Annotated in this window: 57 protein-coding genes (2 of these 57 cut by a window edge); 31 read left to right on the top strand and 26 right to left on the bottom strand. The window is 69.1% G+C overall.

Going from position 1 to position 54421, the window contains the following annotated elements; all coding sequences use genetic code 11:
* The 3 genes from J2X20_RS27970 to J2X20_RS27960 form a co-directional block, all read left to right on the top strand.
* Positions 1 to 455, top strand: partial view of a TIGR02285 family protein gene (locus J2X20_RS27970; protein WP_310272776.1) — the 3' portion only. Its footprint begins 448 nt before the window's first position; only the last 455 of its 903 coding nucleotides appear in the window; its start codon lies off the left edge, out of view; its stop codon occupies positions 453 to 455.
* Entirely contained in the window at positions 455 to 1363 is a 909-nt protein-coding gene (locus tag J2X20_RS27965) for a pseudouridine synthase (protein WP_310272774.1), read from the top strand. Before J2X20_RS27970 ends, J2X20_RS27965 begins: the two co-directional genes overlap by 1 nt.
* A gap of 187 nt (positions 1364 to 1550) precedes the next feature.
* Positions 1551 to 2657 (top strand): GGDEF domain-containing protein, encoded by a 1107-nt coding sequence (locus tag J2X20_RS27960; RefSeq protein WP_310272773.1) that lies wholly within the window; start codon positions 1551 to 1553, stop codon positions 2655 to 2657.
* On the opposite strand, the gene J2X20_RS27955 is transcribed toward J2X20_RS27960, so the two are convergent.
* Positions 2629 to 2829 (bottom strand): hypothetical protein, encoded by a 201-nt coding sequence (locus tag J2X20_RS27955; protein ID WP_310272771.1) that lies wholly within the window; start codon positions 2827 to 2829, stop codon positions 2629 to 2631. The genes J2X20_RS27960 and J2X20_RS27955 overlap by 29 nt on opposite strands.
* A gap of 68 nt (positions 2830 to 2897) precedes the next feature.
* Here J2X20_RS27955 and J2X20_RS27950 point away from each other — a divergent pair, with 68 nt between their 5' ends.
* Both J2X20_RS27950 and J2X20_RS27945 read left to right on the top strand, forming a co-directional pair.
* Positions 2898 to 3776 carry an amino acid ABC transporter substrate-binding protein gene (locus J2X20_RS27950; RefSeq protein WP_310272770.1) on the top strand — a complete coding sequence of 293 codons (879 nt, stop codon included), beginning with the start codon at positions 2898 to 2900 and terminating at the stop codon, positions 3774 to 3776.
* Positions 3777 to 3861: 85 nt separating this feature from the next.
* The gene (locus J2X20_RS27945) at positions 3862 to 4845 is read left to right on the top strand and encodes a GGDEF domain-containing protein (RefSeq protein ID WP_310272768.1); all 984 of its coding nucleotides are present in this window, start codon (positions 3862 to 3864) and stop codon (positions 4843 to 4845) included.
* A 9-nt stretch (positions 4846 to 4854) separates the two neighbouring features.
* Here J2X20_RS27945 and J2X20_RS27940 read toward each other — a convergent pair whose 3' ends face one another.
* The 3 genes from J2X20_RS27940 to J2X20_RS27930 form a co-directional block, all read right to left on the bottom strand.
* Positions 4855 to 5652 carry a substrate-binding periplasmic protein gene (locus J2X20_RS27940; RefSeq protein ID WP_310272766.1) on the bottom strand — a complete coding sequence of 266 codons (798 nt, stop codon included), beginning with the start codon at positions 5650 to 5652 and terminating at the stop codon, positions 4855 to 4857.
* Between the two features lie 67 nt (positions 5653 to 5719).
* Entirely contained in the window at positions 5720 to 6538 is an 819-nt protein-coding gene (locus J2X20_RS27935) for an HDOD domain-containing protein (RefSeq protein ID WP_310272764.1), read from the bottom strand.
* Between the two features lie 38 nt (positions 6539 to 6576).
* Entirely contained in the window at positions 6577 to 7338 is a 762-nt protein-coding gene (locus J2X20_RS27930; RefSeq protein WP_310272762.1) for a sulfite exporter TauE/SafE family protein, read from the bottom strand.
* Positions 7339 to 7779: 441 nt separating this feature from the next.
* Here J2X20_RS27930 and J2X20_RS27925 point away from each other — a divergent pair, with 441 nt between their 5' ends.
* The 13 genes from J2X20_RS27925 to J2X20_RS27865 all read left to right on the top strand — a co-directional run bounded on the left by J2X20_RS27925 (position 7780) and on the right by J2X20_RS27865 (position 22320).
* A complete protein-coding gene (locus J2X20_RS27925) occupies positions 7780 to 9168 on the top strand; it encodes a TIGR03790 family protein (RefSeq protein ID WP_310272760.1) in 1389 nt (462 codons plus the stop codon).
* A 103-nt stretch (positions 9169 to 9271) separates the two neighbouring features.
* The gene (gene gspG / locus J2X20_RS27920; RefSeq protein ID WP_310272758.1) at positions 9272 to 9697 is read left to right on the top strand and encodes a type II secretion system major pseudopilin GspG; all 426 of its coding nucleotides are present in this window, start codon (positions 9272 to 9274) and stop codon (positions 9695 to 9697) included.
* Between the two features lie 8 nt (positions 9698 to 9705).
* Positions 9706 to 10899: a type II secretion system F family protein gene (locus J2X20_RS27915; protein WP_310272756.1), complete on the top strand. Its 1194-nt coding sequence runs from the start codon at positions 9706 to 9708 to the stop codon at positions 10897 to 10899.
* A complete protein-coding gene (locus J2X20_RS27910; RefSeq protein WP_310272754.1) occupies positions 10896 to 12407 on the top strand; it encodes a GspE/PulE family protein in 1512 nt (503 codons plus the stop codon). Before J2X20_RS27915 ends, J2X20_RS27910 begins: the two co-directional genes overlap by 4 nt.
* Positions 12400 to 13527, top strand: coding sequence for a hypothetical protein (locus J2X20_RS27905; protein WP_310272753.1), 1128 nt, complete (start codon positions 12400 to 12402; stop codon positions 13525 to 13527). The genes J2X20_RS27910 and J2X20_RS27905 overlap by 8 nt, the downstream gene beginning before the upstream one ends.
* A complete protein-coding gene (locus tag J2X20_RS27900) occupies positions 13524 to 14036 on the top strand; it encodes a hypothetical protein (RefSeq protein ID WP_310272751.1) in 513 nt (170 codons plus the stop codon). The genes J2X20_RS27905 and J2X20_RS27900 overlap by 4 nt, the downstream gene beginning before the upstream one ends.
* Entirely contained in the window at positions 14033 to 14554 is a 522-nt protein-coding gene (locus J2X20_RS27895; protein ID WP_310272749.1) for a hypothetical protein, read from the top strand. Before J2X20_RS27900 ends, J2X20_RS27895 begins: the two co-directional genes overlap by 4 nt.
* Complete coding sequence (locus J2X20_RS27890; RefSeq protein WP_310272747.1) at positions 14551 to 16731, top strand: secretin N-terminal domain-containing protein; 2181 nt, start codon at positions 14551 to 14553, stop codon at positions 16729 to 16731. Before J2X20_RS27895 ends, J2X20_RS27890 begins: the two co-directional genes overlap by 4 nt.
* A 9-nt stretch (positions 16732 to 16740) precedes the next feature.
* Complete coding sequence (locus J2X20_RS27885; protein WP_310272850.1) at positions 16741 to 17208, top strand: type II secretion system protein; 468 nt, start codon at positions 16741 to 16743, stop codon at positions 17206 to 17208.
* Positions 17208 to 17588, top strand: coding sequence for a type II secretion system protein (locus J2X20_RS27880; protein ID WP_310272745.1), 381 nt, complete (start codon positions 17208 to 17210; stop codon positions 17586 to 17588). Before J2X20_RS27885 ends, J2X20_RS27880 begins: the two co-directional genes overlap by 1 nt.
* A 7-nt stretch (positions 17589 to 17595) precedes the next feature.
* Entirely contained in the window at positions 17596 to 18111 is a 516-nt protein-coding gene (locus tag J2X20_RS27875) for a type II secretion system protein (protein ID WP_310272743.1), read from the top strand.
* A 259-nt stretch (positions 18112 to 18370) separates the two neighbouring features.
* A complete protein-coding gene (locus tag J2X20_RS27870; protein WP_310272741.1) occupies positions 18371 to 19129 on the top strand; it encodes an NF038120 family PEP-CTERM protein in 759 nt (252 codons plus the stop codon).
* A gap of 29 nt (positions 19130 to 19158) precedes the next feature.
* Positions 19159 to 22320 (top strand): S8 family serine peptidase, encoded by a 3162-nt coding sequence (locus J2X20_RS27865; RefSeq protein ID WP_310272739.1) that lies wholly within the window; start codon positions 19159 to 19161, stop codon positions 22318 to 22320.
* Positions 22321 to 22391: 71 nt separating this feature from the next.
* Here J2X20_RS27865 and J2X20_RS27860 read toward each other — a convergent pair whose 3' ends face one another.
* Entirely contained in the window at positions 22392 to 22820 is a 429-nt protein-coding gene (locus J2X20_RS27860; RefSeq protein WP_310272737.1) for a hypothetical protein, read from the bottom strand.
* A 51-nt stretch (positions 22821 to 22871) separates the two neighbouring features.
* Between J2X20_RS27860 and J2X20_RS27855 the strand changes: the two genes are divergently transcribed.
* Positions 22872 to 23402, top strand: coding sequence for a CAP domain-containing protein (locus J2X20_RS27855; RefSeq protein ID WP_310272735.1), 531 nt, complete (start codon positions 22872 to 22874; stop codon positions 23400 to 23402).
* Here the strand turns inward: J2X20_RS27855 and J2X20_RS27850 are convergent.
* The 6 genes from J2X20_RS27850 to J2X20_RS27825 are packed head-to-tail and all read right to left on the bottom strand — an operon-like array spanning position 23374 to position 28379.
* Positions 23374 to 24036, bottom strand: a complete 663-nt coding sequence (locus J2X20_RS27850) for a response regulator (RefSeq protein WP_310272733.1) — start codon at positions 24034 to 24036, stop codon at positions 23374 to 23376. The two genes, J2X20_RS27855 and J2X20_RS27850, sit on opposite strands and share 29 nt — an antisense overlap.
* Positions 24018 to 25238, bottom strand: coding sequence for a sensor histidine kinase (locus J2X20_RS27845; protein WP_310272731.1), 1221 nt, complete (start codon positions 25236 to 25238; stop codon positions 24018 to 24020). Before J2X20_RS27845 ends, J2X20_RS27850 begins: the two co-directional genes overlap by 19 nt.
* Complete coding sequence (gene mnmA, locus J2X20_RS27840) at positions 25235 to 26356, bottom strand: tRNA 2-thiouridine(34) synthase MnmA (RefSeq protein WP_310272729.1); 1122 nt, start codon at positions 26354 to 26356, stop codon at positions 25235 to 25237. The genes J2X20_RS27845 and mnmA overlap by 4 nt, the downstream gene beginning before the upstream one ends.
* A 25-nt stretch (positions 26357 to 26381) precedes the next feature.
* Positions 26382 to 27083 carry a 2OG-Fe(II) oxygenase gene (locus J2X20_RS27835; protein WP_310272727.1) on the bottom strand — a complete coding sequence of 234 codons (702 nt, stop codon included), beginning with the start codon at positions 27081 to 27083 and terminating at the stop codon, positions 26382 to 26384.
* A 10-nt stretch (positions 27084 to 27093) separates the two neighbouring features.
* A complete protein-coding gene (locus J2X20_RS27830) occupies positions 27094 to 27858 on the bottom strand; it encodes a substrate-binding periplasmic protein (RefSeq protein ID WP_310272725.1) in 765 nt (254 codons plus the stop codon).
* A gap of 23 nt (positions 27859 to 27881) precedes the next feature.
* Positions 27882 to 28379: an NUDIX hydrolase gene (locus J2X20_RS27825; protein WP_310272723.1), complete on the bottom strand. Its 498-nt coding sequence runs from the start codon at positions 28377 to 28379 to the stop codon at positions 27882 to 27884.
* A gap of 85 nt (positions 28380 to 28464) precedes the next feature.
* On the opposite strand from J2X20_RS27825, the gene J2X20_RS27820 reads away from it, so the two are divergent.
* From J2X20_RS27820 to J2X20_RS27790, 7 genes are all read left to right on the top strand, one after another.
* Positions 28465 to 29580 carry a Re/Si-specific NAD(P)(+) transhydrogenase subunit alpha gene (locus tag J2X20_RS27820; protein WP_310272721.1) on the top strand — a complete coding sequence of 372 codons (1116 nt, stop codon included), beginning with the start codon at positions 28465 to 28467 and terminating at the stop codon, positions 29578 to 29580.
* Positions 29581 to 29582: 2 nt separating this feature from the next.
* A complete protein-coding gene (locus J2X20_RS27815; protein WP_310272719.1) occupies positions 29583 to 29900 on the top strand; it encodes an NAD(P) transhydrogenase subunit alpha part 2 in 318 nt (105 codons plus the stop codon).
* The gene (locus J2X20_RS27810) at positions 29897 to 31372 is read left to right on the top strand and encodes an NAD(P)(+) transhydrogenase (Re/Si-specific) subunit beta (protein ID WP_310272717.1); all 1476 of its coding nucleotides are present in this window, start codon (positions 29897 to 29899) and stop codon (positions 31370 to 31372) included. Before J2X20_RS27815 ends, J2X20_RS27810 begins: the two co-directional genes overlap by 4 nt.
* A 101-nt stretch (positions 31373 to 31473) precedes the next feature.
* Positions 31474 to 33144 carry a long-chain-fatty-acid--CoA ligase gene (locus J2X20_RS27805; protein WP_310272715.1) on the top strand — a complete coding sequence of 557 codons (1671 nt, stop codon included), beginning with the start codon at positions 31474 to 31476 and terminating at the stop codon, positions 33142 to 33144.
* A gap of 54 nt (positions 33145 to 33198) precedes the next feature.
* Positions 33199 to 33726: a hypothetical protein gene (locus J2X20_RS27800; protein ID WP_310272714.1), complete on the top strand. Its 528-nt coding sequence runs from the start codon at positions 33199 to 33201 to the stop codon at positions 33724 to 33726.
* Positions 33727 to 33777: 51 nt separating this feature from the next.
* The gene (locus tag J2X20_RS27795) at positions 33778 to 34491 is read left to right on the top strand and encodes a 16S rRNA (uracil(1498)-N(3))-methyltransferase (protein ID WP_310272712.1); all 714 of its coding nucleotides are present in this window, start codon (positions 33778 to 33780) and stop codon (positions 34489 to 34491) included.
* On the top strand, positions 34488 to 35651 hold the full coding sequence (locus J2X20_RS27790; protein ID WP_310272710.1) for an MFS transporter: 1164 nt from the start codon (positions 34488 to 34490) through the stop codon (positions 35649 to 35651). The genes J2X20_RS27795 and J2X20_RS27790 overlap by 4 nt, the downstream gene beginning before the upstream one ends.
* On the opposite strand, the gene J2X20_RS27785 is transcribed toward J2X20_RS27790, so the two are convergent.
* Positions 35633 to 36148, bottom strand: coding sequence for a hypothetical protein (locus J2X20_RS27785; protein ID WP_310272708.1), 516 nt, complete (start codon positions 36146 to 36148; stop codon positions 35633 to 35635). The genes J2X20_RS27790 and J2X20_RS27785 overlap by 19 nt on opposite strands.
* Positions 36132 to 37400, bottom strand: a complete 1269-nt coding sequence (locus tag J2X20_RS27780; protein WP_310272706.1) for a THUMP domain-containing class I SAM-dependent RNA methyltransferase — start codon at positions 37398 to 37400, stop codon at positions 36132 to 36134. Before J2X20_RS27780 ends, J2X20_RS27785 begins: the two co-directional genes overlap by 17 nt.
* 58 nt (positions 37401 to 37458) lie before the next feature.
* Here J2X20_RS27780 and J2X20_RS27775 point away from each other — a divergent pair, with 58 nt between their 5' ends.
* Positions 37459 to 38322: an alpha/beta hydrolase gene (locus tag J2X20_RS27775; RefSeq protein WP_310272704.1), complete on the top strand. Its 864-nt coding sequence runs from the start codon at positions 37459 to 37461 to the stop codon at positions 38320 to 38322.
* Positions 38323 to 38358: 36 nt separating this feature from the next.
* Here J2X20_RS27775 and J2X20_RS27770 read toward each other — a convergent pair whose 3' ends face one another.
* Both J2X20_RS27770 and J2X20_RS27765 read right to left on the bottom strand, forming a co-directional pair.
* Positions 38359 to 39294, bottom strand: a complete 936-nt coding sequence (locus J2X20_RS27770; RefSeq protein WP_310272703.1) for an alpha/beta fold hydrolase — start codon at positions 39292 to 39294, stop codon at positions 38359 to 38361.
* 36 nt (positions 39295 to 39330) lie between these two features.
* Positions 39331 to 39678: a hypothetical protein gene (locus tag J2X20_RS27765; RefSeq protein WP_310272701.1), complete on the bottom strand. Its 348-nt coding sequence runs from the start codon at positions 39676 to 39678 to the stop codon at positions 39331 to 39333.
* A gap of 115 nt (positions 39679 to 39793) precedes the next feature.
* Here J2X20_RS27765 and J2X20_RS27760 point away from each other — a divergent pair, with 115 nt between their 5' ends.
* Entirely contained in the window at positions 39794 to 40630 is an 837-nt protein-coding gene (locus J2X20_RS27760; RefSeq protein WP_310272699.1) for an AraC family transcriptional regulator, read from the top strand.
* Positions 40631 to 40636: 6 nt separating this feature from the next.
* Here the strand turns inward: J2X20_RS27760 and J2X20_RS27755 are convergent, their stop codons facing one another.
* The 8 genes from J2X20_RS27755 to J2X20_RS27720 all read right to left on the bottom strand — a co-directional run bounded on the left by J2X20_RS27755 (position 40637) and on the right by J2X20_RS27720 (position 47852).
* Positions 40637 to 42139 carry an RNA polymerase factor sigma-54 gene (locus J2X20_RS27755; RefSeq protein WP_310272697.1) on the bottom strand — a complete coding sequence of 501 codons (1503 nt, stop codon included), beginning with the start codon at positions 42137 to 42139 and terminating at the stop codon, positions 40637 to 40639.
* Between the two features lie 8 nt (positions 42140 to 42147).
* Positions 42148 to 42933, bottom strand: coding sequence for an LPS export ABC transporter ATP-binding protein (gene lptB / locus J2X20_RS27750; RefSeq protein WP_310272695.1), 786 nt, complete (start codon positions 42931 to 42933; stop codon positions 42148 to 42150).
* The gene (gene lptA, locus J2X20_RS27745) at positions 42930 to 43547 is read right to left on the bottom strand and encodes a lipopolysaccharide transport periplasmic protein LptA (protein ID WP_310272693.1); all 618 of its coding nucleotides are present in this window, start codon (positions 43545 to 43547) and stop codon (positions 42930 to 42932) included. The genes lptB and lptA overlap by 4 nt, the downstream gene beginning before the upstream one ends.
* 71 nt (positions 43548 to 43618) lie before the next feature.
* Positions 43619 to 44278, bottom strand: a complete 660-nt coding sequence (locus J2X20_RS27740; RefSeq protein ID WP_310272691.1) for a thiol:disulfide interchange protein DsbA/DsbL — start codon at positions 44276 to 44278, stop codon at positions 43619 to 43621.
* On the bottom strand, positions 44275 to 44940 hold the full coding sequence (locus tag J2X20_RS27735; RefSeq protein ID WP_310272689.1) for a thiol:disulfide interchange protein DsbA/DsbL: 666 nt from the start codon (positions 44938 to 44940) through the stop codon (positions 44275 to 44277). The genes J2X20_RS27740 and J2X20_RS27735 overlap by 4 nt, the downstream gene beginning before the upstream one ends.
* Positions 44941 to 44971: 31 nt before the next feature.
* On the bottom strand, positions 44972 to 45640 hold the full coding sequence (locus tag J2X20_RS27730; protein ID WP_310272687.1) for an SPOR domain-containing protein: 669 nt from the start codon (positions 45638 to 45640) through the stop codon (positions 44972 to 44974).
* The gene (gene argS, locus J2X20_RS27725) at positions 45637 to 47379 is read right to left on the bottom strand and encodes an arginine--tRNA ligase (RefSeq protein WP_310272685.1); all 1743 of its coding nucleotides are present in this window, start codon (positions 47377 to 47379) and stop codon (positions 45637 to 45639) included. Before argS ends, J2X20_RS27730 begins: the two co-directional genes overlap by 4 nt.
* Before the next feature lie 77 nt (positions 47380 to 47456).
* Entirely contained in the window at positions 47457 to 47852 is a 396-nt protein-coding gene (locus J2X20_RS27720; protein ID WP_310272683.1) for a VOC family protein, read from the bottom strand.
* A gap of 40 nt (positions 47853 to 47892) precedes the next feature.
* Between J2X20_RS27720 and J2X20_RS27715 the strand changes: the two genes are divergently transcribed.
* From J2X20_RS27715 to J2X20_RS27705, 3 genes are all read left to right on the top strand, one after another.
* Positions 47893 to 49230 (top strand): serine/threonine-protein kinase, encoded by a 1338-nt coding sequence (locus J2X20_RS27715; protein WP_310272681.1) that lies wholly within the window; start codon positions 47893 to 47895, stop codon positions 49228 to 49230.
* Between the two features lie 81 nt (positions 49231 to 49311).
* On the top strand, positions 49312 to 49596 hold the full coding sequence (locus J2X20_RS27710) for a PsiF family protein (RefSeq protein WP_310272679.1): 285 nt from the start codon (positions 49312 to 49314) through the stop codon (positions 49594 to 49596).
* A 172-nt stretch (positions 49597 to 49768) separates the two neighbouring features.
* A complete protein-coding gene (locus tag J2X20_RS27705) occupies positions 49769 to 50005 on the top strand; it encodes a glycine zipper domain-containing protein (RefSeq protein ID WP_310272676.1) in 237 nt (78 codons plus the stop codon).
* 58 nt (positions 50006 to 50063) lie between these two features.
* Here J2X20_RS27705 and J2X20_RS27700 read toward each other — a convergent pair whose 3' ends face one another.
* The 3 genes from J2X20_RS27700 to J2X20_RS27690 all read right to left on the bottom strand — a co-directional run.
* Positions 50064 to 53045 (bottom strand): TonB-dependent receptor, encoded by a 2982-nt coding sequence (locus tag J2X20_RS27700; protein WP_310272674.1) that lies wholly within the window; start codon positions 53043 to 53045, stop codon positions 50064 to 50066.
* A 155-nt stretch (positions 53046 to 53200) separates the two neighbouring features.
* The gene (locus tag J2X20_RS27695; RefSeq protein WP_310272672.1) at positions 53201 to 54160 is read right to left on the bottom strand and encodes a peptide ABC transporter ATP-binding protein; all 960 of its coding nucleotides are present in this window, start codon (positions 54158 to 54160) and stop codon (positions 53201 to 53203) included.
* On the bottom strand, positions 54153 to 54421 hold the 3' portion of the coding sequence (locus tag J2X20_RS27690; RefSeq protein ID WP_310272670.1) for an ABC transporter ATP-binding protein. It continues 682 nt past the right edge of the window; 269 of the gene's 951 nt are visible here — the last part of the coding sequence; its start codon lies beyond the right edge, outside the window — the gene reads right to left on this strand; the stop codon is at positions 54153 to 54155. The genes J2X20_RS27695 and J2X20_RS27690 overlap by 8 nt, the downstream gene beginning before the upstream one ends.

Here is a 54421-nt window from a genome sequence, read left to right as displayed (position 1 = left end):
GCCAGGAGTTGCGCCTGCTGCTCGCGCGCGACCGCGCCTTCGGCCCGCAGATCGACAAGCAGCTGACCCAGCATGTCGTGCCGCGCCTGGCCGTCGGGGCCCAGCTCAGCGGCCAGTTGCTGGACATGCTGCGCGCCGGCCGCATGGACTACACGCTGGAGTACCCGACCGTCGTCAAGGACTACCTGGACCGCGTCGGCGACCCCGGGGCCCTCATCGCCTTGCCCGTGGCCGAGGGCCTGAGCACGCCGCTGGCGACCGTCTCCTGCAGCCGTACGCCCGAGGGCCGGCGCCACATCGAGGCCATCGATGCCGCCGTGCGCAAACTGGCGGCCGAGCCCAACCGAGAGGCCTGGGTGCGTGAATGGCGCGGCAACCGCGCCGAGCCCCAGGACATGAAGCGGCTCAACGCGTATATGGACGAGCGCGCCCGCGGCGGGCCGCGCATCGAGTAGTGGCCCGGCCGCCCAAGCCGGAGCTGCCGCTGCGCGAGGGTGTGGCCGCCAGCGCCGTGTTCTGCCCGCCCGGTCCCTGGGCCACGACGACGGCCTTCCTTGCCGAGCGCCTGCCGCGCGTGGACGACTGGCCCGAGCGCGTCGCGTGTGGCGACGTTGTCGACGACGAGGGCCGGCCTGTGGCCGATGTGCCCTATCGCGGCAATCGCCGCGTCTACTACTGGCGCCACCTGGACGTCGAGCCCGACATCCCTTTTCGCGAGCGCATCGTCTTCCAGGACGAGCACCTGCTGGTGGCCGACAAGCCCCACTTCCTGCCCGTCACGCCCAGCGGCCTCTATGCCCGCCAGACGCTGATGGCGCGGCTGCGCCATGCCACCGGTCTGGTGGATCTCAACCCCGTGCACCGGCTGGACCGCGAGACCGCCGGCCTGGTCGTCTTCAACCTGCGCCGCGACGAGCGCAACGCCTATCACCAGCTGTTCCGCGAGCGTGTCGTCGACAAGGTCTATGAGGCCATCGCGCCGCTGGGTGCCGGCCCCTGGCCGCGCGTGGTGAGGCATCGCCTCGAGGAGCCCCGCGGCGAGGGCTTCATGCAGATGCAGGTGGTCGCTGGCGAGCCCAATGCCGAGACCTGGATCGATCTCGTCGAGGCTTTGCCGGGTGGCCTGGCCCGCTACGAGCTGCGGCCGAAGACGGGGCTGCGCCACCAGTTGCGCGCCCAGATGAATGCCCTCGGCCTGCCCCTGGTGGGCGACCGCATCTACCCGGTGCTGCAGCCCCACGAGAACCCGCCGCGCCTGGACGCGCCGCTGCAATTGGTTGCACGCGCCATATCGTTCACGGACCCCGTCACGGGCCTGCAACGAAGCTTTGAGCGCGCCGCCCTGACAATCGCGCCGAGATGAAACAACCCCTCGCCCAGTCTCGCCCCGCTGAACGCGGGCAAGCCCAGTCGGTCCCCCGAGGGGACGGCGATGCTTGCCGGATCGACCGGCAAGCACATCGCCCGACGGGCCGGCTAGGGAGCGGCCCGGCGCTCGGCCCGGACTTTCGTGGGACGTGGGTCGCGCCTTGCACCCTGGATATGCCTACATGAACGCGCCCAACCCTCAAGCCCAGATCCAGGAACTGCGCCGCCAGCTGCAGTCCCTGCTCGACGCCGCCAAGGCCAACGAGCGCAAGCTGGACCGTTTCGACGCGCTGGAGCGCCGCCTCGTTGCGGTGAGCTCGATGGAGGAGCTGGTCAACCTGCTGCTCGTCGACTGCCGCGAGGACTTCGGCCTGGACGCCGCCGAGCTCTGGCTGCTCGACCCCGACGAGGAGCTGCGCCGCGCCCTGCCGGCCCTACCCATGGTCAAGGCGCCGCAGCTGCTGGACAGCCACGGCCCGCTGAAGGACCTGTTCGGTGCCGCCCGCACCAGCCGCCTGGTCGGCCCCGGCCCGGACGAGGCCTTGCTGGCCAAGGCCTTTTCGCCCGAGGCTGGCGTGCGTTCAGCGGCCCTGCTGCCGCTGATCCGCCAGGGCCTCTTGATCGGCAGCTTGCATTTCGGTTCGCGCGACCCGGAGCGCTACGACACCGCCTCGGGCACCAAATTCCTCGACCGGCTGTCGGCCATCGCCGCCATCGCCATCGAGAGCATGCTCAACCGCGAGCGCCTGCGCCGCGCCGGCATGACGGACGGCCTCACGGGCGTGCACAACCGCCGCTATTTCGATCACCGCAGCCTCATCGAGTTCAGCCAGGCCGTGCGCCACCGCTACCCGCTGGCCTGCCTGTTCCTGGACATCGACCACTTCAAGGCCATCAACGACCGCCACGGCCACCCGGCCGGCGACGAGGTGCTGCGCCAGGTGGGCGGGCTGATCCTGCGCTCCCTGCGCACCGGCGACCTGGCTGCCCGCTATGGTGGCGAGGAATTCGTCGTGCTGCTGCCGCGCACCGACCTGGCCGGCGCCTGCGAAGTGGCCGAGCGCATCCGCCTGATGGTCCAGGAGGCACCCTTTGTGACGCCCGAGGGCGGCACGGTCGGCGCGACGCTGTCGGCGGGCCTGGCCATGCTGAACGCCAGTGCGACGAGCTTTGCCGACCTGCTTTCCGCCGCCGATCGCGCCCTCTACGAGGCCAAGCGCGGCGGGCGCAACCGCACCGTCGCCGACGGAGAAACCGGCCTCAGCGCAGCCACTGCAGCTGCATCGTGAACATGTCGCCGCGGCGGCCGTGGATCCTGCCCCAGAGCCAGGCGGCCTTTTCATCGGGGGATTTCGCCGTCCAGTAGCGCAGCTCGGCGCCGACGCGACCGGCCGGGTCGTAGGCGGTGACGACGCAATAGCCCGGGTCGGCCATGGCGGGGCCGGCCAGTGCCAAAAGCATCGGCCAAGGCCAACTTCGCATGGTCATGATGCGCAGACTCCAGGGGGCTGAATCACAATGGCCGAACCATGAAAACCCTGTCGCCGCTCCTGCTCGCTCTTGGTCTCGCCGCCACCGCCCAGGCCGGCCCGGCGCTGGATCGCATGCAGTCCAGCGGACGCATCGTGCTGGCCCACCGCGAATCCTCGGTGCCCTTCAGCTATCTGCTGCCCGACGGCCGGCCCGTCGGCTATGCGGTGGACCTGTGCCTCAAGGTGGCCGAGGCCGTGCGCAAGAAGCTGAAGCTGAACACGCTGAGCCCGCAATTCCTGCTGGTGACGCCGGCCAACCGCATCCAGATGGTGGTCGACGGCAAGGCCGACATGGAATGCGGCTCGACGACCAACAACGCCGAGCGCCGCGAGAAGGTCGCCTTCACCGTGCCGCACTACATCACCGGCGCGCGCTATCTCGTCAAGGGCGACAGCGGCATCAACGACCTGGCCGGCTTCGAGAACAAGACCCTGGTCTCCACCAAGGGCACGACGCCGCTGAAGGCCATCACCCAGGCCAACGACGAGCGCGCCCTGCACATCAACCTCATCGAGGCACCCGACCACGCCAAGGCCATGGAGATGCTGGCCGCCGGCCAGGCCGACGGCTTCGTCATGGACGACGTGCTGCTCTATGGCCTGGCCTCGGCGCGGCCCGACGCGGCCAAGTTCCGCGTCGTTGGCAAGTTCCTGACCATCGAACCCCTGTCCATCGTGCTGCCCAGGAACGACCCGGAGCTCAAGGCCATCGTCGACGAGGAGATGAAGCGCCTCATCACCAGCCACGAGGCCCAGGCCATCTACGAGCGCTGGTTCATGAAGCCCATCCCGCCCAAGAACACGGCGCTGAACCTGCCGATGAACTATCTGCTGAAGGACTTCTGGAAGTACCCCTCGGACCAGGTTCCGTATTGAAGCCCCCCTGACAAACCCCGAGGCCGCCACAGTGCACAGCGGCGGGTGTGGCCGTGACAATTTGCGCGCAGTCACCGCCGACCCCATGAGCACCGATTCCCCCGCCGAAACCCTGGACCGCGTCAGCCCGCGGCGGCTGGGTTCGTTGCGGCTGCGGTTCACCGTGGCCGTGCCGCTGCTGACCGCCTTCATCGTCACGGTCTTCGAATGGAGCCTGGGCGGCTTCGAAGCGCCGGCAGAGGGCGTGGCCCACGCCGCCTGGCTGGTGCTGCTGCTCAGCGCCGCGCAGTTGCTGCTCATCGAGGCCCTGCTGCTGCGCCCGCTGCGCCAGCTGGCCGCCGGTTGCGAGGCCATGGAATCGGCGCCGACTCCCTTGACGCCCGACGTCCAGGGGACACCCCGCCTGACGGCCGAGCTGGATCGCATCGGCCATGCCATGCGGCGCGCCCGCGGCTCGTTGTGGCAGCAGGACCAGGATGCGCGTGAGCTGCGGCGCGAGCTGACCCAGCAGCGCCATCTGCTCGAGGAGGCGCATGCGGCCCTGGAGGCCAACCAGCGCGAGCTCGCCAGCCTGGCGCGCGTTGACCCGCTGACCGGCATCGCCAACCAGCGCGCCTTCGACGAGGCCCTGCGCCGCGAGTTCAAGCGCGCCCAGCGCCAGCGCGGCCTGCTGGCCCTGGCGGTGCTGGACCTGGACCAGTTCAAGCAGTTCAACCTCGCCCATGGCACAGACATTGGCGATGCGGCTCTGCAGCGGGTCGCCAGCCTGCTGAACGAGCGTTTCAAGCGCGACACCGACGTCGTTGCCCGCCTGGGTGGCGAAGAGTTCGTCGCTCTGCTGCCCGGCTTTGGCATGGCCGAGGCCCAGGGCGTGCTGGAGTCCTTGCGCGACGAGCTGAGGGCCCTGCGCCTGCCGGATGGGCAAGGTGGCCTGACGCTGAGCGTGGGCCTGGCCGCGGCCAGCCCCGCGCATCCCTACCTGAGCGCCCAGGCCCTGCTGCAGGCGGCCGACGAGGCCCTCTACATCGCCAAGCATGCCGGGCGGGACCGGCTCAGCTTGGCGGCCTGAGCGCGGGCTTCATTTGCGCGGCATGGTGTCGGAGCGCAGATAGCGCGACAGGATGCGGTCGTAGTCGCTGGCACCGCCCTTGGTTTTCTTGGCGGCATCCAGCCCCTGCTGCAGGCGCTTGAGGTAGTCGGCGCTGACGGCGGCGTTGCAGGAGAAATAGTTGTCGCCGCCGCGGATCTGGCCGTCGAAGCGGTAGCGGTCCGGCGGAATGTCCAGGCTGGTCAGCGTCCAGCGCATGACGGCCTCGCCATAGACCCAGCCGTCCACCCGCCCGGCCAGCATCATGCGCGCCGCGATGACGGGGTCGGCCACGCGATGGATGCGCGCTTCCTCGGCGCCCAGGCTGCGTGCGGTTTCTTCGGAAGCATCGCCGCGGATGACGACGACATCGCTGCCGGCCAGCGGCTTGTCCCCCGCCGGCCAGGGCGCAGCGGGGTTCCTGCGCCCCACGGCAAGGTCGGCGGACAGGAAAGGCCCGACCCATTGGTATTGCTTCTCGCGGGCCGGCGTACGCGTCATCGCCGTCACGCAGGCCGGCGCCGACCCGGCCAGCACCTGCAGCACGCGGGCCCACGGCAGGAAGAGGGGCGTGCCCTCGGGCAGATTGGCCTGGGCCTGCGCGGCCTTCATCAGGTCCACCGCCACGCCTGCCGGGCCGCTGGGAGCGACGAAGCTGAAGGGTGGGAAAGGCTCGCTCAGCCACTGCACCGCCTGGGCGGCCTCAGACGCTGCCGGCATGGGCTGCGCCGCGATGCCACCGGCTGCCACGACACAGGCCCCCGCGAACAGGCTCCGAGCGTTGCGCATGCAGCCTCCTTGTTGTTCTGGCTGATGCGGCGATGCTAAGGGCCCGGCGGCCCGCCGGGAAGGTGTTTCAGCGCCCGTGTTCCTGGGCGGCGAGCAACTGCTCGTTGACGCGCCGCGCGGCGCGCAGCACCAGGGTCTCGTCCAGCTGGGCCTGGGGCGCAATCTGGCTGGCGATGTCGTCGAGCTGGTCGGGGTGGTTCAGCAGGGCCCAGGCCACCGTCGAGATGGCGGCGACGCTGCGGCGCGCCAGGCTGTCGGGCATGGTCAGCGAGGCCTGGATCTCGACATGGTGGCGCACGCTGGCCACAGCCGCGGGCGCCAGGCCCCAGCTTTCGCACAGGGCAGCGCCCAGGGCGTCATGGCTGACGCCGAAGGCCGTCTTCTCCAGCTCCACCAACTCGGCGTCGCGCGTCGCGGCGCGCAGCATGGCCGGGTAATGGGTCGGGGCGTGGCGGTAGAGCACGGCCTTGCCGCATTCCTCGAACAGGCCGGCCGAGTGGGCGGCCCAGGGGTCGACGCCCAGCATCTGGCCCATGCGGCCCATCAGCAGGCCGCGCTGCGAGGCGCGCGTCCACACCTGCTCCAGTTCGGCCGCGGCTGGGAAGGCGGCGCGCAGGCCCATTTCGAAGGTGATGGCGGCCACCTCGCGCATGCCGAGATAGGTCAGGGCCTGGTGCACGGTCTGCACGCGGCCGCGCAGGCCGTAGAGCGAGGAGTTGACCGCCTTCATGACGGCGGCCGCCAGGGCCATGTCGGTCTCGACCAGGGAGGACATGGCCTGCAGGTCGATGTCCTCGGCCGCCATCAGCAGCGAGAGCTTGACCAGGACCTCGGGCTGGGTCGGGATCTCGATGTCCAGATTGCGCAGTTGAGGATCGACGGGCATGGTGAGTGGGGGTCTTCCGGGGAATGCCCGATGGTAGATCAGCGGAAGAAGGCGTCCCAGGCTGTTTTGAGGATGAGCGCCCCCACGACGAGGACGAAGACGCCGCGCACGAAGCCGGCGCCATGCTTGAGGGCCAGGCGCGTGCCCAGCAGACTGCCGGCCACGTTGGTCACGGCCATCACGGCGGCGACATGCCACCAGATATGGCCCTTGCTGACGAAGAGGGCGATGGCGAAGGCATTCGTCAGCAGATTCATCAACTTGGCCGTGGCCGAGGCATGCAGGAAGTCGTAGCCCAGCAGCCGCACGAACAGGAAGACGAAGAAGCTGCCGGTGCCGGGACCGAAGAAGCCGTCGTAGAAGCCCACGGCCAGCGCGATGCCGCCGGCCACCAGGGCTTCGGCATGGCCCGTGAAACGCGGCTTGTGCTCGCGGCCGAGGTCCTTCCTGGCCAGGGTGTAGACCAGCACCGCCGCCAGCACCAGGGGCAGGGCCTTGCGCAGGCCGTCGGGGCTGACCAGGGTCAGGGCCCAGGCACCCGCAAAGCTACCCGCGCCGGCCAGCACGGCGGCCGGCATCAGCCGCTTCCAGGGCAGGTCGACCCGCTTCACGTATTGCAGCGTCGCCCAGCCCGTGCCCCAGACCGACGCCCCCTTGTTCGTGCCCAGCAGCGTGGCCGGTACAGCGTTTGGATAGGTGCTGAACAGGGCCGGCACGAGGACCAAGCCACCACCGCCGGCCACCGCGTCAATGAAACCTGCGAGCAGGGAGGCGAGGGCGACTGTGGCGAGTTCAAGCATGTCTTTGACCAAGTAAGGCGGCCGTGGTGCCTTCAATCGGGCCGAGCGCTGGGCCTGCCATGGGCCAGAGGCCCATGTCCTTCCGTAGGCACAAGCAGTCCGCAGGGACTGCTTGTGTCCGACTCCAGTTCCCAAGCCGGCCCGTCGTGCCAGGGGCCTTCGGCCCACAAAAGAAAACGGCCACCAAGGGGTGCCTTGGTGGCCGGTGGGATTGTCTTCGGGGTTACGAAGCAACCTTGTGCGCTTGGCGCTTGATTTGTCTCCTCACAACCCGCCCGGCGGCCCTGGACATAGCCCGGAACCGCGTCGAGTGACGAGACTCTATTGCCCCGCCACGGTGCATGGCACTGGGGTAAGCCCGGGTTCGCTGGGTGCGAAAGGTGCAATTGAGCACCAAAACTGTGCATCGCGAATGGCGTGCAGCGCTGCAAGAATGGCCGAATGAGCTCCTCGATCCGCCGGCTGCTGCCCCTGTTGTTGACCCTGTTGAGCGCCTGCGGCGGCGGGGGCGGCGGTGGAGCAGGCGGGGGTGACGGCGGTGGTGGCGGCGGTGGTGGCGGCATAGGGCAGACGCTGACGCTGGCCCTGCCGGTAAACGGCCTGGCACCGTCCGATCTGGCCGTCGTCGTGGCCGAGGGGGATGCCCTCAGCGAGGCGGTCGGCGCGGCCTATATGGCAGCCCGTGGCGTGCCAGCGGCCAACCTGATCCGGGTGCGGGTCAACACGGCCCGGGACGCGATCTCGGCCGCCGACTTTGCGTTGCTCAAATCCGACATCGACGCCAAATTGCCGGCCGGCACCCAGGCCACGCTGCTGACCTGGGCCGCGCCCAGCCGTGTCACCGACGCCTGCAGCATGGGCATCACCAGCGCCATGGCCTTCGGTTTCGACACGCGCTATTGCAACCCCAGTCCGTCGAGCAACGCCTGCGCGAGCACGGCTGCCTCGCCGCTTTACGACAGCGAGGCGCGGCGGCCCCAGGCCGAACTGCAGATACGGCCGTCCATGTTGCTGGGCGCGCGCACGCTGGCGGCGGCCCAGGCGCTGATCAGCCGCGGCGTGGCCGCCGATGCCAGCCGGCCGGCCGGCGAGGGCTGGTTGGTGCGCACGACCGACGTCGACCGCAGCGTGCGCTGGAGCGACTTCTCGGGCCTGCCCGCTGCCTGGAGCGGCGCGCTGACGCTGAACTATGTCGACAACAGCGGCGGCCCGGCCAGCGCCAATGCCCTGTCCGGCAAGAGCGGCGTGCTGTTCTATCTGACCGGCCTGAGCAGCGTCGCCAATCTGTCGACGCTGCAGTTCCGCCCCGGCGCCCTGGCCGACACCCTGACCTCCACAGGCGGCGTGCTGCCTTCGGGCGCGGGCCAGATGCCCATCACCGCCTGGCTGGATGCCGGCGCGACGGCCAGCTATGGCACGGTCGAGGAGCCCTGCAACCTGCAGCAGAAGTTCTCGCGGGCCTCCGTCCTCGTCGACCAGTACTGGCGCGGCGCCACCGCCATCGAGGCCTACTGGAAGGCCGTGCAATGGCCGGGGCAGGGGCTGTTCGTCGGCGAACCGCTGGCCCAGCCCTTCCGCGACAGCCCCAGCTTCGCCATCGTGGCCGGCGAGTACCAGATCAGGACGCGCAGCCTGCGGCCGGGCGCGCGCTACAGCCTGGAGTACCTGCAAGGTTCGAGCTGGACGACGCTGGGCAGCTTCACCGGCGCGCGCGGCCAGGTCCTGGACGGCCGTGCGCCGCTGCCGCCGGCCGCGGCGACGCGCATCCGTTGGCGCGGGCCTTGCCCGGACAATCCGGGCAATACCTGCACCCTGGCCGAGTCATCCTGAGAGCCGGTCGCGCGCGCCCCTGAGAATGCGGGGCGGTCAAATCCCGATTGCCGCGCGGCGCCCGTCGTAGAACAGTCGCCGTCCCGCTGTACCCTGCCTGCCCATGTTCCGACCCCGTCTCGCCGCCCGCGCCCGCGGCTTCACCCTGCTTGAATTGCTGGTCGTCATGGTCATCATCGGCCTGCTGGCCGGTTACGTCGGCCCCAAGTTCTTCGGCCAGATCGGCAAGAGCGAGGTCAAGGCCGCCCGCGCCCAGATCGACGCGCTGACCAAGTCGCTGGACCAGTACCGCCTGGACGTCGGCCGTTACCCCAGCACCGACCAGGGCCTGGCCGTGCTGGTCACCAAGCCGGCCGACGAGCCCAAATGGGCCGGCCCCTATCTGTCCAAGGCCGTGCCCAAGGACCCCTGGGGCAATGACTACCAATACCGCAGCCCCGGCGAGCATGGCGAGTACGACCTGCTGAGCTTCGGCAAGGACGGCCGCCCCGGCGGCGAGGGTGAGGACGCCGACCTCACCTCCTGGTAATCCTGTCTGTGCCGCAGTTTCTGACCCGTGTGCTGCGCGCGGGTGCCGTCAGCACCGAGCGCGTGGAGGCGCCCGACCGTGCCGCCGTGGCCGCCGTGCTCGGCGTGCCGCCCCAGCATGTGCTGGAGGCGCGCGAGGTTGCGGCCACGCAGGCCGCGCGGCCCTGGCGGCGCAACAGCAAATTCCCGCTGCAGCTCTTCAGCCAGGAACTGGCCGTGCTGCTGGACGCCGGCATTGCGCTGCTCGAAGCCCTGAACACGCTGCGCGAGAAGGAAGGTCAGCCCGGCGTGCGCGCGGCACTGGACGCCGTCATCGGTCAGATCGAACAAGGTCAGCCGCTGTCCGTCGCGCTGCGCCAGCAGCCGCAAGCCTTTGACGAGCTGATCTGCGCCATCGTCGCCGCCAACGAAAAGACCGGCCAGCTGTCCACGGCGTTAGCCCAGCATTCGCGCTATCTGGCCTGGGTCGATGCGCTGCGCTCGCGCCTCGTCGCGGCCCTGGTCTACCCGCTGATGCTGCTCGGCGTCGGCGGCGCGGTCATCCTCTTCCTGCTGCTCTATGTGCTGCCGCGCTTTGCCGGCATCCTGGAGCAGACCAGCGCCGACCTGCCCTGGGCCTCGCGCGTGCTGATCGAGTTCGGCCAGACGGCCGGCGCGCATCCGGGCCTGGTCATCGGCGGCATCGCGGCCTTCGGCTTTGCGGTCTACGCGCTGCTGCGTCAGCCCATCGTGCGCCAGCGCGCCCAGGCGGCCGTGTGGACCCTGCCCGGCCTGGGGCCGCGGCTGCGCGTGCTGGCGCTGGCGCGGCTCTACCGCTCGCTGGCCATGCTGCTCGCTTCGGGCGTGCCGGCCCTGGCGGCGCTGAAGATCGTGGTCGACGTCGTCGCCGCCCCCTGGCGCGCCGCTGTGCAGGCCGCGGCCGCGCAGATCGAGCGCGGCGAGCGCCTGTCGGCTGCGTTTGACGCGCAAGACCTGGCCACGCCGGTCGCCCGCCGCATGCTGCGCGTGGGCGAGCGCAGCGGTGAGGTCGCCGCCATGCTGGAGCGTGCCGCGGCCTTCCACGACGAAGAGGCCGCGCGCCTGACCGACCTGCTGTCCCGCCTCGTCAATCCGGCGCTGATGCTGATCATGGGGGTGCTGATCGGCGGGATCATCGTGCTGATGTATCTGCCGATCTTCCAGTTGGTGGAGCAGGTGCAATGACGACGACGCTCAACGATTGGCTGCCAGCCGAACAGGGCCCCTGGCATCTCGACTTCGAGCAATGGCCGCAAGCCCAGGCCCAGCGCTGGCGTGCCGTGCTGGCCGTCGGCGCCAGCGACAAGCGCGTGCTGCTCGCCGAGCGCGACGAGGACGCCATGCTGCTGCAGAGTGTCGAGTCGCGGCTGAACGCGCCGGTGGGCTGGCAGCGCTGCACGCCCGAGGCGGTGACCCATTTCCTGGGTGCCGGCGAGGCCGATTTCCGCGCCCTGTCTGACGTCGAGGATGCACTGACCGCCGTCGAGGACCACACCGAGGAGCTGTCGGCACTGGCCCTGAGCGAACAGGCCAGCCCCGTTGTGCGCCTGCTCAACGCCACCATCTACGACGCGCTGCAGGACACGGCGTCGGACATCCACATCGAATGCACCGCCCGCGGTGCCGCCATCCGCTTCCGCGTCGACGGCGTCATGGCCCTGGTGCGCCAGGTCGAAGGCCCGCAGGTGGCCGAGCAATTGGTGTCGCGCCTCAAGGTCATGGCCGAACTCGACATCGGCGAGCGCCGCCTGCCTCAGGACGGCCGCTTCAAGCTGCGCGTGCAGGGCCGTGAGATCGACTTCCGCCTCTCGGTCATGCCCAGCGTCTTCGGCGAAGACGCCGTCATCCGCATCCTGGACCGCGCGGCCATCGTCCGTGCCGGCTCGCTGACCCTGGATGCCCTGGGCTTCGACGACGACGAACGCGCCGCCATCCGCCACCAGGCCCGCCAGCCCCACGGCATGCTGCTGGTGACCGGCCCGACCGGCTCGGGCAAGACGACGACGCTGTACGCGACCCTGGCCGAGATCCACACCGGCGCCGACAAGATCATCACCATCGAAGACCCTGTCGAGTACCAGCTCAGCGGCGTCGTGCAGATCCCCGTCAACGAGAAGAAGGGCCTGACCTTCTCGCGCGGCCTGCGCTCCATCCTGCGCCACGACCCCGACCGCGTCATGGTGGGCGAGATCCGCGACGCCGAGACGGCCCAGATCGCCGTGCAGGCCGCGCTGACCGGCCACCTGGTCTTCAGCACCGTGCATGCGAACAACGCGTTTGACGTCATCGGCCGCTTCATGCACATGGGCCTGGACCTCTACAACGTCGTCTCGGCCCTGAACGCCGTGCTGGCCCAGCGCCTGGTGCGGCTGACGTGCAAGCACTGCGCCCGACCCTTCACGCCCGACGCCGCCACGCTGGCCCGCCACGGCGTCATCAACGGCGCCTTCATGAAGGGTGAGGGCTGCGGCCATTGCCGCGGCACCGGCTACAAGGGCCGCCGCGCGGTGGCCGAGCTGCTCAAGCTCGACGACGGCCTGCGCGACCTGATCGCGGCGCGCGCCCCCATGTCCGAGATCAAGGCCGCGGCCAAGGCGCGTGGCATGAAGTCGCTGCGCGAGATGGCCCTGGCCGCCGTCTGCCGCGGCGACACCACCTTCGAGGAGCTGGAACGTGTCACCCTCGATGAGTGAAGGCCTGCGCCAGCAGATCAGCGCACGGCTGGCCAAGCCGCGGCGCGTCTTCGTCACGCCCGGCGGCGGTGAGTTCGAGGCCTGGTGCCGCGACCTGCCGGGCACGGCCGTCGAGCTGGTCGTCAGCGCCCGTGCCCTGCACGAGCTGGTGGTCGAGCCCGGCCTGCCCCTGGCCGACCTCGACGCCGTGCAGGCCTACGCCCAGCAGCAGTTCGCCCACTATTTCGGTGCGGCCGCGCAGCGCTTTGCCATCGCCCCCTGGCGCCTCGGTGAAGCGGCCGGCGCCTCGGCCCTGCACGGCCTCGACCTGGCCGCGCTGCGCACCCAGGCCGAGGCCGCCCGCGTGCGCCTCGCGGCCGTGCGCCCGGCCTGGAGCGCGTGGCTGGCGTCCCTGCCTGCCGCCACGCGTGCGGGCACAGGCCGCGTGGTCTGGCACGAGGGCGAGATTGCCGTCGTCATCCAGCTCGACCGCGGCCGCGTCACCGGCGTGCAGTCGCGTCGCGTGCAGCAGCTCGCCGAGCTCGGTGGAGATGCGCCGCTGGCCGTCGGCACGCCCGCCGATGAACTCATCCCCCAGCCCGGCCCCGCGACGCCCGAGCCAGACTTCCTGCCGCGCAGCGGCCGCTCGCCGCTGGCCTGGCCGCTGGCTGCGACCGGCGCCCTGGTGCTGGCAACGGCGGCGTGGAGCGCCATCGACAGCCATCGTGCCCTCGACGTCGCCCAGGCCGCGCGCGATCGAGTGGCCACGCTGCGCCCGGCGCCCACCCCCAAGCCCGCCGTCCGCAGCGCCCGCACCGAGCCCGCCGAGAACCGTGCGGCCATCGAGGCCCGCGCCTTGCTGGCCATGCCCTGGGAGCCGCTGCTGGCGCGCGTCGAGACCGCCGGCGCCGAGGCCAAGACCATTGCCTGGCTGGGCCTGGAGGCCAGCGCCAGCCGTGGCGAGCTGCGCCTGGAAGGCCTGACGCCCGACAAGCTGCTGGCCCTGCAACTGGCCGAGCAGCTCGGCACGACGCCGGGCTGGCGCCAGGTCGTGCTGTCGCGCTTCTCGGCTGCCGAGGCCGGCCTCGTCGGCCAGCGCTTCGAGATCAATGCCCGCGTGGCGACCGGAGGTGGCTCGTGAACCGGCGCGCCCTGATCAAGGCCCTGGGCTGGCCGGGCCTGGTCGGCCTCGCCGCACTGGCGCTGGCCGTCGCCGCCGTCGTGCTCGGCCAGCGCTGGGATGCCCAGGCCACCCGACTGCAGGCCGAGGCCCGCGAGCTGCGCGCCAAGGCCCGGCCGGCCGCCGTGGCCGCCTCGGCGCCCATCAGCGTGCAGCAATGGCAGGCCGAGCTGCCGACGTCGGGCAACCGCCAGCAGCGCCTGGCCGATCTGCTGGAAATGAGCATCCGCCTCGACCTCGTCGGTGCGCGCACCGAGCACCGGCTGTCCACCAGCGAGGGCCTGGAGAGGCTGCGCGTGACCATGCCCGTGACCGGCAGCTACGCCCAGCTGCGCCGCTTCATCGGCGCCGCCCTCGAGCACGATCCGGCACTCAGCCTGGATGCGATCAAGCTGCGCCGCGTCAGCCCCATGAGCACCGACGTCGACGCCGAGCTGCAGTGGTCCCTGCATGGGAGGGCCGCGCCATGACGCCGCGTCAACTCGCGCTGGGAGGCGCGCTGGCGGCGACGCTGGCCGCGACGGCCTGGGTCGCGACCCGGCCCGAGGACGATGCGGCCGCCGCCGTGGCCGCACCGGCGCGCCGCGCCGCATCTGTGGCAGCAGCAGCCTCCGCCGCCAGCGCGCCGGCACCGGCCGTACCTTCGCGCGTGGCCTGGGCCGATGCGCCCGCGTCCCAACTGGCCGCCTGGCAGCCGCCTCCACCACCGCCTCCACCGCCGGCACCGCCGCCGGTGGCTGCCCCGCCACCGCCGCCGCCCGTGGCCCCGCCGGCGCCTTATCAGATGATCGGCCGCGTCATCGAAGGCGAGGGCGCCAAGGCCGTCGAGGTCGCCTTGCTGACCGGGCCCAACAAGGCCTTGAGCGCCAAGCGCGGCGACGTCATCGACGGTCAGTGGCGCGTCGAGCAAGTCTCCGACAGCGGCGTGCGCCTGACCTGGCTGCCCGGCCAGCTCCCCCAGAACATCGTCTTCAGGCCAGTCCCATGAAGCAGCCCTTATTCCTCCTCCTCGGCGTCGCCCTGCTTCTGGCAGGCTGCGCCAATCCGGCCCTGCGCCAGGCCGAAGACCTTGGCCGCAGCAACCAGTGGCCGGCGGCCCTGCGCGTGCTGGACGACGCCCTCGTCAAGGACCCGACCGATCCGCAACTGCGCGCGGCCCAGGTGCGTGCCCGCGAGCAGGCCTCGGCCCGCCTCATCCTGCAGATCGAGGCCCTGCGTGGTGCCGGCCGCTGGGATGAGGCCTCGGCCCTGCTGAGCCAGCTGGCCCTGGCCGACAGCAGGCATCCGCGCCTGGCCGCGTTGACGACGGAAGTGGAGCGCAGCCGCCGTCAGGACGCCCAGCTGGCCAGCGGCCGCGCGGCGCTGAAGGACGGCAAGCTGGAGCGGGCTGAAGCCGTCGCCCGCGAGATTCTGGCCGAGTCGCCCCAGCATCCGGGCGCCCGCCTGCTGGCCAGCCAGGTCGCCCAGGCGCGACCGCTGGAGGCGGCAGTCGGCGAACTGGGCCCGGCCTTCCAGAAGCCGGTCACGCTGGAGTTCCGCGAGGCGCCGCTGCGCCAGGTCTTCGAAGCCCTGTCGCGCAGCAGCGGCGTCAACTTCGTCTTCGACAAGGATGTGCGCGCCGATGCCCGCGTCACCGTCTTCCTGCGCAATGTGACGATGGACGAGGCCATGCGCGTCATCCTCGGCACCCAGCAGCTGGACCGCAAGCTGCTCAACGAGACCTCGGTGCTGATCTTCCCCAACACCGCCGCCAAGCAGCGCGAGCACCAGGAGCTGATCACCCGCACGCTCTACCTGACGAATGCCGACGTCAAGCAGGTGCAGGCGATGGTGCGCACCATCGCCAAGGTGCGCGACATTCACATCGACGAGCGACTGAACCTGCTCATCGTGCGCGACACGCCCGAGGTGCTGCGTCTGGTCGAGAAGCTCATCGCCTCCGTCGACCTGCCCGAGCCCGAGGTCATGCTGGAGGTCGAGGTCATGGAACTGGCCACCGACCGCGTCGACGAGCTGGGGCTGAAGTGGCCCGAGCAGGCCTCGCTGGGCATCAGCGACGCGGCCGGCAATATCCCGCCGGCGGTGTTCGTGGGTGGCAAGAACCCGATCAACTTCCGCGCCAGCATCGCCAATCCCGTCGTCGTCGCGACGCTGCGCGGCACGGCCGGCAACTCCAACATCCTGGCCAATCCCAAGATCCGTGTGCGCAACCGCGACAAGGCCAAGGTCCACATCGGCCAGAAGCTGCCGGTGTTCACGACGACGACCAACTTCACCGGCTCGACCTCGGTGGCGGCCTCGGTCAGCTATCTGGACATCGGCCTGAAGCTGGATGTCGAGCCCACCATCCAGCTCGACAACGACGTCGTCATCAAGGTCGGCCTGGAGGTCAGCAATCTGATCCGCCAGGTCACCGGCCCAGGCGGCACGACGGCCTACGAGATCGGCACGCGCAACACCTCCACCGTGCTGCGCCTGGCCGACGGCGAGACGCAAGTGCTGGCCGGCCTCATCAACGACGAGGACCGCAAGGCCGCCACCGGCATCCCGGGCTTGTCCAGCATCCCGGTGCTGGGCCGACTGTTCGGCACGACGACGGACACGCGCAACAAGACCGAGGTGGTGCTGCTGATCACGCCGCGCGTGGTGCGCAACCTGGCCGTTCCCGATGCCTCGCTGACCCGCCTGGCCAGCGGCACCGACGCCAGCCCCGGCGCCTTCAGCAGCCTGCTGCGCCGCGAGGCCAAGGTCGGCGTGGCGCCGAGCAGCGGTGGCGCGGCTGCGGCGCCCGGGCCGCAGGCCCAGCCCGTGGCAGCGACCGCGGAGGCGCTGCTGAAGCTGGACGTCACGCCGCAGATCCCGGCCGGCGGAACCGTCTCCGTCGCGCTGAAGAACGAAAGCGGGCTGCAGATCAAGGGCGAACTGGAGTACGACGCCAGCCGCCTGACGCCGGCCCAACCGCTGCAAGGCGCGGCGCCGGGGCGCTATCCCGTCGAGCTGGCGCCGCGTGGGGACCGCGTCGTCGCCTTCCGCGCCCTGCCGCCAGCGGCAGGGCAGGTGCTCAATATCGGCGTCAGCGCGCTGTCGGCCAGCGGGCTGAATGGCGAGTCGGCGCCTGTGCGCCTCGAAGGCTCGGGCCTGCTCACCGTGGAAGCAGTGAAGTAGGCAGTGCTGATGCGAGCTCGCGGCTTCACGCTCATCGAGATGCTGGTCGTGCTGGCCATGCTGGGCGTGCTCGCGTCCGCGGCGCGGCCCCTGCTCGAGCTGTCGGTGCAGCGCAGCCGCGAGCATGAGCTGCGCCAGGCCCTGCGCACGCTGCGCGAAGCCCTCGATGCCTACAAGCGCGCCGCCGAGACCGGCAGCATCATGCTGAGCCCCGAGGACAGCGGCTATCCGCAAAAGCTGCAGCTGCTCGTCGATGGCGTCGCCGACGCCAAGTCGCCCAATGGCCGCAAGATCTATTTCCTGCGCCGCCTGCCGCGCGACCCCTTTGCGCCGGCCGAGCAGAGTGCCGCCGAGACCTGGGGGCTGCGCGCCTACGACAGCGCGCCCGACGATCCGCGTGCCGGCAAGGATGTCTTCGACGTCTACTCGCGTTCGGAGCGCAAGGCGCTGGACGGATCCAAGCTGAAAGACTGGTGATGAAACAGTCCCGCGGCTTCACCTTGATCGAGCTCATCGTCGTCATGGCCATCGTGGCCCTGCTCGCGTCCATCGCCGCGCCACGCTATTTCGCGTCCCTGCACAAGAGCAAGGAGACGGCCCTGCTGCAGTCGCTGACGACGATGCGCGACGCCATCGACCAGTACGCCGCTGACAAAGGCCGTTATCCCGACTCCCTGCAGGAGCTGGCCGCGGCGCGCTATATCCGCGATGTGCCCGAGGACCCGCTGACCGCCAGCCGCGAGACCTGGGTCGAGCTGCCGCCGCCCACCGAGATGCAGGCCAGCGGCAAGGTCTGGGATGTGCGCAGCGGTGCCGCCGGCCGCAGCGCCGACGGGCGGCTCTACGCCGATTGGTGAGGGCGGCATGAGGCGCCTGGAGCGCGGCTACAGCTATCTGGCCGTCCTCTTCCTCGTCGCGCTGACGGCGGCCGGCCTCGCGGCCCTGGGCCAGGCCTGGAGCACGGCGGCCCAGCGCGAGCGCGAGCGCGAGCTGCTGTTCCGTGGCGGCGAGATCGCGCGCGCGATCTCGGCCTATGCCAAGGCCACGCCCAACCCGCCCGAGCAATACCCCAGGAGCCTGGAAGACCTCGTCGAGGACCAGCGCAGCCCGCGGCCGCGCCGCCATCTGCGCCGCGCCTACGAGGATCCCTTCACCGGCAAGGTGGACTGGGAGCTGGTGCCCGAGCCGGGCCAGCCCGGCGCCTTCAGCGCGGTGCGCAGCCGCTCCAAGCATGCCCTGCTGCGCGAGTACGGGCCGGACGGCCAGCCGGTCAAGCAGGCTCACGATCTGCTGTTCTCGTCGCGCTACGCCGCGGGTATCCCCCAGCTTCCCGTGGATCCTGCTTCTGCTGCGTCGGCAGCCAGCGGCGCGTCAAGGTGAACTTGCTAGGGAATTTCGTACTGACCCGTCAAGTCAGCGGCCTTGGTGAATACCCCCTCCCCCCTTGCTTGGATGCCGGGGAACTTGGGATGGCCGTGGATTTTTGCTCACTCAGAATCGGCCGCCTAGCTGGGCTGGGTAGTCCATCTATGCGCAGGCATTCCGGCCGTCAGACCCTGGCGGTTCGGAATGGTGGCGGTGCTTATGCGCTGCAGCCTGTGCGGCATTGATCAACTTTGCAAAGAAAGTGGGTAGTTGAATGAAGAAGGTTTTGACCATGGCAGCGCTGGCTATTTCTGCGCTGACCCTGTCGGCGGGTGTCCAGGCCGGCGTGCTGCGCACAACCGTCGACTTCAATACGGTGGACCCGTCGCCTTTCGCGCCCTTCGCACCGCTGCTGCTGAACGGCGACGAGTTCTATCAGAACGGCCTGGCCGGCCGCACGATGTTCTTCGACCCGTTCTCCAACTCCGCCACTGCCCAGATCGGTGATTTCGTCGGCGCCCTGATGGACGGCAGCGATCCCTCTGCCTGCATGAGCGTGACCTGCCCGACCAACAATGCATCGCAGTACCTGGCGATGCTGAACGATGGCGCCGTCGTCTTCGGCTCGACGGATGGCTTCCGCTTCTCCGTGAAGAGCTTCAGCGCCAGCTGGATCGGCAATGGTGATCCGCTGCAGTCCACTCCCGGCTTCGTGCGCCTGCAGGGCATGCGCAACGGCGTCTCGACGACCGCCACCTTCGCGCTGACCGGCCTGAATGCGGCCAACGAACTGGGTTTCGCCAATTTCAGCACCGGTGCCTTCGGCAACCTCGAGTTCGACTACGTCTATGCCTATGGCTTTGCCTGCCCGGCTCCCGGCGGCGGCACGAGCTGCACGTCCTTCAACACGGACCGTGCCCAGTTCGGCATCGACAACATCACCATCGAGCACGTGCCCGAGCCCGCCAGCCTCGCTCTGCTGAGCGTCGCCGGCCTTGCCGCCTTCCGTGCCAGCCGCCGCCGCGCTGTCTGACCCGCCGCTTTCGTCGAAAGGACTGTTTGATGAAGATGAAACTCAAGCCCGCCGCACTGGCGACGCTGGTTCTGCTCTCTGGTTTGGCCACAAGCTCCTTTGCGCAGGACCGCAAGACCTACATCGTCCAACTCAAGGACGAACCCGCTGCCTCCTACCAGGGCACGGTGTCCGGCTACGCGGCGACCCAGCCCGCGGCCGGTGAACCCTTCCGCTTCGGCAGCGCTGCCGTGCAGGCCTATGTGGGCTACCTCAGCCAGCAGCAGAGCAATGTGATCTCGCTGGTCGGCAACGCTCCCATCCTGGCCACCTACAAGACCGTCTTCAACGGCTTCGCGGCCCGCCTGACGGATGACGAGGCGCGTACGCTGGCCGCCAACTCCCAGGTCGTCGGCCTGTGGCAGGACGAAGCCCGCCAGCTCGACACCATCTCGACCAGCAAGTTCCTCGGCCTGACGGCCCCGGGCGGCCTGTGGTCGCAAATGGCCGGCGGCTCGGCCGTCAAGGGCGAGAACCTGGTCGTCGGCATCGTCGACGGTGGCATCTGGCCCGAGAATCCCGCCTTCTTCGACCGCGTCGACGCCAATGGCGTGCCGAGCAACAACCCGGCCGATGCCCAGGTCTACGCCCCCGCGCCCGCCACCTTCACCGGCACCTGCGTGCCCGGCCCCGGCATCGATCCCGCCAAGCATTGCAACAACAAGCTGGTCGGCATCCGCCACTTCAACGCCGGCTTCAATGCTTCCGGCCAGGTGCTGCACTGGACCGACTTCCCCAGCTCCGGCCGTGATTCGGTCTCGGGCGCAACCGGCCACGGCGGCCACGGCGACCACACCGCGTCGACCGCAGCCGGCAACTCCGGCCCGTCCGCCATCGTCAACGGCATTGCGCTGGGCCAGGCTTCCGGCATGGCGCCGCGCGCCCGCGTCGCGGCCTACAAGGTCTGCTGGACCTATGTGAACGCCGCTGCCACCGACGGCACCGGCAGCCAGAACAGCTGCTACACCACCGACTCCGTCGCCGCCATCGACCAGGCCGTGGCCGACGGTGTCAACGTCATCAACTACTCGATCAGCGGCTCGCAGACCTCGGTCAACGACCCCGTCGAGCAGGCCTTCTACCGCGCCGCCCGCGCCGGTGTCTTTGTTGCCGCCTCGGCTGGCAACAGCGGCCCGGGCACGGCCGTGGCCCACATCAGCCCCTGGCTGACGACGGTGGCTGCTTCCACGCATGACCGCGCCTTCTCCGGCGACGTGACGCTGGGCAACGCCGCCAAGTACACCGGCGCCTCGCTGAACAACCTGGCGACCCTGATCGGCAAGCCCATCGTCCGCGCCGAAGATGCCGGCATCGCCGGCGCCAGCGCCAACCTGAACCTGTGCTTCAGCAATCCGCTCGAGCTGGACCCTGCCAAGGTGGCCGGCAAGATCGTCGTCTGCACCCGCGGTACCAACGCCCGCGTCGACAAGAGCCTGGCCGTGCTGAATGCCGGCGGCGTCGGCATGGTCATGATGGACAACGGTGCCGGCCTGGTGGCCGAGGCCCACTCCGTGCCTACCGTGCACGTGACGAGCGCCGATGGCGCCGCGATCAAGACCTACGCCCAGACGGCCGGCGCCACCGCCGACATCAGCCAGTTCTACATCGGCACCACCGCGGCGCCGATCATGGCGAACTTCTCGTCGCGCGGCCCCAACCAGGGTGACAGCAATGTGCTCAAGCCCGACCTGACCGCGCCGGGCGTGGACATCATTGCCCAGGTGACGCCTGACCTGACCCAGGCCCAGCGTGACGCCGTGGCTGCTGGCACCCTGGTGCCGGGCCCGGCCTGGGCGTCCTATCAGGGCACGTCCATGTCCAGCCCCCACGTGGCTGGCCTGGCCCTGCTGCTCAAGCAGGCCCACCCGACCTGGGGCCCTGGCGCCATCAAGTCGGCGCTGATGACGACGGCCTACACGACGCTGAACGACAACCTGACCGGTCTGTCCAACGGCCTGCTGCCCTGGTCCCAGGGTGCCGGCCATGTGCAGCCCAACAAGGCCACCGATCCGGGTCTGGTCTACAACAGCGGCAGCAACGACTGGATCAAGTACCAGTGCAAGGTGAACAAGCCTGCCGTCCAGCCGCAGAGCGACTGCACGACCATCGGCACGCTGAGCGAGACCTCCGATCTGAACCTGCCGTCCATGACTGCAGGTACCGTCATCGGCAGCGTCACCTTCCCGCGTACCGTCACCAACGTCGGCTCCTCCAGCGCCACCTACACCGCCACCGCCAGCGTGCCGGGCTTCACGACCGTCGTGACGCCTTCCTCGCTGACCCTGGCTCCGGGTGCCTCCGCTTCCTTCACGGTCAAGCTGACCGCGACGACGGCGGTCGAAGGTGCCTGGAACTACGGCCAGCTGGTCTGGAGCGACGGCGCCGGCGGCCACAGCGTGCGCTCGCCCATCCAGGCCAAGGTGGGCAAGCCCATCACGGCTCCGGCCGACGTCACGGGCACCACGCTCTCGGGCACCCGCCTGATGACGGTCCGTACCGGCTTCAACGGCCGCATGGGCGTGAAGCAGGGCGGCCTGAAGGAAGTGACCATGAGCGCGCCGGTCACGCTGGCGCCCAAGGCCACCAGCAGCGCGACGCTGAAGGCCCTCTGCCAGGCCGGTGCCGACACCGCCAACGTCAAGGTCTACAGCTTCAACGTGCCTGCCGGTGCCATGGTGGCCCGCTTCGGTCTGCGTGATGCCGACGTCGGCGCTGCCGGCGACGACAACGACATGCTGCTGCTCTACCCCAACGGCACCACCTCGGTGTACTCGGGCAACGACGGCTCCAACGAAACGGTGCAGGTGCTGAACCCGACCGCGGGTACCTACAAGGTCTGCGTGGTCGCCTATGGCGGCGGCGCTGCCATGACGCACTCGCTGTCGAGCTGGATCGTCAGCCCGAACGAAGGTGCCGGCCTGAAGGTCGTCGTGCCCTCGCAGGTCTATGCCGGCAGCACCGCCTCGGTCGGCCTGACCTGGTCCGGCCTGGCCACTGGCAAGCGCTACCTCGGCGCCTTCCAGCTGCTGGACCTGGCCGGCGTGGCCCAGACCACGACGACGGTGCGCGTCTCGACCGATGGCAGCGTGCCGGTGCTCAACGAGCCCAGCACGGTGCCGGCCAAGCTGGTCGAAACCGCCGTGGAGCAGTAAGCCCACCCTCGGCCGCTTCGGCGGCCGGCTGGCAACCAACCGCAGGCCTCAGGGTCTGCGGTTTTTTTTCGTCAGCGCGCGCTCTGGGGCGTGGCGAGCTCGCAGCGCTGGGCCACGCAGACGGCGCCCGGGTCGACGGCCATGGCGCAGTTCGAGCGCATGCCGCTGGCTTCGACCTCGCGCCGCTGCACCGCGGCCTGCTGTGCAGCCAGCGCGGTGAGCTTCTGGGCATCGGTCGCCTGTGTGGACCAGGCCCAGTACGCGACCGGCCCGCCGCAGGCCTTGGCTCCGACGGCGATCGTGCGGCACTGCGAGTCGCTGCTGCAGCTGGGCGTGCCAATGAGGGCGCGCAGTTCGCGCCCCAGCCGGGCCGATTCGGGCTCGCTGGCGGCCGGCGCCGCTGGCGGGGCCAGCGCGGCGGTTGGCGCCGGCGGCGTCTGGGCACAGCTGGTGAGGGCGGCCCAGGCGAGGAGGGGGGCGATCAGGCGATGGGGTTTCATATCCCCATGGTGGGCCGGGTCCGGGCGCTTGGCAACAACTAGGATGCGGCCATGCGCGCCTTGTTGCCTCTGTTGCTCGGCTTGGCCGGCCTCGCTCCCGCCGCGGCCCAGGAGGGCTGCCCGCCGTCCGGGGACGCGGTGCTCGCGCGGTTGAATGCGCTGCGTGCCCAACCCCAGGCCTGCGGCGAGCGCGTCTGGCCGGCCGTGGCGGGCTTGCGCCCCAGTCCCGTGCTGACCGAGTCAGCGCGCCGCTACGCGAGGGAGCTGGCCGCGCGCGACCGCATCGACCATGTCGGCGCCGGCGGCACGTCGTTGCGCACGCGGCTGCGCGAGGCCGGCTATCTGATGCGCTCGGCCGGCGAGAACCTGGCCGGCGGGCCCGAGACCCTGGACGAGGCCATGGCCCAGTGGCTGGCCAGCCCGGCGCATTGCGAGAACCTGATGGCCCCCGACTTCCAGGAGTTCGGCCTGGCCTGCGTGCCCGGCCCGGGAAAACTGCAGCGCTACTGGGTGCTGCATCTCGCAACCCCAGCGAAGGCGGCGCAGCCGCCGGCTAGATCCAGCCCAGATCAATCGCCCTGAGGACGGCCTGCGTGCGGTCGCGCACGCCCATCTTGGAGAAGATGGCCGAGCAGTGGTTCTTGATGACGCCTTCGCTGTTGCCCAGCAGGCCGGCGATCTCGGTGTTGCTGCGGCCGCTGGCGACCAGGCGCAGCACCTGCAGCTCCTTGGGGCTGAGCGGATCGGGATGGTCGGCCGCCGTGAAGGCGCGCTCGCCGCCCTTGGCTTCCATGCGCGTCGTCAGCGATGGCCGCAGGGCCGTGCCGCCGCCGTGCACATCGCGCAGGGCCTGGGCCAGGGTTTCGGGGCTGATGGCCTTGAGCAGGAAGCCGCGGGCGCCGGCGCGCACGGCCTCGTCGAAAGCGGCGGTGTCGTCGAAGGTCGTCAGCAGGATGACCGGCAGGCGCAGGGCCCTGGCGGCCAGGGCGCGGATCAGGCCGATGCCATCCAGGCGCGGCATGCGCATGTCGGACAGGATGACGTCGGGCATGTCGTCGGCCGCGGCGGCCGACAACCATTCGAGCGCCTCGGCGCCGTCGCTGGCCTCGCCGACGACCTGCAGCTCGTCGTGCAGCGCGAGCAGGCCCTTGAGGCCTTCACGCACCAGTTGCTGGTCCTCGACCAACAGGATCTTGATCACACCCATCGTGGACATCTCAACTCGATTCGAAACCCAGGGCTTGTGCGGGTCACGCACATCTGCCCACCCAGCTCGGTCATGCGCTCGGCCATGCCCGAGAGGCCGTTACCAAACTTCTCGGCCCGGCCCGCGGGCCAGTTCGGCGCGCCGCGCCCATCATCGTCGATGCTGACCGCGATCTCATCGCCTTCGCCGCGCAATTCGACTTGAACGCGACGCGCGCTGGCATGACGAACGCTATTGGTCACGCCTTCCTGCACGCAGCGCAGCAGGGCGTGGGCGGCGCGGGGGCCGAGGTCGCGGGCGGCATCGTCCAGGGCCAGCTCGATGCGGGTGCTGGCAATGCCCTCGGCCAGGGCCTGCAGGGCGGCGGACAGGTCGATGCGCTGGGAACTGCGCTGCTGCGACACGGCCTCGCGCACGTCGGCCAGCAATTGGGCCGCGACGCCTTCGGCCCGGCCCAGGGCCTGGCCGGCGCCGGGAGTGTCCGCGCGCGCGAGCAGGGCGCCGCCCAGTTGCAGCTGCAGGTTCAGGGCGGTCAGGTGGTGGCCCATCAGGTCGTGCAGCTCGCGGGCGATCTGCATGCGCTCGCTGTAGCGCATCTGCTCGACCAGCAGATGCTCGCCGGCCATCTGCTCGGCCAGCACGGCCTGCAGCCAGCGGCGCTTCTCGGCTTCGGCGGCGGCCATGCGGCCCAGGCCGAAGGCCAGGCCGTGCAGGGCCAGCATGGACGACAGCAGGCCGAACTGGTCCAGCCAGGCCGTCGCCTGGGGCGCCGCATAGATGCCGGTGTTCAGCAGCACCTGGGCAAAGCCGAAGCCCAGGGCCAGGCGCGCCGGCAGCAGCACGGCGGCCAGGGCCGTGACCAGGAAGGGCAGGCCGGGTGTCACGCCGAAGGCCAGCAGGTCGACGAGCAGCAGCCAGGCCAGGCGCCGGTTCACGGTGACGACGCCACCGCCCTGGCTAGCCAGGCGCCACATCAGCGCGACGAAGGCCAGCAGCAGGCCCACGCACAGCAGCAGCAGGCCGCGGTCGTTGGCGCCGCCGCCAGCGGCGCGCCAGACCCAGGCCACCAGACCGTCATAGGGTTCGGTGCGCGCGCCGAACAGGGCCGCGCCGGCACTGACCAGCTCCATCGCGCAGACGACCAGGGCGGCCAGGCGCAGCACCACGCCGGGCTCGGCCAGGCGCGCCAGCAGGCGGTCGAATTTCGTCATTCCGCCAAAGCGGCCGAGATGACGCCGCCGCCCAGGCACACGTCGCCGTCATAGACCACGGCGCTCTGGCCCGGCGTCACCGCCCATTGCGGGTCGGGGAAGCGCAGCGTCAGCTGGCCGCTGGCATCGAAGCCCACGCTGCAGGGTGCGTCCGCCTGGCGGTAGCGCGTCTTGGCCGCGGCCTGCTCGGTCGCGGGCGCGCGGCCGGCAATCCAGCTCAGGTCATCGGCCACCAGGGCCGGGCTTTGCAGCAGCGGGTGGTCGTGGCCCTGCACGACGATCAAGGTGTTGTTCGGGATGTCCTTGGCGGCCACGAACCAGGGTTCGTGCTCGCCACCGCCGCGCGGGCTGCCTTTCTCCTTCACGCCGCCGATGCCCAGGCCTTGGCGCTGGCCCAACGTGTAGAAGGAGAGGCCCACGTGTTCGCCCAGCTTGCGGCCGCGCTCGTCCTTGATGGGGCCGGGCTGGTGGGACAGGTATTTGTTGAGGAACTCGCGGAAGGGCCGCTCGCCGATGAAGCAGATGCCGGTGGAGTCCTTCTTCTTCGCATTCGGCAGGCCGATCTCGGCGGCGATGCGCCGCACCTCGGTCTTGGGCAGGTGGCCGACCGGGAACATGGCCTTGCTGATCTGGGCCTGCGACAGGCGGTGCAGGAAATAACTCTGGTCCTTCAGCGGGTCCAGACCCTTGAGGAGCTGGAACTCACCGTCGACTTCACGGACTCGCGCGTAATGACCGGTGGCGATCTTCTCGGCGCCCAGGCGCATGGCATGGTCGAGGAAGGCCTTGAACTTGATCTCGGCATTGCACAGCACGTCGGGGTTGGGCGTGCGGCCGGCCTGGTATTCGCGCAGAAAGCTCTCGAAGACGCGGTCCTTGTACTCGGCCGCGAAGTTGACGTGCTCGATCTCGATGCCCAGCACATCGGCCACCGAGGCAGCGTCCAGGAAGTCCTGGCGCGTCGAGCAGTACTCGTCGTCGTCATCGTCTTCCCAGTTCTTCATGAAGATGCCGATGACCTCGTGGCCCTGCTCCTTCAAGAGGTGGGCGGTCACGGCCGAGTCCACGCCGCCGGACAGGCCGACGACGACTCGATGCTTTTTCTCTGCGGAATTCATGGGCCCGATTGTCCCAAAGCCCTCTTCAGCCCTGCTTGAACAGGCTTTCCGCCCGCTGGTAAAGCACCCAGCTGGTGGCGATGAATTTGTCGCCGCCCCGGGGCCGGTTGCCGCGGTGGGTGTGGGTGAAGCCGCCCGGCGCAATCAACAGGCTGCCGGTGCGCGGGACGATCTTGCGGCCCTGGTAGAGGAATTCGGTCTCGCCCTCGGCGAAGTCGTCGTTCAGGTAAATGGTCCACAGCACCGCCCGGTGCAGGGCCTCGCCCTGGTCCAGCCGGGGGTATTGCTCGCAATGCCAATAGGGGTAGCCGCCCTGGTCGGCCGTGTAGCGCTGCAGATTGATGGCGCCGGGGCGGAAGACCTTGGCGATCAGGCCCATCAGCATCTCGTCGTTCAGCGCGCCAACACCCTCGGCATCCAGCAGGGCCAGCGTGCCGTCGGGCCTTTGCATCTGCAGCTTCAGCGGCGCCAGGGCCAGATGGGCGTAGCGGCGCAGATAGTGGCGGAAACCGGTGATGACGGCGTTGTTCAGCTGCTCGCAGGCGTCGGCCCATTCGGGATGGCGGCTGATGGCGATGTCCCAGCTGTCCTTCATGGTCACGTCGACGCCGCTGCCGGTCTCACCGCGCTGCAGGCGGGGGCTGGCCTGGAAGCGCTCGATCAGAACCCGGCAGGCCGCGGGGCTCAGGGCCTGGTCGTAGACCTCGATGAAGTCAGGCGTCGTCATGCCGGCATTGTCAGCCGCCGCCCTGGCGCTTCAGCAGGGCCTGCAGCGTCGATTGGCGCAGCGCCTCGAGCTCGCCGCTGGCCTGCAGGCGCAGCAGGGCGGCGTTGAGCTTCTGGGCCAGGGCCGCATGCCGGGCGGCCAGCACATGGTGGATGGTGTGTTCGTCCAGCACGAGGTCCAGGCGTTGCAGGCCCGGGACGCCAGCGGGCTTCTGGGCCGGGCTGCCAGCGAGTTCGCTGAGGATGGCCACGTCGGCCGCGTCCGTGGCCAGCAGCCGCCACAGTTCGCGCAGGCTGCCGGCCTCGATGCGATGCACGCCCGCGGGCATCAGCTGCTCCACGCGCACGATGCCACGCAGATGGGCGACGCGCCAGCGCGACAGGTCGGACCAGCCGGCCAGCCTCAGCGTCGGGTCGCGCGTATAGGCACGCAGCTGGACCTGGGCCAGCGGTGTGGCCACGGCGACGACCTGGGGGTAGGCCTCCAGATAGTCGCGCGCCCGGTGCGTGTTGGCGTCCATCTCGCCGCTGGCCAGCGCCAGACCGGCGCGGCGCGCCGGCAGGTCGACGAACTGCATGGGCTGGCCGGTGTCGGCATACAGACGCGTCAGCACGGCCTCGCTGATGCCGATCAGGGGATTGGTGGCCCGGTCCCAGCTGGCGATCTGCAGGGGCTGGGCCTGGGCCTGGGCCGCCGCACCCAGGGTCCAACCCAGAGGCCAGGCCAGGCAGGCGGCCAGGCGCTGGCGGTGGAAGCGGGAGGGCGTGCGGGGCATCGCGAGGATTCTGACGCCAGGCTTCAGCCCAGCCGGCGTGGACAGCCCAGGGAGGCGTCGGAATTCACGCTGTCCAGCGGCAAGCGGCGGCCCGCGGCATGGTCTTCGATGCAGCGCAGCACCAGCGGGCTGCGGTGGCGGTCGGGGCAGGCGCGGATCTCGGCCAGGCTCAGCCACAGCGTGCGGCGTATGCCCTGGTCCAGGCTGCGGCCGGCGATTTCCTCACCGACTGCACCACTGAAGGCCAGCCGGACATAGGTCACATCCTCTAATCGCGCCGGCCGGACGAAGCGGGCCAGGTAGACGCCCAGGAAGGCCTCGGGCTGGAAGGCCCGCGCCGTTTCTTCCAGCGCTTCGCGCACGACGGCCTCGATCGGGCTTTCTCCCTGTTCCAGATGTCCCGCGGGGTTGTTCAACCTCAATCCCTCGGGTGTCTCCTCTTCGACCAGCAGGTAGTGGTCTTCCCTTGCAATCACGGCGGCGACAGTCACGCTGGGGCGAAACCGGTCTGTGGCAGTCATGAAACCTCCCATCGAAATCCCGCACCGGGATGACGCATGCATTGTGTAAGCTGCCGCGCACCCCTAGCCCCCGACAGGAGCCTCCATGCAGATCGGCGTCCCGCGCGAACGCGCGGCCGGAGAGACCCGCGTGGCCGTCACGCCCGAGACGGCCAAGAAGCTGAAGGCCGCCGGCCACACACTGCGCATCGAGAGCGGTGCCGGTGTCGCGGCCAGCGTCACCGATGCCGCCTATGAAGCCGTGGGCTGCGAGATCGTCGACCAGGCGGCGGCCCTCGGCAGCGAACTGGTGCTGAAGGTGCGCGCACCGGGCGCCGACGAGCTCGCGCTGATGAAGCCGGGCACGGCCCTGGTCGGCATGCTCAACCCCTTCGACCGCGACGGCCTCACGGCCATGGCCGGCGCCGGGCTGATCAGCTTTGCGCTGGAGGCCGCGCCGCGCACGACGCGGGCCCAGAGCATGGACGTACTGTCCAGCCAGGCCAATATCGCCGGCTACAAGGCCGTCATGATCGCGGCGGACAAATACCAGCGCTTCTTCCCCATGCTGATGACGGCCGCCGGCACCGTGAAGGCGGCGCGCGTCGTCATCCTGGGCGTCGGCGTCGCGGGCCTGCAGGCGATCGCGACGGCCAAGCGCCTGGGTGCCGTCATCGAGGCCAGCGACGTGCGGCCTTCGGTGAAAGAGCAGGTCGAGTCCCTGGGCGGCAAGTTCATCGACGTTCCCTATGAGACTGCCGAGGAGAAGGAAGCGGCCGAGGGCGTCGGCGGCTATGCCCGGCCCATGCCGCAGAGCTGGCTGGATCGGCAAAAGGCCGAGGTTGCCAAGCGGGTCGCGGCGGCCGACGTCGTCATCACGACCGCCCTGATCCCCGGCCGCGCAGCACCGGTGCTCGTCACCGAGGAGATGGTCAAGTCCATGAAGCCCGGCTCGGTCATCGTCGACATCGCGGCGCCCGCGGGCGGCAACTGCCCGCTGACCGAAGCGGGCAAGACGGTCACCAAGCATGGCGTCGTCATCGTCGGCGAGACCAATCTGCCGGCTCTCGTCGCGGCCGATGCGTCGGCCCTGTACGCCCGCAATGTGCTGGACTTCCTGAAGCTCGTCATCACCAAGGAGGGCACGTTCAACGTGCCTTTGGATGACGACATCGTCGCGGCCTGCCGCGTCACCCAAGACGGTCAAGTGACCCGGAGCTGAGCATGGAAGTCGTCGACCACACCATCATCAACCTCATCATCTTCGTGCTGGCCATCTACGTGGGCTACCACGTCGTCTGGACGGTCACGCCGGCCCTGCACACGCCGTTGATGGCCGTCACCAATGCCATCTCGGCCATCGTCATCGTTGGCGCCATGCTGGCGGCGGCCCTGACCGAGACGCCGTTCGCCAAGGGCATGGGCGTGCTGGCCGTGGCCCTGGCCGCGGTCAACATCTTCGGCGGTTTCCTGGTCACGAGGCGGATGCTGGAAATGTTCAAAAAGAAGGAAAAGAAGACCAACGTGGAGGCCAAGCAATGAGCCTCAACCTCGTCACGCTGCTCTATCTGATCGCCAGCGTCTGCTTCATCCAGGCGCTCAAGGGCCTGTCGCACCCGACGACCTCCATCCGCGGCAATCTCTTCGGCATGACCGGCATGACCATCGCCGTGTTCACGACCGGGGCCCTCATCGTCAAGCTGGCGGGCCATGGCATGGGCCTGGGCTGGGTGCTGCTCGGCCTGGTCGTCGGCGGCGGCTACGGCGCCTGGCGGGCCAAGACGGTCGAGATGACCAAGATGCCCGAGCTGGTCGCCTTCTTCCACAGCATGATCGGCCTGGCCGCCGTGGCCATCGCGGTCGCGGCCGTCGCCGAGCCGGCAGCCTTCGGCATCACGCCGGCCATGGATGCGGCACTGGCCGCCATCCCGCCGGAGGACGGCACTGCCCCGCGCACGCTGGCGCCCATCCCGGGCGGCAACCGCATCGAGCTGGCCCTGGGTGCCTTCATCGGCGCCATCACCTTCACCGGTTCCGTCATCGCCTGGGGCAAGCTGTCGGGCGGCAGCAAGTTCCGCCTCTTCCAGGGCGCGCCCGTCACCTTCAAGGGTCAGCATGCGCTCAACGCGGTGCTGGGCCTGGCCTCTGCCTTCTTCGTGTTCGGCTTCTGGCACTCGCAGTCGCCCATCGACTTCGGCCTGATCGTGGCGCTGGGCTTCCTGCTCGGCGTGCTGCTGATCATCCCGATCGGCGGCGCCGACATGCCGGTCGTCGTGTCCATGCTGAACAGCTATTCCGGCTGGGCGGCGGCGGGCATCGGCTTCAGCCTGAACAACGCGATGCTGATCATTGCCGGCTCGCTGGTGGGCAGCTCGGGTGCCATCCTGAGCTACATCATGTGCAAGGCCATGAACCGCTCGTTCTTCAACGTCATCCTGGGCGGGTTCGGTGGCGAGACCGGCGGCCCGGCAGCGGGTGCGGCTCAGCAGCGCAACGTCAAGAGCGGCAGCGCCGACGACGCGGCCTTCGTGCTTGGCAATGCCGAAAGCGTCGTCATCGTGCCGGGCTACGGCCTGGCCGTGGCGCGCGCCCAGCATGCGGTGAAGGAACTGGCCGCCAAGCTCACCGAGAAGGGCATCACCGTCAAATACGCCATCCATCCGGTGGCCGGCCGCATGCCGGGCCACATGAACGTGCTGCTGGCCGAGGCCGAGGTGCCCTATGACCAGGTCTTCGAGATGGAGGACATCAACGGCGAATTCGGCCAGGTCGACGTGGCCATCATCCTGGGCGCCAACGACGTCGTGAACCCCGCCGCGCACGTGAAGGGCAGCCCCATCTACGGCATGCCCATCCTGGAGGCCTACAAGGCCAAGACCATCATCGTCAACAAGCGCTCGATGGCGGCCGGCTATGCGGGCCTGGACAACGAGCTCTTCTACATGGACAAGACCATGATGGTGTTCGGCGATGCGAAGAAGGTCGTCGAGGACATGCTCAAGGCCGTCGAATAGCCATGCGGAAGCGCTCCCCCTAGAGAGCGCTATCGAATCCCCTGACCCTTGGGCTGTCAGCCTTCGGTCAGAATCGCCGCAAGCAAAAAAGGAGACAAGGCATGGAGCCGATCTGGCTGAAGCACTACCCGGCCGCGGTGCCGCGCGACATCAATGTGTCGCTCTACCCCAGCCTGGTCGACCTGCTGGACACGTCGTTCAAGAAGAACGCCGCCAAGCCCGCCTATCTGATGATGGGCAAGAGCATGAGCTTCGGCCAGGTGGACGAGGCCTCGCGCGCGCTGGCCGCCTATCTGCAGAGCCTGGGCCTGGAGAAGGGCGACCGCGTCGCCCTCATGATGCCCAACCTCTTCCAGTACCCGGTGGCCGTGGCCGCCGTGCTGAGGGCGGGTTATGTGGTCGTCAACGTCAACCCGCTGTACACGCCGCGTGAGCTGGAGCACCAGCTCAAGGACTCGGGTGCCAAGGCCATCGTCATCATCGAGAACTTCGCCTCGGTGCTGCAGCAGGTCATCAAGAACGTGCCGACCAAGCATGTCATCCTGGCTGCCATGGGCGACATGCTGGGCCTCAAGGGCCTGCTGGTGAACTACGTCGTCCGCAAGGTCAAGAAGATGGTGCCGGCCTTCGAGCTGCCGGGTGCCGTCAAGTTCAACGATGCCCTGGCCAAGGGGCGCGGCCTGACCTACAAGGCGCCCAAGCTGGGCCCGGACGACATCGCCGTGCTGCAGTACACCGGCGGCACGACCGGCGTGTCCAAGGGGGCGGTGCTGCTGCACCGCAACCTGGTCGCCAACATCCTGCAAAGCGAGGCCTGGTACCAGCCGGCCCTGAAGAAGATCCCGGCCGGCGAGCAGGTCACGACCATCTGCGCCCTGCCGCTGTATCACATCTTCGGTTTCAACACGAACATGATGCTGTCCATGCACATGGGCGGCGCCAACGTGCTGATTCCGAATCCGCGTGACCTGGGCGCGGTGTTCAAGGAGCTGGCCAACCACCGCTTCCACAGCTTCCCGGCCGTCAACACGCTGTTCATGGCCATGGCCAACCACCCCGATTTCGGCACGGTGGACTGGAGCCGCCTGGTCATCTCGGTCGGCGGCGGCATGGCCGTGCAGCAGGCCACGGCCAAGCTGTGGCTGGAGAAGACCGGCTGCCCCATCGTCGAGGGTTACGGCCTGTCCGAGACCTCGCCTTCGGCCAGCTGCAACCCGACCGACAGCACGGCCTACAGCGGCACCATCGGCCTGCCGATGCCGCTGACCGAGCTGGAGCTGCTGGACGATGACGGCAACGAAGTGCCCATGGGCCAGCCCGGCGAGATCGCCATCCGCGGCCCGCAGGTCATGGCCGGCTACTGGCAGCGCCCGGACGAAACCGCCAAGGTCATGACGGCCGACGGTTATTTCCGCACCGGCGACATCGGCACCGTCGACGAACGCGGTTATTTCAAGATCGTCGACCGCAAGAAGGACATGATCCTGGTCAGCGGCTTCAATGTGTATCCGAACGAGGTCGAGGACGTCATCACCCAGATGCCCGGCGTGCTGGAATGCGCTGCCGTGGGCGTGCCCGACAGCAAGGCCGGCGAGGCGGTCAAGGTTGTCATCGTGAAGAAAGACCCGAATGTCACGGAAGCTGACGTTCGCGCCTATTGCGAAGCCAACCTGACGGGCTACAAACGTCCGAAGATCGTGGAGTTCCGTACTGAACTGCCCAAGACGCCGGTCGGCAAGATCCTGCGCAGGGAATTGCGGGACAAGAGCTGATTGCTTCCCGACGCCCTGCGGGCGGTGATGCCGAGCAGGGGTGAGGCCAAAAACGTGATCGAGCAGTTGTATTCAAAAACCGAGGCCGGCCGCGCCGAGATCCGCGCGCGGACCTTGCCGCTGTCGCGCACCGCGCGCAATCTGCTGCTCGTGCTGGATGCGAGCAAGCCGGGCGGCGAGTGGGTGCGTCTCGTCGCCGGGGCCACCGAAGCCGATTTCGAAACCCTGCGCCAGCATGGGCTGATCGCGGCCCAGAACGCCGCCGGCCAGCCCATTGCGGCCCAGCCGCCTGCGGCGGCACCCGCTCCCGTGGCGACGGCGCCCGCGCCCCTGTCTTCCGCGGCACCGGCGTCGGCGGGCCATTCGCCGCTGCTGGATCGCGCGGCCCTGTACACCTATCTGAGCGGCGAGGCGACCAAGCTGCTGGGGCCGTTCAAGGGTTACGCCTTCGCCCTCGAGGTCGAGCGGGCCGACAGCCTCGCCGCGCTGCAGGGTCTGGCCCTGCAGCTCGTCGAGCGCGTGCAGAAGGCCAAAGGCGAAGACGCCGCCCAGGCCGTGCGCGACGCCTTGGGTTTGCGTTGATCCTGCGCTGATCTGGGACACTGGCGGGTCCTCGACCCAGCTCGTCCCGCCTTGCCCCGCTTCTTCGTCGACACCCCGCTCGCCGCGACCGCTGGCGATATCGCCTTGCCGGCCGGCGCCGCCCGCCATGTGCAGGTGCTGCGTCTGCAGCCCGGCGACGCGCTGACCCTCTTCGACGGCAGCGGCCCCGAGTGGCAGGCCGAGGTGACGGCCATGGGGCGAAGCGAGGTCCGGGTGCGCCTCATCGCGTCGGAACAGCCGCAGCGCGAGCTGGCCCGCTCGGTGACGCTGGCCGTCGTCATGCCGGCCAACGACCGCATGGACTTCCTCGTCGAGAAGGCCACGGAGCTCGGGGCCGCGGCCGTGCAGCCTTTGATGAGCGAGCGTTCGGTGCTGCGCCTGAACGGCGAGCGTGCCGACAAGAAGCGCGCGCACTGGCAGGGCGTGGCCATTGCCGCCGCCGAGCAGAGCGGGCGCACGGTGCCGACGCGCGTCGAGCCCGTCATGACACTGGGCGCTTGGCTCGCTGCGTTGAATGATGGCGGCGGTGAATGGCGCGGCCTGTTGAGCCCGCGCGCGGCCTCACCGCTGACGGCCTTTCCCCAGCAGCGCGCTCTTTTCCTCAGCGGCCCTGAAGGCGGCCTGAGCGACGCCGAGGAAGACGCCGCCCGTGCCCGCGGCTTTGCGCCCATCACTCTCGGCCCGCGCGTGCTGCGCGCCGACACGGCGCCGCTGGCGGTGCTGTCCTGGCTCGCCTTGTCGTGAACAGAAAACTCGCGCTGCTCGTCCTCGCCCAGGGACTCTTCCTCACCAACAACATCTGCTTCATGGCCATCAATGGCCTGGTCGGACTGGCGCTGGCGCCGCGGTCGTGGATGGCGACCCTGCCCATCTGCGCCTACGTGGCCGGCGGCGCGCTGATGGCGCGCATGGTGGGGCGCCACCAGCTGCGCTTCGGCCGCAAGCGGGGCTTCCAGATCGGCCTGCTGGTCGCCTTCGCGAGCTGCGCCGTTGCGCTGTGGAGCGTGCTCCATCAGCAGTTCTGGGGCGTCGTCATCGCGACGCTGGTGGCGGGCTACTACACCGCCGGCGCGGCGTTGTACCGCTTCGCCGCCACCGAGATCGTGGCGCCCGACAAGCGCGAGGCCGCCATCTCCTGGGTGCTGGGCGGTGGCTGCCTCGGCGCCGTCCTCGGCCCCTGGCTGGCCAGCACCAGCAAGAACCTGCTGGTGGCGCCCTTTGCCGGCGCCTATCTGCTGCTGATGGGCGTCGCGCTGGCCGGCCTGGTGCTGATCTCGCTGATCGACTTTCCGGCCCTGACCCGGCCCGCGCCCGGCGCCGGCGGCCGCCCCGGCGCCGAGCTGCTGCGCCAGCCCATCTTCATGGTCGCCCTGGCCGCCAGTGCCCTCGGTTATGGCGTCATGAACCTGCTGATGGCCGCCACGCCCATCGCCATGGGCCAGTGCGGACTGCCTTTTGCGGATGCCGGCATGGTGCTGCAATGGCATGTGCTGGGCATGTTCGTGCCGAGCTTCTTCACCGGGCCTCTGATCAAGCGCGTTGGCGTGCTGCCCGTCATGTCGGCGGGCGTGCTGCTCAACCTCGGCTGCGTCGTCTTCGCGCTGTCGGGCCAGGACCGGGACCATTTCCTCGGCGCCCTGCTGCTGCTGGGCGTCGGCTGGAACTTCCTCTATATCGGCGGCACGACCTTGTTCACCCAGGCCTATCGCCCCGAGGAGAAGACGCGCGCCCAGGGCCTGCTGGACACCGGCGTCTACGCGACCATGACGCTGACCTCGTTCTCCTCCGGCGCATTGGTGACGGCGGGCGGCTGGCAGTGGATGAATTGGGCCAGCCTGGTGCCCATCGCGCTGTGCGCGGCGGCGCTCGCCGGGCTGGCCGTGTATCAGCGCCGGTCGTGCTGAAGGTATTCGGCCGCCATCTGCCGGCCGACCAGATCGGGCCTGAGGCGCGGCAGTGACTTCATGTCCAGGTCGCGCTGGGTCACGAACAGCGGCGTGCCGATGCGCAGGCCGTTGATGACACCGCCGTCGCCCAGCGTGGGCAGCAGCGGGTAGACGCGCAGGCGCAGCACCAGCGTGCCGCCCTCGTCCTGGAAGAGGGCTGTCTCGATCAGCGTGCTGCAGCCCAGGTTGTCGGCCTGCTCCAGCAGCGCGACGCCCGCGGCCTCGGGATCGACCTGCACGGCGGGCGCTGTCATCGGGATGACGCGCCGGCCCTCGGCGTCAAGGACATGGGTGACAGCGGCATTGAAGCGCTGGTTCAGGTCGTCCCAGTTCGGCCCGCCCTGCGTCGGTGGATTGCGGCCCTGGCCAAAGACCAGGGTGCAGGGCTCGGCCTGGGCGGCGGCCGCAGCCAGCCCCAAGGCCACGACGGCGATCAACTCACGCAGGCGCATCACCTTCGGCCGGCTTGCGCGCCGAGCCCTTGACGAGGTCGAAGCGGAACAGCCGGCATTCGATGGGGCCGTTCCACATCGGCACGCGGCGCGATTCCTTCAGCCGCATCTTGCTGGGCAGCTTCATGTCGGGGCTGAGCATCCAGGCCGTCCAGCCGGCCGGGTTTTCGGTGTACTGGCGTTTCCAGTGGGCGGCCAGGCGCGGGAAGAAGTCGTCTCCGGCATCGCGCTCCTCGCTGCCGCCGGCATCGCGAGTCATGGCGGCCTTGCCGCGCACCTCGATGCGCTCGCCATAGGGCGGGTTCATGACGATGCTGCCCGGCATGCCTTCGGGCAGTTGCGGCGCGGGCCGCTCCAGCGCGTCGCCGCCATTGAACTGGATGTATTGCGCCACGCCGGCACGCTCGGCATTGCGGCGCGCGAAGTCGACCATGCGGAAGGCCACGTCGCTGGCATAGATGGGCACGGCCGGTGGGTGGATGCGGGCGCGCGCGGCCTGGGCCATCTCGCCCCACACGGCTTTCAGGGCCGGCGTGGAGAAGGGGATCTGGCGCTCGAAGGCGAAGCGGCGCAGCAGGCCGGGCGCCGAGTCGCAGGCGATCAGCGCGGCCTCGATGGGGATGGTGCCTGAACCGCAGCAGGGGTCGTGCAGGGCACTCTCACCGCGCCAGCCGGCGGCGGCGAGCATGGCGGCGGCCAGCGTCTCCTTCAACGGCGCATCGCCCTTGTCGACGCGCCAGCCACGCTTGAACAGCGGCTCGCCCGAGGTGTCGACATAGAGGGCCGCGCGCTCGGGGCCGACATGCAGCAGCACCGGCAGATCGGGCGAGTGCGTGTCCACGCTGGGTCGCTCGCCGGTGTGCTCGCGCAGCTGGTCGCAGATGGCGTCCTTGATGCGCAGCGTCGTGAAGTTCAGGCTCTTCAGCGGCGAACGCTGGGCGACGGTGTCGACGCGGAGGGTGTGCCGCGGCGTGATCCAGTCGCGCCAGTCGACGCGGCGGGCCAGGGCATAGAGGTCTTCCTCGTGGCGGTAGGGACCTTCGATCAGCTCGACCAGCACGCGCTGGGCGAGCCGGCTTTCGAGGTTGATGCGCAGCACGTCCTCGGCCGTGCCCAGCACGCCGCAGCCGCCGCGCAGCACTTCGACCTTGCTGCGCACGCCGGGCGGCAGGAAGCGTTTGAGCTCTTCCTCCAGCAGCGGCTCGACGCCGCCGGCACAGGACACGAACAGGGAAAGTTTGTTGGGCAGGCTCACCCGCGCATTGTCGCCGGCTCATAAACTGACAGCGTTGCCATCCGCCGCTGTGCTGCCCATGAAGCGATTCGTCCTGACTCTCGCCTTGCTGTTCACCGCCCTGCTGGCGCCGGCCCAGACGGCATTGCCGCCGCCGCACACCATCCCCAACACCCAGCTGCGCGCCCTGGCCAAGAACGCGGATGGCCGCAGCTATCAGCTGCACATCCATCTGCCGGGCTCGTTTGCCAAGGAGCCCAAGCGCCGCTACCCGGTGCTGTACGTGACCGACGGCTACTGGGACTTCGCCACCGTCGTCGCCTCGTACAACAACCTGAACTACGACAAGGTCGTGCCGGAGTTCATCGTCGTCGGCCTGGGTTATGCCGGCGACAACCTCGACTACGGCGAGCTGCGCAACTGGGAGCTTTCACCCGTGCGCACCAGCCCGCTGGCCTTTGGCAGCGGCAATGCCGACAAGTTCATCGCCTCGCTGGAGAAGGACATCTTCCCGCTGATGGAGCGCGACTACCGCGCCGACCCGGCCCAGCGCTATCTGGCCGGCAGCTCGCTGGGCGGCCTGTTCACCCTGCATGCGATGTATGCCAGGCCGGAGCTCTTCAAGGGCTATATCGCGGCCAGCCCGGCGGTGGTGGTGGGCGGCGACTGGATCATCGGCCGGGCCAAGGCCTATGCCGCGACGGGCAAGTCCATCCAGGCGCGGCTCTATGTGACCGGGGCCGAATACGAGTGGCCGGGCTTTCTGGCCGGCATCAAGCGCTACCAGGCCTTGCTGGCGGAGCTGAAGCATCCGGAGCTGGTTTGGCAGGCCCGCACCATCGATGGCGAGCGGCATGCGGGGACCAAGGCGGAGAGCTATACGCGCGGCATGCGCTTCGTGTTCGAGCCGCTGGCACCGGAAAAAGGGCCGTCCAAGGACTGAAGGCCACCCGGCGGTGGGCCGGGTGGCACCCAGGGCTTACTTGCTGATGAAGTCCAGCAGGTCCTGGTTGAGGCGGTCCTTGTGCGTGTCCGTGATGCCGTGCGGGCCGCCGACGTACTCGATCAGGCGCGCGCCCTTGACCAGTTGGGCCGTGGCGCGGCCGGTGGTCGCGATAGGCACGATCTGGTCGTCGGCACCGTGGATGACCAGGGTCGGCACGTCGACCTTCTTCAGGTCCGCGTGGAAGTCGGAGTGGAAGAAGGCTTCGATGCTGTCGTAGGTGGCCTTGGCGCCGGCCTGCATGCCCTGCACATAGAAGCTGTCGGCCAGGCCGGCCGAAGGCTTGGCGCCCGGGCGGTTGAAGCCGAAGAAGGGGCCGCCGGCGATGTCCTTGTAGAGCTGGGCGCGGTTGTCCAGCGAGGCCTGGCGCAGGCTGTCGAACACGGCTTCGGGCACGCCGTTCGGGTTGCCGGGGCTCGCGCCCAGCATGGGCGTGACGGCGCCTACCAGCACGACCTTGGCGACCCGCGCCGTGCCGTGGCGGCCGATGTAGCGGGCCACCTCGCCGCCCCCGGTGGAGAAGCCCACCAGCGTGGCGCGCTTGACGTCCAGGGCGGTCAGTACGGCGCCGAGGTCGTCGGCGTACTGGTCCATGGTGTTGCCGGCCCAGGGCTGGCCGGAGCGGCCGTGGCCGCGGCGGTCATGGGCGATGACGCGGTAGCCGCGTTCGGCCAGGAACTGCATCTGCGATTCCCAGCTGTCGGCGTTCAGCGGCCAGCCGTGGCTGAAGACGACGACAGCGCCGTTCTTCGGCCCCCAGTCCTTCACGTAGAGGGGCGTGCCGTCGGCAGCGGCGACGTATTGGCTGGCGACTGCGGTCGCGGCGCTGGGGGCGGCCACGGCCTGGGTCTGGATGGCGAAGCCGCCGAGAGCGATGGAGGCAGCGAGGGCAAGGCGGGTGAGGGCGTTCATGGTGGGTCTTCCGTTGGATGGGGTTGTCGGTGGGGGTCAGGCCTTGGTGCCGCGGCGCGTGGCGTACTCGGCCACCAGGGCGGCATAGCGCTCACCGTGGCGCAGCGCGGCATAGCGCTGGCGGGCGGCCTGCAGGGCCGGGCTGTTGGACAGGCCGGTCTCTTCGGCCACGCGCTCGGCAGCGGCCAGGCCCGACTCCTGGTAGATCTTCAGATCGGCCAGCACTTCGGCGCGCGACACGGTGGACGTCGTGCTGACGCTCTGGCCCGACTCGGGGTCGGTCACATAGAGCAGCTGTGCCTGGGCGGCCGAGGCGCCGATGAAGACGGCGGCGCCGACCATCAGTTGCAGGACGGCACGGTTGAGGGCGGGTTGGCGGATCATGGTGGGCTCCTGTCGGTGGGGGGGGTGATCTGTCTCTCGACGGGATGAACTTTGCCCGTGGCGCCCGTACCAAAGATGTCATAAAGTACGTTTGACTTTGCAATTCGTACTGAGCATGGCCGACCGACTTGCCGCCCTCTTTGCCCATTTCGCCGTCCGCGCCGAGACCTTCCAGGTCGGCCCGCTGTGCGGCGTCAACAGCCTGGAGCCCCAGGCCGGGCGCGGCCAGCTGCATCTGATCCGCGAGGGCGGCGTGGAGGTGCACAACGAGGGCTCACCCGTGCCCCTGCGCATCGCCGAGCCCAGCCTGCTGCTCTACCCGCGCCCGTTGGCGCATCGCTTCGTCACCGACCCGAGCTGCGGCGCCCAGTTCCTGTGTGCCCACATGGCCTTCGAGGGCGGCGCCAGACACCCCATCGCCACGGCCCTGCCGGCCTGGGTCTGCCTGCCGCTGGCCTCGGTGCCCGGCTGCGCGCCGGTGCTGGCGCAGTTGTTTGCGGAAGCCGAGTCCAGCCACTGTGGCCGCCAGCTGATGCTGGACCGGCTGTTCGAGGTGCTGTTGATCTGGGTGCTGCGCGAGCTGATGACCCTGGGGCAGGTCGAGTCCGGCATGCTGGCCGGCCTGTCCCATCCCAAGCTGCGCGACGCCCTGGTGGCTCTGCACGAGGCGCCGCAGCGCGACTGGCCGTTGGAGGAGCTGGCGGCGGCGGCCGGCATGTCACGCACCGTGTTCGCCAACACCTTCCGCGACGTCGTCGGCTGCACGCCGGGCGTCTATCTGCAGCGCTGGCGCATCGGCCTGGCGCAGAAGGGCCTGCGCGAGGGCCGTGCCCTCAAGCACATTGCGATGGACGTGGGCTATGGGGGCGAGGCGGCCTTGTCACGCGCCTTTCGCGCGCATACGGGGCAATCGCCGCGGGAGTGGCGCAAGGGAGAGGTAGCGAAAGTTTGAGGACCGCTACAGCGCCTTGCGCAGATTCGCCGGCGCGATCTTCATCGCCTCGCGGTACTTGGCCACCGTGCGCCGCGCGCACTGGATGCCCTGTTCCTCGAGCATCGCTGCGAGGGCGCTGTCCGACAGTGGCTTCTTGATGTCCTCGGCGGCGACGAACTGCTTGATGAGGGCGCGCACCGCCGTGCTGGAGGCCTCGCCGCCGGTCTCGGTGGAAAGACCCGAGCCGAAGAAATACTTCAGCTCGAAGGTGCCCCAGCTCGTGGCCATGTATTTGGCCGTCGTCACGCGCGAGATGGTGGACTCGTGCAGGCCGAGTTCGTCGGCGATCTCGCGCAGCACCAGCGGCTTCATGGCCAGCTCGCCATGGGTGAAGAAGCCGCGCTGGCGCTCGACGATGGCCTGGCTGACGCGCAGGATGGTGTCGAAGCGCTGCTGGATGTTCTTGATGAACCAGCGCGCCTCCTGCAGCTGGCCGCCCAGCGGCGAGTTGCTGATGCCGCCGCGCGTGGCGCGCAGCGCGTTGGCATAGAGCTCGTTGATACGCAGCTTGGGCGCGACTTCGGGGTTGAGCAGCACGCGGAACTCGCGGCCGCTCTTGCGCACGATGACGTCGGGCACGATGGCCGCGGCCGCGCCCTGGGCAAAGCGGCGGCCGGGCTTGGGTTCGAGCTGGGTGATGAGACCCTGGGCCTCGCGCAGCAGGACCTCGTCGGCGCCGGTCTCGTTCATCAGCCGGCGCATGTCGCGGCGGGCCAGCAATTCCAGATGACCCTTGCAGATGAGGATGGCGATGACCTGGGCCGGGCTTTTGGGCAGTGCGCGCAGTTGCAGCGTCAGGCATTCGGACAGGTCGCGAGCGCCAATGCCGGCCGGCTCCATGCTCTGCAGCAGGCGCAGCGCGATGCGCAGGCGGTCCACCAGCTCTTCCAGCTCCTCGGCATCCTGCGTGAAGGCCGCGGCGATGTCCTCCAGCGCATCCTCGAGGTAGCCGTCCTCATTCAGCGATTCGATGAGCACCTGCAGGGCGGCGCGGTCCTCGGCCGACAGATGGTGGCCGGCGAGTTGCTGGGCCAGATGCTCGGCCAGCGTCGTCTCGGCGGACTCCTGGCTCTCGCGCTCGCCGTCGTCATCGCTGCCGCTGCCGGAGCTGCTGGGCAGCTCGCGGATGCCGTCGAAGTCGTCCTTCTCGGTGCCGTTCTCCCAGTCCTCGCGCTCGGTGCCGCCGAAGTCCTCGCCGCTCAGTTCTGGGGCCTCGGGGGTGTCGGGGGATTCGGCACCGCTGTCATTGCCACTCTCGGCGCCCGATTCAGCCGGCGCATTGGCAGCCAGCTCGGGCGCGCTGACGGTGAATTCCTCTTCGGTCTCCAGCAGCGGGTTGCTGGCCAGCATCTGCTCGACTTCCTGATGCAGCTCCAGCGTCGACAGCTGCAGCAGGCGGATGGATTGCTGCAGCTGGGGCGTCAGCGCGAGATGCTGACTGAGGCGTACCTGGAGGGTCTGCTTCATGAACAGCCCTACATCCTGAAGTTTTCGCCGAGATACACCTTGCGCACGTCGGCATTGGCCACGATCTCGTCGGGCGTGCCCTCGGCGAGCACGGCGCCCTCGCTGATGATGTAGGCGCGGTCGCAGATGCCCAGGGTCTCGCGGACGTTGTGGTCCGTGATCAGCACGCCGATGCCGCGCGCCTTCAGGAAGCTGATGATGCGCTGGATCTCCAGCACCGCGATGGGGTCGACGCCGGCAAAGGGCTCGTCCAGCAGGATGAAACGTGGCTGGGTCGCCAGGGCCCGGGCGATCTCGACGCGGCGGCGTTCGCCGCCCGACAGGGCCGGCGCCGGGCTGTCACGCAGGCCTTCGATGGAGAGGTCGTGCAGCAGGCCGTTCAGCAGCTCGTCGATGCGCGCCTTGGACAGGCTCTTGCCGCGCTCGTCCTGCTGCAGCTCCAGCACCGCGCGGATGTTCTGCTCGACGGTGAGCTTGCGAAAGATCGAGGCTTCCTGCGGCAGATAGCTCAGGCCCAGGCGGGCGCGGGCATGGATGGGCAGGCGCTGCACCTCGGCGCCGTCGATGCGGATGACGCCGGCGTCGGAGCGCACCAGGCCGACGATCATGTAGAAGCTGGTCGTCTTGCCGGCGCCGTTGGGGCCGAGCAGTCCGACGACCTCGCCGCAGTCGACGCGCACATGGACGTTCTTGACGACCTTGCGCACGCCATAGGTCTTGGCCAGGGCCTCGGCTTCGAGGCGGCTGCCGCATTCGGTGGCGGCGCGGCTGGTGACGGGCGCGGCCGCGGTCATGAGGGCTTTTTCGGCGGCGTGATCGTCGTGGACGGCTGCAGCGGCAGCGCGGCCGGCGGCGCTGATGCCGGGGCATCGGGCTGGGCGCGCGGCATCAGCACCATGCGCACGCGGCCGTTCGGGTTGGGCGAGGCACTGCCGCCCTCCAGCGCGAAGACCTCGGTGCGGCTGTCGTAGACGATGACGGCGCCGGTGACCTCGTCGGCCACCGTCGCGCCGCGAGTGCGCCTCACATTGGCGTTGCCGATGAAGCGCACGGTCTCGGTCTTGGTGTCGTACTCGAGCTGGTCGGCATGGCCTTCGATGGCCTCGCCGGGCACGTCACGCGCCTGGCGGAAGCTGACCGGCTTGCCCGTCGTGCCGCTGGCATAGGCCTGGTGAAAGCCGTCGCGGGTCTCGCGCACATCCACCCGGTCGGCGTTCAGCATCAGGCTGCCCTTGGTGATGATGACGTTGCCAAACAGCTCGGTGCGCTGGTTGACGCTGTCGATCCGGCCCTGCTTCTCCGAGGTCAGGACGATGGGCTTGAGCCGGTCGGCCTTCTCGGCGTGGGCGGCACCACCGCCGATGGACAGGGCGAGCACGAGAGCGAGCGGGATCAGGTGGCGTGGCATGGCGGCACGGAAGTTGCAGGCCATTCTAGGGGCCGCTTCATGACCCCAGCCTTTCCCACCCGGCAAGTGGGTCAGGAAACCTTGCCGGCCCGTGCCATCTTGACGAGAAAGTCCGCCACGGCCAGGGCCTGCTGGCCCTGCTGGGCCTCGCTGAGGCCGGGGGAACCGGCCTGGCCGGGGCTGGTGCGCCAGCGGCCGGCGATGACCAGGGCCGGCACCTCATCGGCGCCGGCGAGTTGGGCCAGCTTGACGCCTTGCTGGACCTTGGCCTGGATGCCGAAGGAGTTGAAGGTCTGCTTGAACTTGGCCGTGTCCACGCCCAGGCGGCTGACCAGGGCGACGACGCCCGCCTCGTCATCGGCCTCGACGCCACCGCGATGGATGGCGTTGAAGATGCCGCTGTGCACGGCCGGCGTCAGAGCACCCATGGCCTCTAGCGCGTAGAACATGCGCTGGTGCAGCTTGAGCACGAGCTGCTGGCCCACCGGCACGCGGCGGAAGCTCACGTCGGCCGGCAGCTGGTGCACCCAGGCCTCCAGCAGCGGGTCGAAGGCGTTGCAGTGCGGGCAGCGGTAGAAGAAGAACTCGATGACCTCGATCTTGCCGGGCGAGCCGGGCAAGGCCTGGCCCAGGCGCGCGTAATGCTTGCCTTCCACCGGGCCGCCCTGGGCCCGCGCCGCGGGAATCAGGCTGGCCGAGGCCAGCGCCAGTGCGAGTTCGCGACGCTTCATGCCTTGCTCCGGGCGCGCTGGATCAGGAAGTCGGTGATCTGCAGCGCCTTCTGGCCGAGCTCGAGCTCAGGCAGGCGCTGGCCGGCCGGGGCGGCCTGGCTGGGCGAGGTCAGGAAGCGGCCGGCGACGCCGATGCTGGGCACGCCGTCGATGCGATAGGCCTCGGACAGCTTCTCGGCCTGGGTGCACTTGGTGACCACGCCGAAGGAGTTGTAGGCCTCCTGGTATTTGGTCGGGTCGATGCCCAGCGGCGACAGGAACTTGGCCTGGCTCTTGGCATCGTCCAGGGCCAGGCCCTGCTGGTGCATGGCGTTGAAGATGGCCGGGCGCGCGGCGGCTTCCTTGCCCATGGATTCCAGCGCATAGAACATGCGCTGGTGGATCTTGACGTTGGCACGGAAGGCCACGTGCACCTTGCGGAAGGCGACGTCGGCCGGCAGCTGCTTGGCCCAGGCCTCGATGGCGGGCTCGAAGGCATAGCAGTGCGGGCAGCCATACCAGAAGAACTCGACGACCTCGATCTTGCCCGGCGTCGACGGCAGCGGCGGGTTCAGCACCAGGTAGTTGCGGCCTTCAATGGGGCCGCCCTGGGCGAGGGCGTGGCTGGCGGCACCGGCCAGGGGCGCGGAGGCGAGCAGGGCGGAGAAATCGCGGCGCTTCATGGCGGCAGTCATCCTTCAGAACGTAGTGCGGTCAGCGTTGTACACGAACGAGATTGGCCTCGAAACCGGCAGCCTCAATCTTGCGCTGCAGGTCTTCGGCGGCTTCGCGGGTGTCGTTGGGCCCCAGGCGCACGCGGAAGACGGTGCGGCCGTTCTGCTCGCGTTCCATGACCTTGGCGGTGAAGCCCTGGATGGCCAGCTTGGCCTTCTGGGCCTCGGCCTCCTCGGGGCGGGTGAAGGCGCCGGCCTGAACGAAATAGACATAGGCGTCGGCACCCGCAGTGGCGGCCGGCGCCGAGGCGGGTGTGGCCGCGGGCGTTTCGGCCTTGGCCGCAGGCGGCTTGGGCGTCGGCAGCGCGGTGGTGGCGGCGGCGCTGGCCGTTGCGGCAGCCGCGCTGGCGGTCGTGCTGGGCGGCGGCGGGACGGACGCGACCGGCGCGTTGACGACGCCGCTGGCGCTGCGCGCGGCCTTGCCGGCCAGCGGCGCGTTCGGATCCCAGTTGCGGTTGCGCTCGGCTTCCTGGGCGTCCTGCTCGGCCGTGCGCTGGGGCACCTTGTTCACGAAGGGGATGGGCACCTTGGTGATGTACAGAGCCACGCCCAGCGCCACGGCCAGGCCGACGAGCAGCCCGACGATGAGGCCGAGGACGAAGCCGCCTTTCTGGTTCTTCTGGCCGGCGGGTTTGGACGCAGCAGTCATTCGTTCTCCGTGGTGTCAGGGGTATCGCGGCTCATCTGCTCGGGCGCGCTGACGCCCAGCATGCCCAGTGCGTTGGCCAGCACCTGGCGGGTCGCGGCCAGCAGGGCCACGCGGGCGCGGCTCAGTTCGGGCGCCTGGCCCATCACGCGCTCGGCGGCGTAGTAGGAGTGGTAGGCGCCGGCCAGGTCGCGGGCGTAGAAGGCCACGTCATGCGGGGCGATGCCGGTGGCGGCGCCCGTCAGCATGTCGGGGTAGGCGGCGAGCTTGAGCATCAGCGCCTCTTCCGTCGGCGCGGTCAGCAGGCCGAGGTCGGCGCCCGCGATGGTCGACACGTCGCCACCCATCTCGGCAGCCCATTTGCGGATCACCGAGCAGATGCGCGCATGGGCGTACTGCACATAGAACACCGGATTTTCGTCATTGGCCTTCAGCGCCAGGTCGACGTCGAAGACGAATTCGGTGTCGGCCTTGCGGCTGATCAGGAAGAAGCGCACCGCGTCGCGGCTGGTCCAGTCGATCAGGTCGCGCAGCGTCACATAGGAGCCGGCGCGCTTGGAGATCTTGACCTCCTCGCCGTTCTTCATGACGGTGACCATCTTGTGCAGCACATAGTCGGGGAAGCCCTGCGGGATGTCCAGTCCTTGCGCCTGCAGGCCGCCGCGCACACGGGCGATGGTGCCGTGGTGGTCGGTGCCCTGGATGTTGATGCACTGGGTGTAGCCGCGCTCGAACTTGTTGACGTGATAGGCCACGTCGGGCACGAAATAGGTGTAGCCGCCCTCGGACTTGCGCATCACGCGGTCCTGGTCGTCACCGTAGTCGGTGGACTTGAACCACAGCGCGCCGTCCTTCTCGTAGGTCTTGCCGCTGGCCACCATGCGCTGCACGGCGGCGTCGAGCTGGCCGCCCGCATAGACACTGCTCTCGAGGAAGTAGTTGTCGAACTTGAGGCCGAAAGCCTGCAGGTCCAGATCCTGCTCATGGCGCAGATAGGCCACGGCGAACTGGCGGATGCTGTCCAGGTCGTCGATGTCGCCCGAGGCCGTGAACTCGCGGTCGTCGGCCTTGACGGTCTCCTGGCGCAGGAAGGCGTCGGCGATGTCCTGGATGTAGTCGCCGTTGTAGAACTTCTTGCTCTCGGGGTTGTCCGGGTCGGTCGGCCAGCAGGCGTCGCCCGGCTTGAAGCCCTTCAGGCGCAGCTGGGTGGAGTGGGCCAGCGTGGCGATCTGCACGCCGGCGTCGTTGTAATAGAACTCCCGGGTCACGTCGTGGCCCTGGCTCTGGAACACCGAGCACAGCGAATCGCCCAGGGCGGCCTGGCGGGCATGGCCGACGTGCAGGGGGCCGGTCGGGTTGGCCGACACGAACTCGATCATCACGTGCTTGCCCGTGGCCGGACGGTGGCCAAACTGGGTGCCGGCGGCCAGAACTTCGGCCACCACGGCCTGCTTGGCCTCGGGCTTGAGGCGGATGTTGATGAAGCCCGGGCCGGCGATCTCCAGCGACTGCACCCATTGCTGGAAGGCCGGCCTGGCCTGCAGGGCGGCGATCAGGCGGGTGGCCAGTTCGCGCGGGTTGGCCTTCAGCGGCTTGGCCAGCTGCATGGCGGCCGTGCAGGCGAAGTCGCCATGGGCGGCCTGCTTGGGGGATTCGAAGGCCACGGCGGCGTTGGAGCCGGGGGCGATTTCCTGGAGAGAGTCGGCGAGTGCGGCGAGCAGCGCCTGCTTGGCTTGGATCATGGGGGGCGATTTTAGGAGGCGGGCCTCGTCCAGCCAGAACGCACGGCCGGGCTGCCGCGCTGACCTGGGGCCAAAACTCAGGCGGGAGGGGCGTCGTGACAGGCAACGCAGAGCTTGTTGCCGTCGAGGTCGCGGAAATAGGCGCCGTAGTAGTGTGGATGGTAGTGGGGGCGCAGGCCGGGCGGGCCTTCGCAGCGGCCGCCCTGGGCCAGGGCCAGGGCATGGGCCTGGTCCACCAGGGCGCGGCTGGCCGCCTGCAGGGCCACCATCTGGCCATTGCCGGGCTCGTGCTCGCCCTCGAAGGGCTTGCCCAGCAGCAGCAGCGGCCGTGGCCCCGGGTTGCTCTGCCAGCCGGCCCAGCTGTTGGACGGCTCGCAGAAACGTTCGGTTGCACCCAGCAGCGCCAGCAGGGGCCGATAGAAGGCCAAGGCGCGCTCGAAGTCACGGGTGGCGAGAAATACGTGGGAGAACAAGGCCCTGCACCTCCAAAAGCGGCCCGTATCATGCCCCGCGATGAGCGTCATCGCAGAAGACCTGCCTCCTCATATCGGCCGCTACCAGGTGCTCAAGCGCCTGGGCGAGGGGGCGACCAGCGACGTCTTCCTGGCTCGCGACCCCTTCCAGGACAAGGACGTGGCCATCAAGCGCATGCGCGCCTGGGCGCCGCCGCCGGATGCGCCGGCCAGCGACTTCAGCAACCGCTTCTTCAGCGCCGAGGCGGCCCTGGCCGGGCGGCTGCACCACCCCAATGTCGTCGCCATCGTCGACGCCGTGGCCGAGGGCGAGGCGCCTTATCTCGTCATGGAGTACGTGCCCGGCGTCACGCTGAAGCATTTCTGTCGCAGCGACCGCCTGCTGCCGCTGGACCAGATCGTCGAGCTGGGCTTCAAGTGCGCCATGGCCTTGAGCTATGTCTACCGCCAGGGCGTCATCCATCGCGACGTGAAGCCGGCGAACCTGCTGGCCGTGCTGGACCCGGGCGGCCAGGTCGTCGATGTCAAGGTCAGCGATTTCGGCTCGGCCCTGAACCTGCTGGCCGATTCGACCCAGATCCATCGCGTCGGCTCCCTGGCCTATATGCCGCCGGAGCAGATCGAGGGTGGCGACGTCGACTGCCGGGCCGACATCTACGCCTTGGGCGCCGTGCTGTATCACCTCATCAGCGGCCGCCCGCCCTTTGACGCACCGCACCAGATGGCGCTGATGCATCAGATCTACCACCAGCCGCCGTTGCCGCTGATGGGCCAGCGCCAGGGGGTCACCGAGGGCCTGGACGCCGTCGTGCTGCGCGCCCTGGCCAAGAACCCGCACGAGCGCTTTGCCGACTGGGAGAGCTTTGCCCAGGCCCTGTCCGCCCTGGTGGCCAGCCAGCAGGTGCCGTTGAACCGTCTGGGCGAGGTGCGTGATTCCGAGCGCTTCAACCTGCTGCGCTCGCTGGAGTTCTTTGCCGACTTCGGCGATGTGCAACTGTGGGAGGTGGTCAGGCGGGCGCGCTGGAAGCGTTACCCGGTCGGCCACGCCCTGTTCCGCCGCGGCCAGGAAGGCAACAGCTTTCACATCATTGCCCAGGGCGAGGTCCAGGTCTTCCGCGAGGGGCGGCTCGTCGCTTCGCTGGGCCAGGGCACCTCGGTGGGCGAGATGGCCTATCTGGCGCCCAACCCCGACCTGCGTCGCCACAGCGCCGAGATCCGCGTCAGCCAGGAGTGCACGACGATCTGCTTCACGCCCGAGTCCGTGGGTCAATTGAGCCCGGAATGCCAGCACCGCTTCGATCGCGGCTTCATCCGCGTGCTGGTGCGCCGCCTGCATGCCGCCCATGAGGCTCTGCACCATCCGCGAAGAATCTTGTGACGCGGATGAAACACGGCTTGGCAGTGTCATGGGCCCATGCTTGAATTGACTCGCCACCCACTCTTGAGGAAGGAGTTCCCGATGAAACGAATCGCCATCCTGCTCGCCTGCGTCGCCGTCGCCTTCGGGGCCCAGGCCACGCCGCAGCAGGACAAGATGAAGGCCTGCAATGCCGAAGCCAAGACGAATGGCAAGACGGGCGACGATCGCAAGGCCTTCATGAAGGAGTGTCTGGCTGCCAAGCCCGCGGCGGACCCGGCCTCGCCCGCCTGCGAGAAGTCGGCTGCCGACAAGAAGCTCCACGGCGCAGCGGCCAAGAGCCACATCAAGAAGTGCATGGCCGACGCGGCCTCGGCACCCAAGTGAGGCGCTGACATCGAGCTCCGACAGGAGCTGTAGGACGAGAGCCACCTGCGGGTGGCTCTTTGCTTGAGGCGCTAGGACAAATCCCACATGTCCTCGGCCCCCCAGCCGGTTCCGCCATCTGCGGCTGGCGACCAAAGTTGACTCACCCGATTCCTCCCTCAAGGAGAAGACCATGAGCAACTTTGCAATGACCTATTGGCGCGTGAGCGTCCTGTCCCTCGCCGCCGCGGCCACCTTGGCCCTGACCGCCTGTGCCGGCATGTCCTCGCGTGAAACCAGCACCATCGTCGGCGCGACGGCCGGTGCCGTCGTCGGCGGCGCAGTGACCGGCACAACCACGGGCGCCGCCATCGGTGCCGCGGCCGGCGGCGTCGTCGGCAATGAAGTGTCGAAGAAGCGCAACCGCTGAGAACGAGCCAGAAAAAAGGCCGGCGTGAGCCGGCCTTTGCCCGAGGCGGGGCTGCAAATCAGAACTTGTAGCGCGCCTCCAGGTAGTACTGGCGGCCCGATGAATCGACCTTTTGCGGTTCAAGTTCGCTGTAGCGATATTGGCCGCGCGACGGGTTCGTCAGGTTGGTGCCACTGAATGAGAGCTCCAGCCCCGGCATGACCGTGTAGTTGACGCTCAAGGCCACATTGGTGACGGGAGCCTGGATGGTGGGCGCTGTCGGCATCGTGATGCCCTGGACCACCGACAGGCCCTGACTGTTCGCCGTGGGCGCCGGTGCCGTGGTGCTGTTGACATACTCGCTGCGGTAGTTCCATGCCAGGCGGATGCTGAAGCTGTCGGTCTCGAAATAGCCCACCAGGTTGGCGCTTTTGCGCGAGGCCCCCGGCAACGGCCGGCCGTCCTCAACCTTGGTGTCGGCATAGCTCAGGTTGGACTGCAGACCGAAGCCGCCCCAGATGGGCTGCTCCCAGCTCAACTCTGCGCCCTGGATGCGCGCGCGCTGGTTCGTCGTGGTGTTGATGGCATAGGTATGGACGACGTTCTGGTTGTCCAGCAGGTCTACCGTCACGCCGTCCTGGCGCACGGCCCCGGTCTTGGCGTAGTTGCGGAGCCTGGAGTCGAACAGGCTCAGCACGATGGCGGAGCGCCTGGCGTAGTACCAGCCCAGCGACAGGTCGGTGTTGTCCGCCGTCATCGGCTCCAGCTGTGCGTTGGGGCCATTGACCTGGCAGCCTTGGGCCGTGCAGGTCTGGCCAGTGAAGCCGGCGCCATAGATGTTGTAGTTCTGGCGGCCCAGCGTGCGCGACAGGCCGAGGCGGGCGATCCACGAAGGCATCAGCTGCCAGCGCAGGTTCAGGCTGGGCAGGATGTGATCGAAGACCTTGTGCGTGGGCACCTTGTAGTAGATGGTGCCGGTGTTGGGGTTCCAGGGCGCGCCGTCGAGATAGCTGGCGCCGTCGCCGGCGGTCACGATGGCAGTCGGGAAGGCGGCGCAGGGCACCACGGCCTTGCCCGGCTCGATGCGCTGGCACAGGCCCGTCGGCACAGGCGTGGCGATCTGCGCGTCGACGACGGTGCGCGCATAGCGCAGGCCCACATTGCCGCTCCACTTGCCGTCGGCCGTCTCCAGGTTCTGCTGCATGTAGATCGCACTCTGGCGCTCGCGCATCTCGATCTCGGCCGCCACGCGGCGCTCGAACTCGGGCGTCGTCGTCTTGGTCTGTCCGTCGTAGAAGGAGCGCAGAACCTCGCGCGGGTAGTAGAAGCCGGTGTTCTCGAAACCGCTGCCGAGATCGGCGCCGAAATCGCCCGGATAGGACACAGCCAGGGACGGATCGGGCGCGGCCACGGCCGAGGACTTCATCGCCGGCTGCCAGCGGCGGTGGTCGCGGTGGTGGTCGGCATGGCGTGCGCCGAACTCCATGCTCTGGAAGATGCCGCTGTTCTGCAGGTATTCCGCATCAAGCGAGAAGCTGCTTTCACGGTCCACGGTCTTGTAGTGGGTGGGCGTGGCGCGGGCAATCAGGCTGTAGCCGCTGCCATCGGCATTGCGCACGGGCTTGGTCCCGTCGCCGGCACCCTGGTAGCTCCAGGTCGGCGCCTCGTTGACACCCTGCAACTGGAAGGTGATGCCGGTGCCATAGCGGGCGAAGGTGATGCCGCGATCCTGGTCGGTCTCGCCCACGCCGCGCGTCGTGCTGAACAGGCCCTTCACCGTCAGCTCGTTGCTGAGCTTGAGCTTGGCATCCAGATCCAGGAAGCCGCTGCTGGCGCTGGCGCCGCTGCGAAAGAAGCCTTCCGAATTGCCGATGTACTGCGGCGTCGTGCCGGGCGCGAAGGCGATGGTGCCGCCGCGCAATACCTTGATCCTGTCGCCATAGATCGTCGTCTCCTCGACGATCTGCGGGTTCTTGAGCGAGGCGAACACCTGTTGCCCGTTGGAGTTGGTGTTCAGTGCCGCCGCCGTGACCGCGCCGAAGGGCTCGGCCTTGCCCACCAGCATCGAGTACGGCGCGCCCGCGGTGAGCCGGCCGTAGTTGTCTGAATTCATCTTGGACTGGAAGGCCGTGATGCCCACATCCAGGTTCTGGGTCGGCCGCCACTGCGCCGAGAGCATGCCGCCCTTGCGGTCACGCACGCCCTCGACAAACTCGGTCGACATGCTGCCCGGCAGACGCACGCCGTTCAGGTCGGCGGCCGTATAGCCGCTGCCCGCCAGCGATGCGTCGGTGATGCCCTTCATCGTCGCCGTATTGATGACATCCCAGCCGCTGCTGGCCCCGTAGGCGAAGCGGGAGGCGGAATCGCGGCGCACATAGCGCTTCTCGGCAAAGACCTGGCCGATGATGCCGAAGCGGTCGTCGGCACTCTTCCAGTTCAGGCTGGCGTTGAGCTGGGGGCTGGTCTTGTCCGGCAGGTCGGCATAGACGCCACCCACGCTGACGACACCGCCGAAGCGCTGCTTTTCGTCCAGAGGCTTGCGCGTCGTCACGTTGACCGTGCCGGCCAGGCCGCCGTCCAGGATGTTGGCCTGCGAGGTCTTGTAGACGGTGGCCGAGTTCAGCACCGAGCTGGGCATCAGGCTCAGCGACGTGGAGCGGCTGCTGGAGGTCTGATCGGAGATGTACCAGTCGCCGCCGCTGACCGTGTGGCCGTTGAACAGGATCAGCGTCATGTCCGGGTTGGTGCCGCGCATGGCCACCTTCTCGGCCTCGTCGTAGTCGGTGCGCACCGCCACGCCGGGCAGGCGCTGCAGCGAGTCGGCGAGGTTCTTGTCGGGCATCTTGCCCACGTCCACGGCCGTGATGACCTCGACATTGGCCGTCGCGTCGCGCTTGGCGTTCAGCGAGGCCTCGGTGGAGGCGCGGATGCCGGTGATGACGACCTTCTCCAGCGCCTGGGCGTCGGCCTTGGTCTTGGCGTTGTCTTGGGCGTGGACCTGCAGGCTCAGCAGCAGGCCGGCCAGGCCGCAGGCGATGGGGGTGGGCTGGAATCTCATGTTTTTTCCTTGCGTTGCTGAACGCAAAGATTCTTGGCGCCCAGGTCACGCCGCATCAGAGTCCAAGCCCGCGGAATCGGCACCGCCGCAACACTCCACGCATCACGGAATGAGAGTCAGGCATGTGCAGCGGTTATGCCCCGCCGCGGCTCACCTCAGACGACGTGGCAGGCGACGCGCCGGCCGTCCACCTCGCGCAGCTGCGGCACTTCCTCGCTGCAGCGCGGCACGGCCAGCGGGCAGCGCTTGTGGAAGCTGCAGCCCGTGGGCGGATTCAGCGGGCTGGGCAACTCGCCGTGGATGATGATGCGCTCGCGCCGATCGGCCTTGCGCAGGGCCGGCGTCGCGCTCATCAACGCTCGCGTGTAGGGATGCAGCGGCGCGGCGAAAAGGCGCTTCTTCTCGCCGATCTCCACTGCCGTGCCCAGGTACATGACCATGACCTCGTCGGCCACATGCTCGACGACGCTGAGGTTGTGCGAGATGAAGACATAGCCCGTGCCGAACTCGTCCTGCAGATCCATGAAGAGATTCAGGATCTGGGCCTGGATGGACACGTCCAGGGCGCTGACCGGCTCGTCGGCGATGACGATGCCGGGGTTCAGGATCATGGCCCGCGCAATCGCGATGCGCTGGCGTTGGCCGCCCGAGAACATGTGCGGGTAGCGGCGCAGATGCTCGGGCCGCAGGCCCACCTTGGTGGCCAGTGCGGCGACGCGCTCGCGCCGCTCCAGCGTCGTCATGGCCGTGTTGATCAGCAGCGGTTCGGCCAGCGTGGTCTCGACGGTCTTGCGTGGGTTCAGCGACGCAAACGGGTTCTGGAACACCATCTGCACATCGCGGCGCAGGGCTTTCAGCGTTGCGGCGTCGGCATGGGCGGCGTCCGTGCCGCGGATCTTCAGCGAGCCGCGGGTCGGGTGTTCGATCAAGGTCAGCTGGCGCGCCAGCGTGCTCTTGCCGCAGCCCGATTCGCCGACGACGGCCAGGGTCTTCCTCGGCGCGAGCGTGAAGCTGACGCCGTTCAGCGCCTTCACTGTCGCCTTGGGCTTGAACAGGCCGCGGCTGACCGTGTAGTGGCGGGCGAGGTCGTCCGCTTCCAGGAGCAGCTCAGACATGGGCGGCCTCCTCGACGGGGAAGAAGCAGCGCACACCGTTCTCCAGCGCCGGGCGGTCGGCGCGGCAACGCTCCTGCACGCGCGGGCAGCGCGGGCTCAGCAGGCAGCCGGCGGGCCGGTCCAGCGCGCCGGGCACGATGCCGGGCAGGGCGGACAGGCGGGTCGCGCCCTTGTTGTGCTCGGGAATCGCGGCCAGCAGTGCGTTCGTGTACGGATGGCGCGGCGCGTCGAAGAGCTCCGGCACCGGCCCCGTCTCGACGA

The organism is Roseateles saccharophilus, assembly GCF_031458095.1.
In the GTDB taxonomy this organism is placed as follows: Bacteria; Pseudomonadota; Gammaproteobacteria; order Burkholderiales; family Burkholderiaceae_C; genus Pelomonas; species Pelomonas saccharophila_A.
The sequence above is the reverse complement of the archived record's forward strand: the minus strand, read 5'-3'. Positions and strand labels throughout refer to the sequence as shown.

What these genes read in the sequence shown, in the direction of transcription:
- J2X20_RS27845 (WP_310272731.1), bottom strand. Translation starts at nt 25,238, where the DNA reads ATGACGAAATTCGACCGCCTGCTGGCGCGCCTGGCCGAGCCCGGCGTG.
- J2X20_RS27805 (WP_310272715.1), top strand. Translation starts at nt 31,474, where the DNA reads ATGGAGCCGATCTGGCTGAAGCACTACCCGGCCGCGGTGCCGCGCGAC.
- J2X20_RS27880 (WP_310272745.1), top strand. Translation starts at nt 17,208, where the DNA reads ATGAAACAGTCCCGCGGCTTCACCTTGATCGAGCTCATCGTCGTCATG.
- gspG (WP_310272758.1), top strand. Translation starts at nt 9,272, where the DNA reads ATGTTCCGACCCCGTCTCGCCGCCCGCGCCCGCGGCTTCACCCTGCTT.
- J2X20_RS27755 (WP_310272697.1), bottom strand. Translation starts at nt 42,139, where the DNA reads ATGAAGCAGACCCTCCAGGTACGCCTCAGTCAGCATCTCGCGCTGACG.
- J2X20_RS27715 (WP_310272681.1), top strand. Translation starts at nt 47,893, where the DNA reads ATGAGCGTCATCGCAGAAGACCTGCCTCCTCATATCGGCCGCTACCAG.
- J2X20_RS27850 (WP_310272733.1), bottom strand. Translation starts at nt 24,036, where the DNA reads ATGTCCACGATGGGTGTGATCAAGATCCTGTTGGTCGAGGACCAGCAA.
- J2X20_RS27700 (WP_310272674.1), bottom strand. Translation starts at nt 53,045, where the DNA reads ATGAGATTCCAGCCCACCCCCATCGCCTGCGGCCTGGCCGGCCTGCTG.
- argS (WP_310272685.1), bottom strand. Translation starts at nt 47,379, where the DNA reads ATGATCCAAGCCAAGCAGGCGCTGCTCGCCGCACTCGCCGACTCTCTC.
- J2X20_RS27730 (WP_310272687.1), bottom strand. Translation starts at nt 45,640, where the DNA reads ATGACTGCTGCGTCCAAACCCGCCGGCCAGAAGAACCAGAAAGGCGGC.
- J2X20_RS27735 (WP_310272689.1), bottom strand. Translation starts at nt 44,940, where the DNA reads ATGAAGCGCCGCGATTTCTCCGCCCTGCTCGCCTCCGCGCCCCTGGCC.
- J2X20_RS27830 (WP_310272725.1), bottom strand. Translation starts at nt 27,858, where the DNA reads ATGCCCCGCACGCCCTCCCGCTTCCACCGCCAGCGCCTGGCCGCCTGC.
- J2X20_RS27895 (WP_310272749.1), top strand. Translation starts at nt 14,033, where the DNA reads ATGACGCCGCGTCAACTCGCGCTGGGAGGCGCGCTGGCGGCGACGCTG.
- J2X20_RS27930 (WP_310272762.1), bottom strand. Translation starts at nt 7,338, where the DNA reads ATGCTTGAACTCGCCACAGTCGCCCTCGCCTCCCTGCTCGCAGGTTTC.
- J2X20_RS27705 (WP_310272676.1), top strand. Translation starts at nt 49,769, where the DNA reads ATGAGCAACTTTGCAATGACCTATTGGCGCGTGAGCGTCCTGTCCCTC.
- J2X20_RS27870 (WP_310272741.1), top strand. Translation starts at nt 18,371, where the DNA reads ATGAAGAAGGTTTTGACCATGGCAGCGCTGGCTATTTCTGCGCTGACC.
- J2X20_RS27835 (WP_310272727.1), bottom strand. Translation starts at nt 27,083, where the DNA reads ATGACGACGCCTGACTTCATCGAGGTCTACGACCAGGCCCTGAGCCCC.
- J2X20_RS27815 (WP_310272719.1), top strand. Translation starts at nt 29,583, where the DNA reads ATGGAAGTCGTCGACCACACCATCATCAACCTCATCATCTTCGTGCTG.
- J2X20_RS27935 (WP_310272764.1), bottom strand. Translation starts at nt 6,538, where the DNA reads ATGCCCGTCGATCCTCAACTGCGCAATCTGGACATCGAGATCCCGACC.
- J2X20_RS27740 (WP_310272691.1), bottom strand. Translation starts at nt 44,278, where the DNA reads ATGAAGCGTCGCGAACTCGCACTGGCGCTGGCCTCGGCCAGCCTGATT.
- J2X20_RS27890 (WP_310272747.1), top strand. Translation starts at nt 14,551, where the DNA reads ATGAAGCAGCCCTTATTCCTCCTCCTCGGCGTCGCCCTGCTTCTGGCA.
- J2X20_RS27765 (WP_310272701.1), bottom strand. Translation starts at nt 39,678, where the DNA reads ATGATCCGCCAACCCGCCCTCAACCGTGCCGTCCTGCAACTGATGGTC.
- lptA (WP_310272693.1), bottom strand. Translation starts at nt 43,547, where the DNA reads ATGCCACGCCACCTGATCCCGCTCGCTCTCGTGCTCGCCCTGTCCATC.
- J2X20_RS27855 (WP_310272735.1), top strand. Translation starts at nt 22,872, where the DNA reads ATGCGCGCCTTGTTGCCTCTGTTGCTCGGCTTGGCCGGCCTCGCTCCC.
- mnmA (WP_310272729.1), bottom strand. Translation starts at nt 26,356, where the DNA reads ATGAATTCCGCAGAGAAAAAGCATCGAGTCGTCGTCGGCCTGTCCGGC.
- J2X20_RS27925 (WP_310272760.1), top strand. Translation starts at nt 7,780, where the DNA reads ATGAGCTCCTCGATCCGCCGGCTGCTGCCCCTGTTGTTGACCCTGTTG.
- J2X20_RS27955 (WP_310272771.1), bottom strand. Translation starts at nt 2,829, where the DNA reads ATGCTTTTGGCACTGGCCGGCCCCGCCATGGCCGACCCGGGCTATTGC.
- J2X20_RS27825 (WP_310272723.1), bottom strand. Translation starts at nt 28,379, where the DNA reads ATGACTGCCACAGACCGGTTTCGCCCCAGCGTGACTGTCGCCGCCGTG.
- J2X20_RS27940 (WP_310272766.1), bottom strand. Translation starts at nt 5,652, where the DNA reads ATGCGCAACGCTCGGAGCCTGTTCGCGGGGGCCTGTGTCGTGGCAGCC.
- J2X20_RS27760 (WP_310272699.1), top strand. Translation starts at nt 39,794, where the DNA reads ATGGCCGACCGACTTGCCGCCCTCTTTGCCCATTTCGCCGTCCGCGCC.
- lptB (WP_310272695.1), bottom strand. Translation starts at nt 42,933, where the DNA reads ATGACCGCGGCCGCGCCCGTCACCAGCCGCGCCGCCACCGAATGCGGC.
- J2X20_RS27885 (WP_310272850.1), top strand. Translation starts at nt 16,741, where the DNA reads ATGCGAGCTCGCGGCTTCACGCTCATCGAGATGCTGGTCGTGCTGGCC.
- J2X20_RS27865 (WP_310272739.1), top strand. Translation starts at nt 19,159, where the DNA reads ATGAAGATGAAACTCAAGCCCGCCGCACTGGCGACGCTGGTTCTGCTC.
- J2X20_RS27710 (WP_310272679.1), top strand. Translation starts at nt 49,312, where the DNA reads ATGAAACGAATCGCCATCCTGCTCGCCTGCGTCGCCGTCGCCTTCGGG.
- J2X20_RS27875 (WP_310272743.1), top strand. Translation starts at nt 17,596, where the DNA reads ATGAGGCGCCTGGAGCGCGGCTACAGCTATCTGGCCGTCCTCTTCCTC.
- J2X20_RS27695 (WP_310272672.1), bottom strand. Translation starts at nt 54,160, where the DNA reads ATGTCTGAGCTGCTCCTGGAAGCGGACGACCTCGCCCGCCACTACACG.
- J2X20_RS27770 (WP_310272703.1), bottom strand. Translation starts at nt 39,294, where the DNA reads ATGAACGCCCTCACCCGCCTTGCCCTCGCTGCCTCCATCGCTCTCGGC.
- J2X20_RS27820 (WP_310272721.1), top strand. Translation starts at nt 28,465, where the DNA reads ATGCAGATCGGCGTCCCGCGCGAACGCGCGGCCGGAGAGACCCGCGTG.
- J2X20_RS27860 (WP_310272737.1), bottom strand. Translation starts at nt 22,820, where the DNA reads ATGAAACCCCATCGCCTGATCGCCCCCCTCCTCGCCTGGGCCGCCCTC.
- J2X20_RS27775 (WP_310272704.1), top strand. Translation starts at nt 37,459, where the DNA reads ATGAAGCGATTCGTCCTGACTCTCGCCTTGCTGTTCACCGCCCTGCTG.
- J2X20_RS27810 (WP_310272717.1), top strand. Translation starts at nt 29,897, where the DNA reads ATGAGCCTCAACCTCGTCACGCTGCTCTATCTGATCGCCAGCGTCTGC.
- J2X20_RS27905 (WP_310272753.1), top strand. Translation starts at nt 12,400, where the DNA reads ATGAGTGAAGGCCTGCGCCAGCAGATCAGCGCACGGCTGGCCAAGCCG.
- J2X20_RS27950 (WP_310272770.1), top strand. Translation starts at nt 2,898, where the DNA reads ATGAAAACCCTGTCGCCGCTCCTGCTCGCTCTTGGTCTCGCCGCCACC.
- J2X20_RS27960 (WP_310272773.1), top strand. Translation starts at nt 1,551, where the DNA reads ATGAACGCGCCCAACCCTCAAGCCCAGATCCAGGAACTGCGCCGCCAG.
- J2X20_RS27945 (WP_310272768.1), top strand. Translation starts at nt 3,862, where the DNA reads ATGAGCACCGATTCCCCCGCCGAAACCCTGGACCGCGTCAGCCCGCGG.
- J2X20_RS27910 (WP_310272754.1), top strand. Translation starts at nt 10,896, where the DNA reads ATGACGACGACGCTCAACGATTGGCTGCCAGCCGAACAGGGCCCCTGG.